This is a genomic window from Sphingobacterium prati, assembly GCF_013167215.1.
In the GTDB taxonomy this organism is placed as follows: Bacteria; Bacteroidota; Bacteroidia; order Sphingobacteriales; family Sphingobacteriaceae; genus Sphingobacterium; species Sphingobacterium prati.
The window spans coordinates 669,805-727,475 of record NZ_JABJWY010000038.1 but is presented as its reverse complement, the minus strand read 5'-3'; the positions used below and the strand labels follow the sequence as shown (position 1 = coordinate 727,475).

Below are 57,671 nucleotides of genomic sequence, written 5' to 3'. Positions count from 1 at the left end.
TCGAAAGAATTTTTTCATAATATTTAGTTTATAACGATGTTTTCCCAAGCCTAACAATTAAAATTCATATATTGAAAGGCTTTTAAAAATTGATTAGCGCATTAAAATATGCTTAATGAGTAGCTAATCTAAAAGTATCAACATTTTTAAGAAGAGCTGTCCTGTAGTATCCTGAACAAACCTGATAACATAGTAAGCAAGCATTCATTTTTCTTGACAGCGAGTCTATTAGCAAAGATTCAAGCTTTTCGTAATATATTTGTTATAGAGTCCCCAAGACTAACTCCCTACCAGCTTATGACCAACTCCTGACTGTAACTACTGTGAATCCACCTTTTAGTAGTGCATTCACTATGCAGACATTGTTTTAACAATCCGCTTGCAGTCAGAATTGGTATGGATTTGGCCATGACTTATCCTTAAGAAAGCATATCCAAACCACCTTGTACTGTCCTGCTTGGTGAAATTAGGTTCCACCTGGATTGTTCGTTATTTTTAGCAATTATTGTTTTAACCAGTTAGCCTTAGGATTTCCTTAGGCACATATTACTGATCAATTATGAAATATCCACGATTGCAAAACACAAACACCAATGAAAATAAACTGGATATTCCATATGGACTTTCAAAGACAAACCGAGCTTGGGAGCTCATGAAATAATTATTAACATATGAAATATAAATCAATTTTCACAATCATTTTATTATCAATAGCTTTCGTGAGCTTAAGCTATGCGCAAATAGGAAATATTATACAGGAAGAGATCAAGATCGAAGCTCCTTTCGAAATTCCTGTATTCAATGTCCCCAATTTCGAGCACTGTAAAAACTACGATATCCGTGATTTTGGAGCACGCCAGGGAGATAAGGAAAGTACCTCGATCGCAATTGCCAAGGCAATAGCTATAGCAACAACGGCTGGTGGCAATATCATCATTCCTCCTGGTCTGTGGACAACCAAGGCAATACACTTAAAAAGTAACGTCAACTTACATGTCAGTACAGGAGCAACCTTATTATTTTCAGGCGATCCAAAAGATTATTTGCCTGCTGTTCACAGTAGTTGGGAAGGACTAGAATGCTATAACTACTCGCCTTTGATCTATGCCTATGAAGCGACAAATGTTGCCCTTACTGGTAAGGGAACCATAAAAGCAAATCTAACCGTCTGGCAGAAATGGTTTCCAAGACCGAAACCGCATATGGAGAGCATCAAAAATCTCTATAACTGGGCACAAGATGGGGTACCTGTCGAACAGCGCGTCATGGTCAACGACACCTCCAACCTTAGACCTCAGTTTATTCAATTTAACCGTTGCCAACATGTTAGAGTCGAAGATATTAAGATCCGAAACAGTCCTTTCTGGACATTGCATCTCTACTTAACGAAAGACGCGCTTATCCGTGGCATCGACATCTACGCACATGGTCACAATAATGATGGTATTGATCCAGAAATGAGTCAGAATGTATTGATTGAAAATTGCGTATTTGACCAAGGAGACGATGCTATCGCGCTGAAGTCCGGTCGGAATCCTGAAGGTTGGCGGTCGAAAACACCAACAAAAAATATTGTCATCCGCAATTGTGAGATCCGTGACGGACACCAACTCCTTGCTATTGGGAGTGAGCTCTCGGGCGGGATCGAAAACATCTATGTAAACAATTGTACGGTACTGCCCAATGAAAAACTCATGCATCTGCTGTTCATCAAAACCAATGAACGTATGGGCGGTTATGTAAAAAACATTTATTTCTCAAATATCAAAGCCCAAAATGTAAAAGAGGGTATACTCGGAATTAATACCGATGTACTCTATCAATGGCGAAGCTTAGTACCAACCAAAATAAAAAAACTAACGCCGATAACGAATGTCTATCTTGCTCACATAGAAGCAGAAGTAGGTCAATTTATTTCAAAGATCAACGGTAATCCGGAACTCCCCATTCAAACGGTCCAACTGAAGGACGTACATCTCAAGAAAGTAAGCTCAACGGCAATCCAAAATCAATATGTCAACAACTTTACCATCAAAGAATAATACATAGTTTAATTGGGAATAAACCTTTCTCATCGGGGTAACTTGACTCAAAATCTTTTGAAAGAATCAAAAAAACATGATTTTAAACTAAAAGAGGGCTTTTCAATTGAATTGAAAAGCCCTCTTTTAGTTTAACCGATTTATGTATAACGGTTCCCCTCTTAATCTGTCAATACATTTACTTTAGGCATCACAAACTGTGTATTTTCTTTTTCACCCTTCGGTGTACCAAAGTAAAAATAGAGTGTCCGGTTTATATTTTTATCTAGCTGGTTTTGTTCTCCTGCTGGCCCGTTCACCGCTGCGTTACCATTAATACCCAATGCCAATTTTGTCCCTATCGGCGGAATAGCGTCCAAAAAGGAAATATCGCCCGTTGGCAATTGCGGATATCCTTTGGGGCCCGAAATCCCATAAAATTCGAACAAGCGCACAAATAGATCTTCCTGTTCTGTTGCGACCAAAAACTTTCCTTGCACGGTATTGAATTGTACCCAGCTAACATCTGAGAAGTAGCCTTTAAATTCAGGAAATGTCCATGGTCCAATACCGGCTTTTCCATCATTGTACATTTTTTCCCAAGTATTTAAGGTGACACCCTGCATCCTATTCTTCCATACACGATAGGGGCCATTACCTAGCCATTTGGCACCGATAATATAGTTTTCAGGAAAGTTGAAGCTTACTCCAGCATAAGGTACCGCCTTTTTCATATTGTAAGCATAATCAAGTTTTAGCCAACCGTCTGGACGCATTGTCCAACGGATAAAATTTAATTGGCCATCAAAAATAAACTCAGCAACTTCATTTTTCCCATCTTGCCAACGTTTAACATTTTTTAGCTCCGACTGGCCATCAATAAGCACTGGCCCATTGTTGAAAGCCAATTTCATGCTGTAATCATTGGCCAGATCAACCAACAACCCTGTTTTTTTAGAAATAAAAGCTGTGATTCCATTTGCCTTAAGCACATAATGCACACTGTCTTCTTTCGCTTCAACATCCGTAGAAGATTTCAATGGTAGGATTTCAGCAGTCAATGTCTGGTTGGATTTCACACGCCATGTCCAGGTATAAATTTCCTCACCGTGTGGATCAGTCGCAGTCAATAGCAGCGCATCATATCTTTTCCAGTCATCAGGCAAATTCACCTGCAAATTTCCTTTTTGCGTCGGGGCCACTACAGGACTATTTACTTTTAGGTTTAGCACCGAATCCATGCCCGATCCATCCGCATAGGGCTGTTGATAAGTAATCAGTTTACCCTCAAATTGACACGCTTTTAGATCGGTAAAATGAAAACGATTTTCCACGGGAATGGTGCCATTGAAGTCTGTAGGTAATTTTTTCATTGTAATATGCACCGGTGCATAGATCTCACGAATGGCATAGAAACTTCCTTCTTTTTCGCGATGGGGTCCAAGGATACCATCGGGAGCATTTACCCGGTTGACATCAATTACATTGTTGAAATCAGTACGTACGATACCCTCATCCGCAAAGTCCCAGATAAATCCGCCTGCGCCTAATTTGGCATTCCAATGTAACTCCCATATATCTGCTAATCCTGCGGCAGCACCACCGTCATCCTGCGCATGGAGAAATTCGGTCGGCATATAAATGTTTGGCCCTTCCAGAATTTTTTTGGTCGAATAAAAATCTTCATAATGGTTGCAGTCAATGCCATTGATTGCATTTCCCGGTCTATGATGCGCATGAATTACTGTTCTTGCCGAAAGATCATATTTCTTATACTCGTCTACGAGTTCTTTATTGTGTCCACCTTCATTGCCATTGCTCCATAGTATAATGGATGGATGGTTGGCATCTCGAATCACCATTTCTCGCACCAGCTTTTTACCCACAGTGGTATTGTAAGCCTTTTGCCAACCGGCCAATTCATCCAAAACATATAAGCCCAATGAATCGCAATAGGCTAAAAATGATTGGTCAGGCGGATAATGCGAACAACGAACGGCATTCATATTCATTTCTTTGATCAATTTCACATCGTTCAGATCCAATTGGGCGTTCACCGAACGTCCAGTTTCGGGCCACCATACATGACGGTTGACACCTTTCATCTTCACTTTTACGCCATTGACATAGATACCATCCCCTTGGCGAACTTCAATTGTCCTGAAACCAAAACGATCCTGGTATTGAGATCCTTTATTCTTGCCATTCATCAGGGTATACGTGACTTGATATAAGTTTGGCGTTTCCGCTGTCCATAGCAACGGTTTTTCTACTTTCATCTCCACCAATTTCACTGAATCTTTCGAAGCAACCGGAAATTTCTGAGTCGAAATCACATTACCTTTCAAATCTTTGATCTCTACCAATAGGTTATTGGTCTTAGACAGGTTTTCCAAATTGACATTACTTCGGAACGTTCCATCTGCTTTTGCATCAATAGCTGTCCAGCTGATATGCTCCTGTGCTGTCGCCTCGAGATAAACGGGTCTATAAATTCCTCCAAGAATCCAATAATCGGCTAGACGTTCGGCATTGTTCACGGATTTATCGGAAGACATTTTCGATACAGTTGCTTCTAATATATTGGCCTTGTCAAAGGTCACTTTGTCGGTAACATCGTACTTAAACTGGTAGAAAGCTCCCTGATGGATATCTCCAGCCAGCTGGCCGTTGATCTTGACTTCGGTGTCTGTCATCGAACCTTCAAAAACCAGGTTTATTTTTTTACCTTTCCAATGCTTTGGAACAGTAAACTGATGCCTGTACAAACCTTTCTCATCGTGAAATATAAAATTCTTTCCATAGGTCACATAATCCCGTCCATAGTTGTAGGCTCCAAACCCTTGTTGTTCCCAATGACTAGGAACAGCGATTTTATCCCATTTTCCTGCTTTACGGCCACCGGTTACCCAAAAGTCCCAGTTGACGGTATGAATATTGTCTGTTCCCGAAAGATAATGTATCTCTTTCAGCGTCTGTGCTGAGGCCATCAGAACAGACGTAGCGCATAGCAATGCAAGCAAGACAATTCGAATTTTAAACATAGGTTTATTTATTGAGTTTGCAAACCCCTAAAATAAAAAGTTCAGGACACTAAAGTGTCCTGAACTTACCTGAATTGTAGTAATTTTCTTGTATGGCGCCCCTTAATGGCAGGCTACGGGTTCAGGATAATCTCCTGTAGCCATCCCTTTGACCAATTGTCCACATTCGCGCATGGAAGCTGCATAAGGATTTTCAATCTCCTTGTCATAACTTAACCAATAGCCTTTTTCCATCGGGCAATATTGTAAGTAAACGGCTTCATCTGTACATTTCATCGTTTCCATAATCGTAAATAAAGATTGTGTCACTGCAGAAAAAGAAGCCTTCATCGCCTTCATATCCTGTGCAGATTTTAATCCGGCAGCATCGATCTTCATGGTCTGACTGACCTTCTTCAGGCGCATCATATCATCGAGCTGCAAACCTTTTAACCGAAAGTTCTGTACTTCTTTTTCTAACTGAACGACATGCTCTTTACTGCCGGCAAAGTTCTCATCCGTGATATCCTGTTTCACCTCCATGTAGGCCTTAAATAATCTGTCCCGTTGTTCTTGTGCCGCATCCTGTCCATGGCTTGACTGACAGGAAATCATCATGAAAGCGATCAAACATGTTATATAAATTTCTTTTAAGCTGTTTTTCATTTTAGTCTTTGTTTATTTGATTTTGGATACGTTTAATTTCCAGCAACATAAAATCTAAATGTTGTTTATTTAAACTACTTGTCTGTTTTGCCGAAAGTTGTGTTATTTGTTGCACTAAAACGGGTAGATAAGTTCGGACGTAAAGCTGTACATCGCTGCGCTGTGCCTGTGAAATGATATCCGACCCTTGCGCAATTTTAGGATTGACAATTTGATTTACTTTTTCCAAAAAGTAACGTTGTTGTCCACGCTTGAATGCATCTATACGTAAATCCCCCCCGGGTAAGGTCCATACACCCTTACTAATATCATTCAAATATTCATCAAGTCTATAAGGGTTTTCATTGGTCAAGGACTTCATATAGACATTATAGAGCATCCCTGGACTCATCAACATATTCAGCATTTGCTCATGTTGATCCGTAATCTCCTTGTTGGCATCTTTTCCAATCAGATCCTGGATATCCTGCGGGTACAACCACAGTGGTGGCGCAAATACGTTGTCGTTCACATATTGAACTGCAGCTTTTACCTTTTCTCTAGGAATAGCAGCATATACGGCTCCTTTTTGACCACGTACCTTACTGGTAATCTCCTGGCTTCCGATATTTTTCAATACATGGTAGAGATAACGATTAAATTGTCCTCTTACGGCTTTATGCATATCTTTTAGATTACTATAATCATCTCCAGGCTCATTCGTCCATTCCAACAAATGGGCCACCACTCTTTTCAGATTTTTGATACCATAGGTACTTGCCAATATTGAATCATCGCCCAGATCTTCTTTCTGACTACGCGGATCCTCATTGTTTCCTTCACCACCAAACCATAACTTCGGATTAGCTGTCAGGCTATCAGTTACCTGTTTTTTGAGGTAAAATTCTTCGTCTTCGCCATTTGAAAATTGTGGAAGATATTGATACCCCCATTGAATAGCCCATTTATCGTACATGCCTACACGCGGATATATACCAGACAACCCCACGCCATCTTCAGGCTGAGCGACATAATTGAAACGTGCATAATCCATAATTGATACCGTATGGCCATTTTTTTCCACCCATTTCTTGTCGCGCAATTTCTCGACCGGTGTTTGGCTGCTTGCCCCCATGTTGTGACGCAGCCCTAAACTATGTCCCACTTCGTGCGACGAGACAAAGCGAATTAACTGACCCATCACCTCGTCATCCAGTTGCATTTTTTGAGCAGCTTTGTTTAATGGCCCCACTTGTACCATAAACCACTGTTGGACGAGCTTCATGACATTATGGTACCAACCGACATGTGCTTCAATAATCTCACCGCTCCTAGGATCTGATATTCGTGGCCCATAGGCATTTGCTTTTTCAGAAGCGAAATAACGAATGACGGAAAAACGTGCATCTTCCAGGCTCATGGTCGTATCCTGCTCAGGCCATTCTTTGCCTACGATCGCATTTTTGAATCCCGCCTGTTCAAATGCCTTGTTCCAGTCATTGATACCCGCAATCAAATAGGGACGCCATTTTTTAGGTGTTGCCGGATCAATATAATACACAATCTGCTTTTGGGGCTCAACCAGCTCTCCTTTTAAATAACGTGATACGTCTTTCGTTTTGGGTTCAAGGCGATAGCGCTGTATAAAATTTAATGCTTTAGAACGTTGATCTTTATCTGTGAATAGGATATACTTGTTCGCAAAATACCCTACACGTTCGTCGAAAATCCGCTTTTTCATCGGCACCTTTGGAAGCAGTACCATGGAGGTATTGGTTGTAAAAGTCATTGACCCGGTCAAACTTGCCGCTGGTGTGCCAGATGTCGACGAATAGGTTTTTGTTGTTTTTACTTCCAAATTGATCGGAAAGACTTTCATATCAGTAATAAAAGATCTGTCGTCTGCCAGTGATGATAATTTATTTTCACTTTTTATCTTGCTGTCAAAGGAAATCGCCGCATTGTCCTTGCGAAAAAGATCTGTCACATCAATAAGATAGCCGTTTTTTGCCGGATTAAGTCCTTTTATATCTAAAATAGCGATGATTGGATCTTCTTGAGACTGTACTAAAGCGGTCCGTATGGCATCGTTTTCCGGGGCATCTTGTTTATAAATTGCTGCCCGCAACTGTATACGATCACCCAAGCCTTTTTCAAAATAAAGTGTCTGCTCATTCAGTTTTTCTCCGCCATACATTGCGAATCCCTGTGGGGCAGACACCAAGCGCGTTACCGTCAGGAAATAACGGTTCAACAGACTGTCCGGTATTTCAAGGTACCATTTTTTCTCAGACTCCAAAACATTAAATACGCCAGAACGGGCATTTTTTTTCTTCTTTAAAATCTTCTCATAGGCTTCATCCAAATCATTTTTTGATTTTATCGTGTCTGCTAGAGCCAAATTTTGATGGGCTTGAACCATACCGCCCGACAAAAGCAAGGCAAGCGTACTATAGATAATTTTGTTTTTCATGTGTAATGTAATAGCATATATTAAAAAGGTACAGTTTCATCAGTGTTCAACCGTAAGTTTGGATTTAACTTCATCGCGTCCAATGGAAATGGAATAATATACATTCGTGAATTCGGAGCCAATGTATAGGTCTTTTGCTCCACCGTTTTATTGATAATGGGGAATACACGAACAAGTGTTTTGGCATAATCAGGTTCTAAATTCAAGCGTTTCAAATCAAAAAAACGATGGAAGCCGATTGGCAATTCCCGACGGCGTTCGTTTATTACTAGATTCATCACTTCTTTTCGGGTCGTTGGAACTGCCAGTATTGCTTTATCGCCTTCGATCCGGGTTTTGCGCAAAGTATTTAACATATTAATAGCTTTGGCAAATTGATCCTGACGGGCATAACATTCGGCCAACATCAGATAAATCTCCGGTGTTTTCAGTCCTACTGTGGGAAAGAAAAAAGCAGTGTATTTCACGTTGTAGTAACTTGCTCCAGCGCCAATATCCAGAAAACTGGCATTTGAGGTCGTATAGAATAGACTAAAGCGTTTGTCTTCCTTGTCAAACATACTTGTCAATTCCGGGCTTAAGATATAGCTATAACCAAAATTCATCTCCGTATAGCCATTCACATACATATAGCTTAATACTTCCGGGTTATTTTCAGCGATTATAGGCGTCTTGCTTGGCCCCCCTAACTTTTCATACTGAACAAAATCAATCAGCTGTCCATTAAGCTGCATGGCTTTTTCGGCAGCAGCTTGCGCTTCAACAATTTCTCTTTTGAAAAGATGCACCTTCGCCTTCAATGCATAAGCAAAGGCCAGTGACGGATGATAGGGATTCGTAGGTTTCTCCTGCAAATAGGGCAAAGCATCCTCGATATCCTTTTGGATAAAATCGTATACCTGCTGTACCGTTGATTTTGCCGGCTTAGCTTCAAGGTCATATTTATCCATAATGCAGACACCCCCATCCTGAGAAGCGGTCTTCGCGTCATAGGCTTTTGCGTAGACATTAATCAAATGGAAATAATCAAAGGCCCGAAACATCTTGGCCTCAGCCTTGGCTAGGGTCTTTAATTGATTATCTCCTGTGCTTTCATCAACCAAAGAAATAATCATATTCCATTGTGCAACATATTTATAACATTGATTGTAAAAGCTCGATGCGGTAATACGGCTTACCCGATCCTCTTGTTCTTGGAACAAAAAGTTAATGGTATTCATATTAGGCGTCAAACCGATTACATTGGATTCTTTCATATATTGGTCATCGACCAAATATTGAAAGTTATTAATCGGATAGCCCCTATTGGGATAAGCGACCAAGTCGTAATAATCTTGTGCAGTGCTCACTAATTGTGAGCCTTTTGGTATTATGTCAAGGTATTTATCGCAGGCGGAAAAGACCAATAAAGTCGCAAATACCACCCCTAAAGTTTTAAAAGTCATCGTAGATTCAGGTTAAAAAGTTAATGAAAGCCCCATAAGGAATGATTTTGCCAACGGCAAATTGCGTGTTCCACTATTAAGCGAATAGGCTTCCGGATCAATATCGTCACCAGCCGCAGTCCAGGTCCATAAATTATTCACCTGCAAGGTTAATTTAACGTTTTGCATCCCAGCTTTCTGCGCTAATTGTTTTGGTAATTGATAACCCAGGGCCACATTTCGCAGCTTGATGTAATCTGCCGAAACAATCTGCTTATCGCTATACCGCCATAAGGTAGATAGCTTGCTCGCATCGGTACGTAATTTGTCAGGATAATCAACCAGCAATCTTGGATAATCATTATTCGCACCTTCCGCCCATCGATTAACCAAACCTGCGTTTGTCAGCTCATCACTTGCGAAGTCGATTGCATCTTTACGCAACTTATGTCCGCCAGAAAACACAAACATTGCCGAAAGATCAAAAGCCTTATAGCGCAAACGTTGATTGATGGATCCGGTATATTTGGGAAACAATGTCCCCATATTCACCAATGCATCTGGCAAGGTAATTTCTTTGATGCTCGTCGGAGTACCGTTCTCATCAAAAGCAACATTTGATTCACCGTTTTGATCCAAAAAATAAGGATAGCCATTCACCATGCCTCCATAGCGATATGCCATAATTGAATTATAGCTACTTCCTTCAAAAAAGTAATTACTTGGTGAACCGACATACGATTGTGCTGTAGATGTTAAGCCGTTCACTTTCTCCACCTTATTCTTATTGAAGGAAAATACCAGCTGTGTGCTCGCTGTTAAATCTTTCTTCTTCACCCACACACCATTGATATTAAATTCAATACCTTTATTCCGTAACGCACCATTGTTAATCACACGAGAACTGGCGCCTACGGTGGGGTCGAGAATAGCATTGATCAATAGATCCGAACTATATCGATTATAGGCATCGATACTAGCCGAAAGACGGTTGTCCAAAATCGAGAAATCTAATCCTAGGTTTGTCGTTGTTGTTTTTTCCCAGCGCAGCATAGGGTTTGGTAAAGATTTTTGCTCCAGATATTGCAGATAAGGGAAAAGTTTATCTGACTTCCAAGTGGCCGTACCATAACTGGAACTTTCTTGGTCCACATTTCCGGTAATACCATATGTTGTCCGCAGTTTGAGGGAATTCAACCAGTCTTTATTTTTCATAAAGTCTTCGTTGCTGACATTCCAGCCTGCGCCTACAGACCATAAAGGGCGGTATTTAAACTTAGGATCTACGCCAAAGAGATCCGCTTGATCCACCCGTATGCTTCCAGTCAGGTTAAATCTATTATTATAAGTATAACCTGCGTTGGCATACAGCGAAGTATATCGATGTAAAGTCTCTTTTTGTGCCCCACCATTCAAATCGGATAAACGATTGTTTCCTCCATACACATAACTCGTTATTCCTGTTTTACTTAACGTTGCCCAATCAATGGTGGTTGAAGTCAATGTTACTGGATTGTACCCTAGAAGCAATTGTTCAATTGGGCGTGGTACATGTGACTGCCGCATCTCGAATCCGGCCAAGGCTGTCAGTTGATGCTGACCATAGTGTCCAAAGGTATTATCGTAGTTAAACTGATTCCGAAAAGTGTAACTATAGCGTTTGCTCTCGAATTGATAGTAACGTCCTCCAGCGGGTAAATTCTTGGTATAAGTTCCCGTCGCATCATTGTAACTGACCATCGCGTTTGACGCAACGCGCATCATGTAGCTATCTTCATCGTAGAAATTTTCACGGGCTGCTTGCCCTAATTCATAGGAAAACTGTGTTTGAAAAGAGAGTCCCTTATAGATATTGGCCCGTAGAGAGGTAAAAGCACGAAGGCCTAAACTTTTGTTACTTTCAATGCCCTCTCCTAGTGCCTCAAGCACATTAAAGGCTGTACTTTTTAAATTTCCGTTTGCAGCAATCTGTTCTGCGGTCTCGCCGTTAATGGCAGATCCCGGGCCTACCGAACTTGCCAAATCAACATGCGGGGTATAGACTAAGTTGCCATTTTCATCTTTGATTCGCGCATAACGTGGTTGTAAGAACACATTATTGTAAACGCCGTCGGTTTCTTTATTTACTGTATAGGTACCATTCAATCCCACTGTTGCAGACAACCATTTCGTTAAATTAAAACCCGACTTCAAATACAGATTGAATTTATCATTCTTTTCATTGACCACCTGTCCCTTACCCTTATCATAATTAAAAGAAACAAAGGTATTGCTCTTACTGGAATTCTGGGAGATACTCGCATTATAACGTTGGCGTATTTCATTCTGCCAGACATTCTCCGTAAACTCCTTGATATAATCGTTGCTCCGCCATGAATTGATCGTTGCATCACGTTCTTGAGGACTAATCGCACCAATGGATTCTCTTCGAAATAGATCATACAGTGGTGAATAATATTTTAGACTACCGCTTCCTAGTCTTCCGTAGTAATTAAATAGCGATTCACTGTTCGCATAACGTGATAACTCCTTCTTATATACATCAATTTCATAATCGATTAAATCCGATGTACGCGCATAGTGCATTTTTGAGATATCCGGTTTCTGTGTGATGAATTGGTCCACATTAAAGTTCATGGAAACACCTTGCCCTTTCCCTTTTTTGGTGGTCACGACGATCACCCCATTCGCCGCACGGGCACCATAAATGGATGCTGCTGTTGCATCCTTCAAAACGGTAACGGACTCAACGTCATAGGGATTAATATCATTCAAGGTGAACTCCGTGGGCAAATCATCGACAACAATGAGTGGATTGGTGGTTACCTGACTAGAATAGGTGCCAATGCCCCGAAGTACAGGGCTGTCTGCACTGGAGCGGGTTGGATTTTTGATATAGGTCAATCCAGCCACCTGACCTTCTAACGCGGAAGTCAAATCGGCATTAATCTGTTTGTTCAATTGATCATTGCTGACCCCCGTATAAGCTCCAGGACTACGTTCTTTGCTGATCCGTTGATAGCCTGTGATCATAATTTCGTTGAGCATGGATTCCTTTGGACTCAACATCACGCGGATGGGCCGAGCAATTTGTTCCGGACTGAAGTGCATGACCTTTTCATTAAAAGAAACATGCCTAAAAGACAATTGGATGTCTGAGCTAGCAACATCCAGTTCAAAATCACCATCTCCGGAACTCGTTGTTTGACTATTATCCGCTAGATTAAGAATAGATACGCCAGGAATGGTATTACCCAAACTGTCTATTACTTTTCCTTGTACAAGCTGACTATTTTTCGATACAACTTTACGATAGAGAATGATCCGTTTATTCTCTAAACGATAGCCGAAGGGCTGATCCTTAAACAAAATGGATAAAGCATCTTCAACGCTTGACAGTTTCAAATTAACACTAATCGGATGAGCCGATTTGAGCAAGTTACCGTCAAAAACAAATTCATAGCCGTAGTGATCCGATAAGCTCGTAATCACCTCTTTGACATTGGCATTTTTAAAATTCAATTGTACCTGTTGTGCATGTAATTCATAGGGGTCGATCATGCTCATCAAGGCAATTCCAGCGACCAAACTCAGGTATTTTCGCAGAAATACCGGTCGCTTTTGGGTTAGGTGTGACATGGTAGATTAAGGTAAATGTACTATTTAGTTGTTATTTTTTGTCGGTAGTTTTTAATGTGATTTTTTTATTGTTTAATTGAAATTTCAGCCCACTCGCTTCATTCAATAGATTCAACATTTCCTGTAGTGGAATATTTTTTCGAACCTTCATGTAGATCGATCGATCAGTAGGTAGCGTGATGGTATCGACATCTACTCCATACCACCTGGACATATCTGACAAGATCACGCGAAGTGACTGATCCCGGTAATCAAAGTAGCCAACCGTCCAAGCAACAGCTTGTTTAGGAGCCAAATTTTCGATATGTATTCCTTTTTGATCGGTTACAGCCGTCTCGCCAGGACGGAGGACAATTCTTTCAGAGCTCCCCGATTTACTTAAGGCTATCCGTCCGGACATAAGGGATGTGGTAACCTGCCCGTCACTTGCATAATTCCGTACGTTAAATACAGTCCCCAATACTTCGATTTTTGCAGTACCAGCATTTACTGTAAATGGTCTTCGCGCGTCATGTGCGACTTCAAAGTAACCTTCTCCTTCCAAAGAAACTTCTCTTTTGGCAGGGGTAAAAGGGAGCTGAAACCGTAAGGTCGATGCAGCGTTCATCGTAATCTTACTACCATCCTCCAAAACTAGCCTAAAGTCCGAATTAGGAGTATATATCGTTTGCAAACTTGGATTTTTACCTACCGCGATTACTTTTACAGTTTGACTGTCGATCCGAGAAAATGCAATATCGCCTACTGCCCAAATCGAATCTGTTTTCGGTAAAATGGCTATTTCTTTCCCAGATTTATCTTTGACATATAAAATAGGTTGCGAAGGGGCTATCACATCAGAATGCTTGGGGCTTTGTCTCGCATAAAACCATGCGGCCAATCCCACCACAAACAGAATGGACGCTGCCGCCCACCAGCTCTTTCTATATCTTAAACGGATAGGCTGCTTTTTCGACTCATTCAGTTTATTTTCCAATCGCTGCCTAATAACTGGGATATGCGCAGCGAAAGATTCTTCGACTTGATCTGCCTCAAAATCGTCACTAGCAAAGGAAGTAAGCGTATTCAATTCATCATCACTAGCTTTCTCGAAATATAGAAGCAAGGTATCGAGATCAACACGATTGATACTCCCATTCAAATAGCTCTTGTAAATATTTTCTATTTTTTTTGCCATATCTATAAGTTAATACGCAACTTATTAGCAAAAACACTATTGCTATCGTATTTTTTTTAAAAAAAATAGAAAGTAACAAGAATTATTAAAATCTCATCATAATGATCCTGCACAAATTGGCGAATATGTTGATTGGATTTGACCATGGCATTACTTACAGTAGATACGGAAATATTCAATTTCTGAGCGACCTCTTCGTAACTCTTGTGTTCTATTTTACATAAAATAAAGATTTCTTTCCTACGCTCACTTAAGGTATTGAGCGCTCTTTCTAATAATGCGGCCTGTTGTTCTTGAATATCGCCCTCTTTGTCCATAATGTAGAGTTGCTCGAAATGTTGATATAAATTTTCCTGCAGTGCAGTTTCTTTAGCTAATTTTCTATACCAAGAAATAACATCATTTTTTGCAATTGTAAAAATCCAAGATTTAAAGCTTCGATTCGGATCAATGGTGGATCTCTTTTGCCAGACTTTTAGGAATACATCCTGCACAATCTCTTCACTAACTTGCCTATCTTTAACCATTCGGAAAACATTGGAAAATAGGGCATGGCTGTAGCGCTCGTATAAAGCAAAAAAAGAGTGCTCGTCTCCATGGGAAAGCGAAATCATTAGCTTATTTTCTGTGGTAGCATCCATTGTTAACTTTTCAAAAGGATAGGTAGCACACTGATTAAACACCTAACCAGCGACCAAATTTACAAATTTTCAACTTAATATAAACGCCAATGACTTTCAAACGAACATATTATATTCTTAGGCCATTTTGATTTATTCACACAAGCAGAACAGCACAGGATGACAAATTCATTCAGTATACCTAAACTTGTCGTATTAAATTGGTTATTTCCCAATTTCAATGGTGAGTACTTTACATGACACTACGCGAGTTACATACAGTAAAGGAAAGCCCATAAAAAAGCATTATATTTTTTATCATAAATTTAGGATTAATTGGTTATTTTAAAGGTTTTCATTCTCCCCGTTTGAAAACCTTTTTTTATAACAACCGTCTATTACTGGATGACAACTATAGTTACAACTTCGTAATTTCAGTAACGACTTGATAACTTCAAAAGTAGAGTGCTTTAATAGAAAAAGAACAAAAATACACTACTCTGTTCTAAAAGGCAATGCCGGTAATCCTTCTTTATTAAAAAAATTCGGACGAGCTGTTTCATTCCAGCCAAAGCGAACCCGTTTTGGAGACTTTACCGATACTGCAGATACAATCACTTGATCGCCATCAATCTTCGCTTCAGCAGGTACAAATTTGCCGTCCTGCCCTGCGATCTCAAACCAGGCCAATTGATCCCCTTTACACTGTAATCCGCTTCCAACATGCTTAAAATTCAAAATAATGTGATCGTCTACGATCTTTTTGCTTTTATATTGTGGTCCCGAAAAAACAGTAGTTTTCAGGCCATAGTCAAAAGCCAGAGGCCACAATGCCAGACGACGTCCTACTTCCCATTTATAGGAGGGGTGTATATCAGAAAGGTCATCGACTAAATCTGTAACTACAGCCATTCCCGAATGTTTAATATCCATACATTTTGTCTGAATCTCCCAAAACCAAGGCAATGCTTGCTCATTGTGCTTTGTTTTATCCTTACGCTTGCTATAATAATATGGGGCAATCTGAACATAGTAAAATGGCATATTTTTATCCTGCCAGACGCGACGCCAAGTATCGATCAGCAATTTTTGTTTTGCATAGTAACGTGCATCCTCAAACATCAGATTGCTTTCACCTTGATACCAAATAAAGCCTTTCATGGCAAAAGGTGCTATTGGACGAATCATCGCCTCGTACATCTCCCCAGCAACAGCATTTTCAATTTTCGTTTCACCATTTTGCGTCTCCTGTTTAAACGTACTTGAGTTTTGATACGCCGCCAAAGGTGTCCAAGGCTCTATCCTACTGCCGCCCCAAGATGAACTAATCAGTCCCACAGGAACATTCAGCTGTTGTTGCAACGTCTTTCCAAAGAAATAACCCGGAGCCGAAAACTGTGCGAGCGAATTCGGACCAGCAATTTCCCATCCATTGGTCTCCACATCCGTCTGTTCCCCCTTCTTTTTCGCAACAAGGAATAAACGAATTTTTGAATTTTCAGGCTGCCGCAATTCTTCCTCCGCTTGATCAACTCCAGCAGCAGGCTTCTTGTACCCCTTACGTAATTGCATCGTATACTCCATATTGGACTGCCCCGAACATAGCCAGACTTCACCAACAACGACATTTTCCAACAAGAGTGTATTATCTCCCTTTACTTCAATAGTAAAAGAATCGAAACTGGCTTTTTGGGCAGCAAAACTAACTTTCCACTCACCTTTCTGATTAGCCACTGCTTTTCTCGTCAAACCTTTCAATTTGACTTCAACTTTTTCCTGAGGATCTGCCTTACCCCAAACAACCACTGGTTTGCCTTGCTGAAGCACCATATTTGACCCAAAAACCTGCGGCAATGTGACCTTCGCCTGCACACTCATCGCAATGCCTGCCAAAAAAAAGGAAAAGAGAATTTTCTTCATTTTATTTTTACTGAATTATCTATTCTTAGTCAAGAAGAACCCTCAATAAGCGGCTTTGCATTTCGCAAAAACCGTTGTGAAGATTCTCTTGTAGCCTATTGTATATTTATGCCCGTATTAAGTCTCGAACTCATGCGACGAAATTAAGTATCTATTCATCGATATGCAACCTGTACCTCACTGTTTACCACAAAAAAGGAACTACAATAGAAGGCAAGAAATCCCATACTAAGCTATCAGTTTACTTTTAATAGATTTGATAAAACTGTTTGATTTATTGTAAAAGCTGTTCCATGACGAACTCCTTTTGGAAAACTCACCAGATCAGAAACATCCTCCCAGTTGATACCGTCTCTGCTTCGTACAGCTCCATATTTGTGGTCACGGTATTTATCGAAATATACATACATATATTCCCCAACTTGCAACGGAGCGGGACCTTCTGCCCAGTAATCACCTGTAATAGGCTTAGAAACGGTCGTCGAAAATCCTTTGGCTAAACTCTTCGTTGTCGTGATCCGAATATTTTTCTCAGGCGGGTTAGAATTTTCATTTTTCACAACCATCATATATTCCTTATTGGCTCGTTGCACAATGGCCGCATCGATGACACTAAATTCGGGATCAAAAAATAATTTGGCTTTTGAAAAAATTTTAAAATTTTTGGTCGTAACGCTATACATACGATGGTTTAAGCCTTTTTCACTTTCACTGGTCAGTACTTCTTTATGTCTACCAGAGATCGTCGTGGCCCAAATGATATAATATTCTTTCGTTGCTTTGTCGTAAAAAAGCTCCGGAGCCCATGCATTTTTTGCATCCGGTTCATCTACCATGACTGGTATTGTTTTTTGTTCGCTCCATTGCATAAGATCTTTGGAAGAGGAATATCCGATAATTTTGTCCCACCAACCCGTTGTCCACACCAGGTGAAAGGTGCCATCAGGGCCCTGGCAAATACTGGGGTCACGCATCAGTTTATCTTTTCCTACCGTTGGTGTCAAAAAAGGTTTTCCCTGATTCAATGATTCCCATTTCAAACCATCCAAACTATAAGCTAAATGCAATCCATCAGCACCATTACCTCTAAAATAGGAGAAAAGATAGACAGGAGACTGTGCCTTAACGAAGCAAGTCAACATAACGAAAAGCGTAATTAGAAATTGATTTTTCATTTTTATATCCTTATAAACAAGCCTATAATAAGTTTCCATGACACAGTAGGAAACGAATACTTTAATCCAAATATACTGTTACTTCATCAACCACCACGCCCTCATCAAGCGCTTTGATGCCTAATGTTTCCTGTTGCACTGAAGCTACCTTAAATTTAATCGTTCGAATAGCTTGATTCCGCAAGACATTCTCTTTCCATTCTTCACTTCTTCCTATTGTCTTATATGAAATAGGAGATGAATACTGTTGTCCAAATGAAACCTCAAAACGCAAATCATCCGAAGATACTGGGTGAGTCGGCAGTAAGTGGACAACAACGGTAACAGAATCGCCCTGTAATCCCTTAAGTCGGTAACTGGCTTCTGTCCCCAATGGAATAGCAGCAGCCTGTCCTTGATACCCTAAGCCCTCATAGCCTATTGAACCTTTTAAATCTTTACCCGGAATCTGCTTGATAGGCTCCTCGTCGTCAACCATCGAAGCGGCTGTTTTTCCTTCAATAATCTTATCAAAAACAGCAAGATTTCTTGGTTTATGATCCATCATACCCTTCCACTTACCATTATTTAATGCATTGTATTGCGCAGTCAGGGTAACGATTTTATCATATGCGGCGTGGCTTTTTTGCCACTCAGCTTTGCCATGCCGTGCCAACTGTCCATAGAGGTGTTTCTCATTCATCTTTGCCGCTGCCACAACAGGATACAGGACTAATTCAAAATAGGCATCCCTTCGATCTAAGGGAACAGATTCCCCAATTGCTGTGGCCGCATCTTGGATATGTTTATATTGTACCAATCGCTTCTGAATCTGCTGCTCGGACCAAGGCAGGTCTTTCACAAGTTTATAGGCTGGATCTTTTTCTTCGGTACGTGTATTTCCCATAAATTCTGGTTTTCGAATATGGGCCAATCGATAATGCTCCTGCATAATCGGGACTATCTTCTTCGCCAAACGATGTCCAAATTCCCGTTGCAAAAATTGATTCATATGCTGGTAGACTCCTATTTTTTGTACTTGATCTATATTCCAGGCCATGTCCATCAAGAGTTCAATCTGGTATTCAGCAGGCTTAATATCCCCAACATTGACAATCCACATCTTCCGCACATCGTGCTGATACGCTGTGCTCAACTGCTGATAGATCAGCGCCGGGCTCATCGTAGATAACCAAAGGTAATCATGCGGTCTACCCCAATAGGAAATATGATAATAAAGTCCATTACCGCCAGCTCTTTTTCTTTCTTTCTGATCTGGGAAGTGGGTGATATAGCCATAATTATCGTCACACCACATCAATGTTGTATAGTCTGGAACAGCTATACCGGCACGATAAACATCCAAAACTTCTTTATAGGGTATCACGACTTGGGGAATCTGCACTGGATCCGCATTGATATATTTTCTCAACAAATCCGTTTGATCCTGGAGAACCTCATTGAATGCGTCTTTATAAGCTGCAATTGTTTTAACACCCTCCATCGCACCATCATGCTTCCCCCGCATACCAAGTGTAAAGATGTTATGGGACTGACCAAGTGTTTTAAGTCGATTGGACCAATACTCAACAATTTCCGTTTTATTAATTAAATAATTATAGGGCCCTTTGCCTACGATATCCCATTCTGTGGCACTATTTCGAGCGAGGGGTTCACAATGCGATGAGCCGATATATATTCCATATTTTTCGGCCATTTCCCGATTTCCTTGAACAAAATAAAAAGGGACTGTAACTTCATGCATCGCCGGCCAGATTGAATTGGCTCGAAGGCGTAACAATAATTCAAAAATACGGGCATAAGTTTTAGGCCCGATCGTGGACATTTTTTTTGTTTTCGTCAGATCAATTCCTGCATCCAATTTTGCTTCGGGTTCATAGGTTTTGCTGCTCCATGGTGTCAACCCCCAATCCTCGTCATTCAGAAATATACCCCTGAATTGTACCGAGGGAGATTGTTTGTCTTCAAAGTTGGGCGATAGTGAAACGTTAGATCTTTTGCGGGGGCTTACGTCTGCCCACCAAGACCATGGAGAAACACCTAATTTTCTGGAAATTTCCATCACTCCATATGCCGTCCCTCTTGCATCAGATCCTACCACTAAAAGTGTTGGTACTTTTTTTATCGGAATCACCTTCAAGCAGAACATTTCCCATCTACCTTCCATTTCAGGAAGAGGGATATGATAATCTTTTATCAATTTGCTAATTATCGGATCACTTAATTCCCCAACGATAATTGCCCCGGGATCGACATTGCCTATTCGTTTAAATGCAGATTGACCAACTTGTTGCGCGTCCGTACTGAGTAGTTCCAAGGCAGTTTCAATAACAAGATTTGCTCCTCCATAATAGATGTTCGCAGCTCGATTATTTTTAATCAGATGGAAAGGCTTGCTGGCAAACAAGGGCAGTATTACCAAACAGAGATTAATAAAAACTAAAGTAAACTTTTTCATCAAAGCTGGATGTATCATGTTATTTTGAATTAAGCTATTTAGCTGCCGGATGAATCCGGATGATGGTCAACGAATAGGGTGGCAATTGTTGATGCTTAAGCTTTTTAACTGTTTCAGTCCGCTCTTCAGGTTTCGCTGTTTTACTTTCCAATTTTCCTGTAAGCTGCGAAACAACTGCCATCTCAGCTTCCAGATCAAACTTATCTAGTTCCAATTCTACGTTAACCGAAACGGGCAAAATATTAACCATTTTTACAACGAGCGATTGATCTTTCGGATCTCTGACAATAGAAAATGCTACACGCTTCTGTACCTCAACAGCAGTGTTAGAATAGCTGGCTTCCATTGGAATATATTCAGTACCATTATTACGGCCAAATAACTGCTGTACATAATAGGACGGTGTTAAATTCACTTCGGTATTGGAGAAATAAATAAGATCGGGGCGCCATTGGGTATAGCCTTCTTTGGCTAGCAGTGGCGCATAAGAAGCCATCTTGACGATATCACCATTTCTTTCCAGCGCTGTTAGATAGGCCGCCTCCGCCAATGCCACCTCCAAAGTACTCGCCCGCCCATGAATATGAGCAGCATACTCTCCTAAATATACCTGCGATTTACTCCTGTCATATTTATCGTAGAAGTCTTGATTATGAATAAACCAGCCTGGTGTCTGATAGTAGTGTTCATCCATAATCGGCACATTTAATTTATCGGCAATTTTCCACCCCTCTACATAGTCTGTTCCTTCAAAAAATGGCCCTGCCGTGCCAATAACCTGTATGTCGGGATATTTTGCCCGAATAGCGTTATAAATCATGGTAAAACGCTCTTCAAATACATTGGATATTAAGTCTTCATTACCTACACCAATATATTTTAGATGAAATGGTTCGGGGTGCCCCGCTGCCGCACGTACTTTTCCCCATGTGCTATTTTTATCACCATTGGCCCATTCAATCAGATTTAATACTTCCTGAATATAATCATCCATATCTTCCATTGGGATACCGCACTGCTGGCCACCTAACGGATGTCCATGTGATCCCGAATTTTGACAAGGCACACCAGCTGCGACTACCGGAACAGCATGCGCCCCGATATCTTCACAAAATTGGAAATACTCGTAGTAGCCCAAGCCTACAGTCTGGTGATACCCCCACATATTCCGCTGCGGCACGCGGCTTTCCAATGGCCCTACGGTACTGGACCAATGATAGATATTATCGATCCCATCGCCATGTGCCAAGCAGCCTCCCGGGAAACGGACAAAACGAGGATTTAACGCTGCAATTGCTTCCGCTAAATCCTTTCGCAATCCATTTTTACGTCCTTTATATGTATGCTGAGGAAATAAAGAAATCAGGTCCAGATCCAATTGTTGTAGATCTGTAAATACAAGTTCCAACACAGCATCCTTACAGGTTGAATTAGGGGTCAATATCAATTGATATTTCTTCCAGTTTTTGCTATCAACAGTTACGGATTTCTCATCGAGTATTTTTCCGTCTTTCGTAGTCATCCGGATTTTTAGTCGACGCCCTTTACCGGACGTACCCCTTGCAAAAAATGAAAGATCATAGCGTTCGTTTTTATCCAGGGCAATTCCATCGTACCCTATATTTCTTAATGTACCTGCCCCCCGCAGCCTAGCATAATGTTTATTATTGGGATGAATAGGGTTTATACTATCAATATTAAATTGTCCTGCCCCATCAATTGACCAGGCTGTTCTTTCGTTCCAATTTTTGTCAAGCCCTTGCTTATCGCTTAATTTATATTCAAAATCCCTATTTTGAATCAATTCTGCATAAAGACCTCCATCTGCCGCGTAATTAATATCCTCGAAAAATACACCCACCAACATATCACTAATCGGCTTGGTTTGTTCTGTTTTCGGCGTCAACTTAATATCCAATGGCTTTAGACCAGGGAAACGGGCGGCATCATCAATACTTCTTTCGGACCATTGTTTTTGCTTAAGCAAAGCAAGATCATAATGTTTAATCAATCCTTTAATAACAGACCACGCAACTTTCAACTTGCTTCCCTGCATCGTCTCACCATGAAGCAAAATCTCTTCACGAACAGACAACCTGTTTTTCACAAGAGATATAGTTGATTTATCCAAGTCGTTTAATTCAACATAATAGTCTTGCCTACCCCAATTGAAAAAATCATCTGTATAAGTATGTGCATACGGGCCACTACTTTCGGGGGTTAATTGCCAGACACAGGTCCAGCCTCCTCCTTTTCGTGGTAATAATACCGGATTTATCATTCGTTTTTCTGATCCCCAACGACCATAATCAGATTTCACAAAAGCCAAATCTGTCCCAATTGAATTCCATTTTTTACCATCCAAACTCCAGGCATATAATAGCCCATCTCTGCCAGCATTCTTTTCTTTTGCATAAGCAAAAAAATAGGCTGAATCCGGTTCAGAGGCCTTCATCCTATGCACATTAGCATTGACATTGGAAATCCAGAATAAACAAAAGAAGCAGAGCGATTTTGTAAGAAACAAATTATAGGCCCTTAATTTGAAGTTATCAGTTTTCATCGGTTATAATTAATCAGAAACATCTATAAATGTATAAATTACATTTATAAAATACAAACCTCACAATTAAAAGAAATAATCGTCACTGACATATTACGATTGTATTTTTTTAATCATCTACATTAGGCATTTTATTGAGTTTGGCATGGGGTGGTTGTTGTTGATTGCCTCTAACAAGCGGTATATATGATACAATTATATTAAATATTATGGTGTTGACTATCCTGTGGTATCATGTTCAATAGTTTTCTGCTCTATTTTTTTGGGAAGACGGGATGTCCCCCAATTCTATGTGAGATGAGTTTTTTAAGAAAAAATCCCCGCTCGTGTTGGAAAAATGAACTATCCAACTCAAATGCAAATTGATTCTAGCAAGAATGCTATAGCAAGAAGAAGCAAATAGTGCATAAAAAAGGCCGAACAAATATTGTCCGACCTTGCCATTATATCAATACAAAACTAATTGCCATCTGGTTTTACAACGCTATTAATCAAACTTGGTGGCCAATACCAAGTGTTAAAATCATCTGGTTGCTGCGGATCAAAGCCTTGAAAATCGACGATATGTTCCGTAATCGGCAACTGATTCTCTTTAATTCCTGTTAACACCATTTTTGCAATTTCATAAGCCCCATAGGGATTAAAATGGGTATTATCAGCTAAATCATGCTGTTGATTTGGGAAAGTATGGGCTGGATAGTGCACAAATGCTCTCTTGGATCCTTCAACACCCAATGCTTCGTAAAATATACTGGTTTTCTTATTGAGGTCGGTCAATGGTACTTGAAGTTCTGCTGCGACTTTACGCGCTGCATCTGGAAAATCACCTAGCGTATGGACCAAATGCCCCTGTTCATCAAATGAGCGTCGTGCCGTCGAAGTCAGAATAACCGGAATACCACCTTTTGCCCGAAATTCACGAACAAAGTAACGCAGCCGCTCGCTGTATCCCTTATATGCACCAGCATTTTCTCCTTTTTCCTTTTGATCATTGTGCCCAAATTCGATAAATAAATAATCGCCAGGCTTCGCAATAGAAAGAATTTTCGCCAATCTTTTAGAGGACAAAAACGAACTTAATGCCAATCCAGATTCAGCATGATTGGCTATCGCAATTTCCGCATCAAAAAAACGTGGAATCATTTGTCCCCACGAAGCCCAAGGTTCATCCTCTTGATTCACCACCGTAGAATTACCTGCCAAGAATACTGTAGGAATAGCATTAACCGATTCAATACGAAGGCTTGATATACAATTTGTTTGTTGAAACTCTAAAGTTAATTTGTCATCCCAGTCCAATTTTTGTTGCTCACGCGGCTTCTTTAATCCGACAATACCACCAGAAGCGATCATTGGGTCTTTAATGTGTACAATAAAGCTTTTCTTCAACGATTGCTGGGGCAATACTTGTTTATTTTCAATATGTAACCGTCGGGATTCAGACCGTACTGTACTGTTGTACGATTTATTCTGCAATCCATTATATGTAATGGTAATCTTATAGTTACCTTCTGGGACTTTTACGGAAAAATAAAATGGTTTGTCACTTAACAGCACTTTATTATTTTGATCGATAACGACATTCTTTTCTGTAGAAAACTCAAATCCATACCCTTTGGTATCCGTATAAGATTGTACTTCCTTTAAAGAAATTACAGTGTGGTCTTTCTTGGCGCCACCAAAGCGAAATTCCTTGACAATCTGTTCGGCAAACAAAATATGGCTACAGAATTGTATAAAAAATCCGATCGTTAAGATTAATCTCTTCATCTTTAAGTTTACAAATTAAGGACGTTCAAATATAGTTTTCCATTTCGATCCCACTACCCTGTGCTTACCTGTTCTTATCAATTCACGCATCTGTCGACAGTTCAGGACAGCTAATCAAACAATTATTAGCACCTTTAACCATCATATAATAATTGATATAATTATTCATAATTTTAGGTTTTTAATAAAAGGTTTCCTTACTCCCGTTTGGAAGCCTTTTATTTTTACATTCAAATAGTTCAACACTCGTTTACGCTCAATATATTATTTCCAATCTAAGGTACATTTGCCCAACCCATAGAATGTTTGCCCATTCTTTTTATACATCGCGGTGTATAATACTGTTAACGTACCGTCTTCTTCCTCTATCGCTCCCAAGGGTGTACGGGTAGCATGATCACCATCTTCTGCCCAAAGATGATCACCGGCCTGGATTTTCAGCCGCTTTTCTGAAGTCCAACTTATACCATCACTAGAAAGGCTATAGCCAATTTCCTGATCTCCCATCGAATCGAAAACTGCTAAATAACGTCCCTTTTTTAATTCCGTAACCTGCAAGTTTTCATTAAATATCGGAGATATTGGAATTGGATTATGACCAAGAGGCATACGCTTCCAAGGTCCATTGAGTGCTGTGGCCGTTGCCATTCCAAGCGGCCAATCTCCTTTTGGAATATGGGTATGCCCATCATAGAAAGCATACCAAGTGTTACCTACTTTGTAAGGATTAAATGCTGCAACTGCCTGTTGACCTTCCCAAGGTTGACTATTCTCGTCCGGCTGTAACACAATATCCATATCAGCATAAGGACCCGCAATACCCTTCTCACCTGGAACTACTGATTTTGCACGCCAAATACGACCGGCATAATCAAAATCGAGGACTTCGCCCTTTTCTTTATCACCGGCACGGTAAGAAACATAAAAAATATTCCATGCATTCTCCTGTTTATTGAATTCAACCGCAGTTACCCATACTTCAGAGCGCGGGTTAAAAGGGGATCTTTCAGGAATACTTTCCACAATAGTTGATTGTCTTTGCCAATGTATTGCATCCAAACTTGTCCAATAAGCAATACGCATGTCCTTATGGGGTCGATTGAACATCTCGTTAATGAACATGTGATAAGTTCCGTCAATCTTTACAATTTGTCCCGTTTCAAAACCAGCTTTATTCTCGCTTTTCAAAACATCAGGATGATCTTTTGTGATTACTGGTGTCGGATAGGTCGATTTGACAAACAACGTTTTTTGCGTTTGCGAGAAGGTTTTCGTAAAAAAACTGCTTGCTAGCATTAAAATAACACTATAAGCTATTGTTGATTTTATCATAGTTTCTGAAATTTATCATTTTACAATCATCAACCTGTGATTCCTTTTAACTTTTTAGAAATGTTTATCATTTCCTAAAATACATTGCTCTTTCTTATTCACTTTCTTCGAAAGGCCTTTAACCATTTTTACCGCAAGCAAATGGCTATGGTAATTAGTTAAAAATAAGGCCAGACAACGATTTGTCTGACCTCAAACGATAACTAATAAAAAAACTAAATCCTATTCAACTATAACATCGCACTAATGTGTTTGCTGCTTGGTTCTAAAATACCTTAACTCAATAATATCATTGGGAATCGCCCGGCTATTCCAATGATCATGAATCACTAAAGCAGCACCAAGTGCTGTTGCTTGTGCCATGGAGGCTCCAAACACTTCACTATTTGGAAAGGCTTGAGCCAGTAGTCCCATATATATGTGATTACGACTAAAGCCGCCGTCCACAAATATTCGCTGCACTCCGGTTTGATTCATGACAAGCATAGTCGCCTTCACTTGAGCCTTGACCAAATGCATCATTAGCACGTGATAAGCTTCAATATAATCGCCAAAATGACTCAGATCAATCGTGGAAAAAGCAGACAATTCATCTGAAATATCCAAGGCTTGATATTTTTCTATTATTGTCCAATCCAAATCGATCTGCTTAAATTTACCTGTGGAAATCTGGAATACCTTAGCAATACGTTTTATTTGTTCCTCATGCTCATATCCTGCAAATAGTCGTGATGCTTTCACGGGTTTCCCCGTATAGGTCATATACAAAAGACAGTCACTGTGAAGTTCTTCTTTGGTGAGCGGATCAATGTTGAACGGATTAAAAGAAATACACCAGGTTCCTGTCGAAATCAATATAAAAGGTTCATGAAAATTCAATAAATAAGGGATCAATGCAGACGAGCTGTCGTGCAAACCGCTACCTACGAGATAACCACTGCCCGGAAATGTCGCTCTGTAAAGACGATCTCCCTGAACGATCGGTGCCATTTTTTCAATAATTCCTGTATCTTCTACCCACTTATGATAATTATTTTTACTAAAATCCCATAACGCTGTATGACATCCAATACTTGTCATATCCGAATAAGCTTGCCCCGAGATCAGATAACTCAAGTATTGTGGAAGGTGTAGCGCCCACTTTACTTCCTTAAATACTGCTGGTTTAAGTTTTGACAGACGATAGACCTGTAGTCCTGAATTTAGACTACCTAAACTAGGTGATGATGTTTCAATTGAAAATTTATCCTTACCACCAAATTGCGCATAAAAGGATTCCAATAACTTTTTCGGATATTCTTTTAGATAATTATACAGGGGTGTCAATGGGCGTCCATCCTTATCAATGTACACAAAGCTTGCCCCATAGGATGTAAAATTAATTGCTTTAATTTCAAATTCCCCTTTTCGGAACACTTCATGTAAAGAATCAAATACTGACAGACGCAAACTCTCCAAATTCTCACAATGATCGCCATCCTCATCTACAGTCTCCAAAAAACGAGCCGAACGTTCAAATACGATTTGGTACTGCTCGTTAAAGAGAAATAATTTCTTGTTCGTCTTCCCAACGTCGAATATTGCGACTACTGGTATTGGTTTCCCCTTCATTCTTTTTCCCTATTACAAACCTGTAGCTACAGAATTTACTCCGCGTTCCTCGATAAGTTTACTGCGTAAATTTCCTTCATTGAACAATTGAACAGGATTTAAAGCCGCCCCACTTCTTAATCTAGCCTCAGCTACTAAGGGTCTAACATCTGTCCGGAATGCATCTTGCAATATCTCCTGGGCTTTCACAATATCATTTGCTTGCTGTGCCTGTTTCAACGCTTTACGATCGACCAGCAAAGCCTGAGCATATGCAATCTTAATCGCTTCAACTGACTGTAAAAGGTCTACCAATGGATCTTTTAAATTATGAGAGGCATCAATCATCCAACCCAGTCCGCTCGCATGATCAATACCTTTCACATCCATACCCTCGATCAATTCATTAAAGATCAAGAATAGCTGATAAGGTTTGATACTACCTGCAGTCAGGTCATCGTCGGCATATTTGCTATCATTGAAATGGAATCCGCCCAATTTGCCTTCCATCAACAATAAAGAAACAATTTGTTCAATATTTGCATTTGGGAGATGGTGTCCCAAATCAACTAATGTATATGCTTTCGGTCCTAATTTGTTTGCCAACAACAGGGATTGTCCCCAATCACCAATTGTCATGGAGTAAAAATACGGTTCAAATGCTTTGTACTCTACAAAAAGTTTCCAATCTTCCGGCAAGTGTTTGTAGATTTCCTGTAAGCTCGATAAGGTATTTTGGAAAGCTTCTCTGAAATTCAACTGTCCGGGGAAGGATGATCCATCGGCCAACCAAACTGTCAACGCTTTAGAACCAACTGCTTTGCCATAGTTGATGACTTCAATATTATGGTCGACAGCTTGCTGACGAACTTTTGGATCGACATGGTGTAGTGAGCCAAACTTATAGCTATGTTCCTGACCTGCCTGATCTTGAAACGTATTGGAGTTTACTGCATCAAATCCGATGTCCAAGGAAGATGCCAATGCTTTAATTTTTTCTGCATCTGAAGGGATATCCCAGGGGATGTGTAGTGAAATTGCTCCGCTCGATTTGTTAAGCGCATGTAGCAAGCCAACATCCTCTAGCTTTTGCTCTAAAGTACCCGGCTCACCAGCACCGGAAAAACGGCCAAAACGAGTTCCACCTGTACCTAATGCCCAGCTTGGTATGGCAATTTGAAACTTTTGAAGTTTATCCAGAATTTCATCTACCTTTGCAATATCTCCCGACACATAGTCAAATGCTCTTTTATGCTTATCTTTTAATTGGTTATTGTGCTGATCTATAATTTTCTTATCTAAAATCATGATTTAATGGTTATCGTGTAAAAATGCTAGGTGTCGCGCACATCTTTTCCCTTTCTGAACGCGACACCTAAGATATAAAAATTAGCGTACAAACGCCATAGCAACACCACCGTCAACGTTTAGAACATTTCCAGTAGATTTATGCAATAATCCACCGACAAAAGCAAAACATGCGTTTGCAATGTCTTCTGGAAGGATGATCTGATTCAAAAGCGTGCGTTTTGCATAGTAAGCTGGTAATTCAGCGACCGTGATGCCATAAGCCTTAGCGCGTCCCTCAGCCCATCCACCCGCCCAGATATTGCTATCTGAAATAACTGCATCTGGATTCACAACGTTTACACGTACTCCTGCAGGCCCTAACTCTGCTGCACATAAACGACTTAAATGCAATTGTGCAGCTTTTGCACTTCCGTATCCGGTGTTATTAGGACCACTAACCAAGGCATTTTTACTGACGATGTTGATGATATCGCCACCGATTGCTTGGCCTTTTAAGAGTGAAGTCGCTCCTTGAGTAACTAAGAATTGGCCTTTTACCAATACATTGTACAATAAATCCCAATCTTTCTCTGTATGATCTTCGATTGTCTTGGAAATCGATAATCCCGCATTATTTACGACAATATCGATACCACCAAATGCTAAAGCAGCATCTTTTAAGGCGTCCTTGATGGATTCCGCATTGGTTACATCAAGGATCGTAGCGATGACTGCATCTTTTCCAAACTCAGCTACAAATTCTGCTTTACTCGACTCCAAACGCTCTGTATTGATATCATTTAAGACAATAACAGCACCTTCTTGAGCCATCTTTTTGGCAATTGCTTTTCCGATACCGCCACCGCTTCCAGTGACCAAGGCAATTTTTCCAGACAAAGCTTTTGGCTTTGGCATACGTTGAAGCTTTGCTTCTTCCAGTAACCAATATTCAATATCAAACGCTTCCTGACGAGGCAAAGCAGTGTATTCACTTACGGCTTCGGCCCCTTTCATTACGTTGATCGCATTGGTATAGAATTCTGCCGCTACACGTGCCGTTTGTTTGTCTTTGGCAAAAGCAAACATACCAACACCTGGATACAAAACAATGACCGGATTTTTATCACGTACAGCTGGGCTGTTTTCATGTTTACAGTTTTCGTAATATTGTGCATACATTTCACGGTACGCTTCAAACAATGGCGTCAATTTCGCTTTTAGTTCCTCCACATTGTCCAGATCTTCTGATTTATCCAGATTCAATACCAACGGTTGAATTTTAGTTCTTAAGAAGTGGTCAGGACAGCTTGTACCAAGCGGGGCCAAACGTTCTAAATCATGTGAATTGATAAATTCCAATACACGCTCATCATCCGTGAAGTGTCCGATCATGTGACGTTCACTTGAACAGAAACCTCGTAAAACAGGAGCGAGTTTGGCTGCCTGTGACGTTCTTTCCTCCTTGCTCAAGCTAGTTACGTTCTGCCCACCAAATACAGGTGCTTTTTTGCCATAGTTTTGCTCAAGATACTCCGCACAAGCTTCGATTACATCCAAGGAATTGATATAACATTCGTACGCTGTATCACCCCAAGTAAATAAACCATGTGACCCCAACATAATACCACGGATACCTGGATTTTCTTCCAAGCAGGCACGCAATTGCAGTCCCAGATCGAATCCCGGACGTTGCCAGTCTACCCAGCCAATGGTTCCGCCGAACAATTCCTGCGTAATTTTTTTACCATCTTTGGCCGCAGCAATCGCAATCGCAGCATCGGGATGTAAATGATCAATATGTTTAAATGGTAAGAATCCATGTAAAGGCGTATCTATAGAAGGCGCTTTTGACGCTAAATCATAGATACAATGGTTAAATAACTCAACCATTTCATCTTCATGTTCAAGACCACGATAGACATTCTCCAAATTGCGGAGACGTTGCAAATAAAGAGCCGCAAGACCTGACTTTTTTAACGTTCCGATGTCTCCACCAGATCCTTTAATCCACATCACATCAACTTCTTCGCCTGTCAACGGATCTTTTTCCACAACTTTACAAGACGTATTACCACCGCCATAATTTGTGATTCTTAAATCTGCACCTAGAATATTTGAACGATATAACAACAAAGCTACCTCATCACCACGAAGTGTTTGAGCTTTCTGATCGTCCCATAAATAATTGACATGTTTGTACGTTTTCACTTCTTCTATATTTTGTTTTAATATTAATTTTCTAATGTTTTAGCAAATCCCACGATACAAATGGAGATGATAATTGTCACGATACCAGCTATTATGGAACGATAGGTAGGCCGATCTACACCTTTCCATTCTTTGAGTACCACACCCCAAGCATTTGATATCAAAATGATAAACGCCATATGCAATATCCAAGAACTAGCTCCATTACCCAAGCGGCTTTCGCCCATACCGTAAAAGAAAAACTGTAAGTACCAAGTCGTTCCTGCTAAAGCACATAAAAGGAAATTTTTGCCTTTCGGTGCATCCGATTTCGTATAATCCGAAAACGTTTTGTTCTTGATCAAAAGGTAAAGACACCATAGGAAATTAGTCGTAAAACCACCCCATAAAATCACAATGTAAGTGACATTATTTTGGTAAAGAAATTCACCTTGATTTGGATTAGTAGACTTCCACAATATATTTGCCACATCAGCCATGGGCTTTCCCGCTTCAATACCGAAATTGAAACAAGCACTCAATATTCCTGAAACAATAGCCACAACGATCCCTAAACCAAAATTATAATCGGACTTGCTTTCTGTGGATAACGTGGATAAGTGTTTTTCTTTTGAAACACCAGCTTTACCACATAGATAGACACCAAGCACACAGACCAAAAGTCCAAGAAGGATACAGATACCCGATTTGGTAGTGAAAAAATAATCTATGCCATGTTTGCCCTCGGCCTTATTGAAAAAATAATAGATGCTGGGCATCAAAGAACCAAAGACCATGCTAAGCCCCAAAATAATGCTGCTACCTAACGAAACGCCGAGATAGCGCACACCAAGACCGTAGGTTAATCCACCAATTCCCCAAAGTAAACCAAACAAAAAAGTATAACCTAATATGGTGTTATCTGTACTTTTAATAATTTCAGCAAAATTGGGGATGGTTAACATCGCCGCTATAGGCGGCACAATAATCCACGAAAAAAGCCCCCCTAAAATCCACATGGACTCCCAGGACCATCCTTTTACTTTTTTGTACGGCACATAAAAACTTCCCGAGGCGAATCCGCCTATGAAATGAAATATAACTCCGAAAACTGCATTCATATAAACGTTATTTAGGTTCTTAGCAACTAAGTTAATTCATTGGTTTTTTAGAACTGTTATGCACTGTTATGACCTTCCTTCCATAAAGGGTCAAAAACACAAACTGGGCTACCCAAAATAATGGACAGCCCAGTTTTATTTATTTAGCCTTGTATTTTTTGCAAGGTAGGATTCACGCATTCATAAAGTGTATACTTTTGCTCCGGCTCGCAATGCTTAAATCAATTCATAAGCGATAATATATCTTTAGCAATCCACGAATAGCTTATTTTAAGAGGTTGATAATAGCTGTTTCCCGTTCTTTTGGAAAAACTTTTAGATCCAATAATTTACCATCCTTTAACCTCCCTTCGACGGTGGTCTGCCCGGGAGCATGCAGCTTAAAATCCACATCCCAATCTTTGGGCCATGCCGGAAAAAGGTAAATTTTATCATCCACTACCTGCAAAAGCATTTCCTGTAAGCCGATCATGCCCGAACCGCCCCAGTTATGATCCGGAACCCAGTCAAAGCCCGGCCCCCAAAAGGTTGGAAATCGCCGTTCTGCATTTTTGAGTTTCGAGACAGTCAATTGCTTCGCTTCGTCCGTCAATCCCAACCGTGCGGCAAAGATATTATGCTGCTTCCAGCCGATATGACTTTTGAATTTAAGCACATCGGGATCATAGGTATAGGTATTGAGCGCAATATCCATGTCGGGTTTACCAATACCGTAAATTCCCCAGGGATAAACGCCATATAGCTGTGGCGATTCGGTATTGTTGATCCGGGCCCATAGCTGTGCTGGCGCCAACATTTTTTTGCCTCCAAGTTCACGTTGCGGCAAAGGCGGGATTCTGGTCAAAAGACCCTGAAAATAACTACGTGATTCTGAATTGACATAAGTGTCGGGCAATGCCAGCAATCCTTTAGTTACCTGTTGCAAAGCCGCAATCGTTGTAGCCGAATTATAAGCCATTTTATACGTTTCCGCAGCAGATCCGGGATACAAGATAAGATGACCTTTGTCATCCAGCACCTTGCTACCTCGTCGACGTGCTCTATATTGATAATGCTCGTCAAAAAAACGCAAGGAGCTCTCGATAAGCGGTATATAAGCCTGAATATCGGATTTATTGTAACGTTCGGTTTCCAGCATCATCATGCAGAACTCCAGTACGGTATCCCACTCATATTCCAGCCAAGCATTATATTCTAAGCCCTTATCGAAATCTTTTGGACGTTTCCAATTGTATTCTGCTGGATTGGGTAAACCAAAATTTTCAATCTGCTCCGTAAAGCTTGCACCGGAATGACCCCAATAAAATTTGGATCGCCATTCGGCATTTCCCAAAAGGCGTTGGTAAAACTTAAATTGTGCCGGCATTAGATCAAAATCGCCGCTCTTCAATAATGGCCAATAGACCAAACGCTGATTTTGTGCCGTATAGGTACCTCCACCCCAATTACGAAAATCCGGTGTGAACTTAAATGTACTATCAATCGTGACGGGGTCATAGGTGAATAAACCGCCATTAAATTTTGTTGGATAATCGCCGTAAGCATTACACGCTAGCATAAACCGAAACAACTGATAGTTTCGGCCAACCTGCCAAGCTTCATTATTGGGATCTGTTAAGCCAGGCTGGATGACGATATGACTTCTATCCCAAAAAGATTTCCACCAGGATTCTGTCGCTCGTTTGAGCGATACAAAGGTAGGTTTGGGTGTAGCCAGATCCTCCAGTGCTGTTTTCCAGTGTTGCAAGTCTGCTTGTTGCCCTACATGCAACGTCACTTGAAGCGCGTGATTGGTCTTTGCCGCTTTACTTTTGAGTATCCAAGATTGGTACGGCGTATTCATATAGGTCCCTGAACGCTGGCCAACGTATTCAAAATCCTCACCTTTTAAAAGACCGCCTGAAATCCTGTTTTTCAAGGGATTATATAACGAATCTTTAATGGTTGTCAGACCTTGTTGCTCGACGACAAGGTCAAAGGCCGTAGTGTCTTGATTTTGATGATAGAAAATAATATTGTTTGCTTCTGCCACAATCTGATCCTTATGCGTTACCACTGGTTTTGGCGGTGCCCACTTCCAAGAATTCGCATTATTTTCCTTCTTCTTAGGAAACAGATCCTGAAAACGCCAGCTCTCGTAAGCTGCTTCCACCTTGATCTTCCGATTGGCACTGACTTCGAGATGTACATTGGGATTGAATACATCTACCCAAACGACTACTTCGGCCTTAACACCTTTGTTTTCTCCTTTAAGGATAATATGGCCTTTATCCAACTGCAACTCCTGTTGGAATTTCCCATCCGCAAAGGGGTTGGGATACAGATGAAGGCGGAGACGGCCGAGCTTCAATAAAGTATTATTCTCATCAAACGCACCTGTCTTCCCCAAATACAAAAGTAATTCGCCATTCTCCACCCAAACATTCAGCCCGATATCTCCCCCCCCTACAGGCATGGATTCAGATGAATTTTTGCTCTGTGTGGTCCAAGAGACGTTGTAGTCCTTCCAATTGAACTCCTGTGCCCCAACTGGGCTTAAGAAAGCAATTATCAGAAGTAGAATACCTATAATCCGTTTTTCAATCATCATTTCTGTTTACCAATCGTCCGTTCGGAAAGAGCTTAAGGGTAGTCCATTTGCCCCAAACACGTCTCCGACAATGAAATCTTTAAAAGCGTAACGCACAGCCACTGGTTCATCAACTTTTGGTGACGCCAATACAATAGTCTTTCCTTTCAAAACAGCATTAGCAGGATAAAAAACCTGATCTTTACCCGCGATTTCAAAAGTTTTCACCTCTTTACCATATGAGGTCAGGCCCAAAGGTGCATCCTTGAAAGAAAGTACGGCAGTACTTCCTTTAATTTCTAACTTTTCATAAACCGGGCTTTTGAGATTTAGTGTACTAAATCCATAACTATCATGCAGTGCAAGGTAAGCCAATCGCTCACCACACTGTTGTTTATGGGATGGGTGGATGCAATTTTGTTCGCCCAAATCCAAGGTGACCGCCATTGCGGAATACGGAATTTTGTCCAATGATTTACGTTGTGCATCGCGTAGATAGGCCGAATTGTATTTCCCACCAACATGATAAGGTGGCAATGAAGCGTAATCAAATGGAGCAATTTGCGTAAAATAAAAAGGAAGTTCATGATTTCCCCATAAGGATCGGAGTTTTTCGACCATTCTTGGAAAGAGGATCTCATACTGATCCGGACGTTCGTAATTGGACTCACCCTGGTACCAAATGATACCACGAATGCCGTAACCGGCAATGGGATGAATCATACCATTGTATAACATGGTCGGCACGCGGTTTTTATCTTTCAAGCCTTCCTCTTGTTTGGGGATCTGTATATCTTTCTGATCCGCCAGCCAAGATGCCTCCATCCAGGCTTCAATGTTTGAACCGCCATAGCTGCTATGAATCAAGCCGACTGGCACACTTAAGGTTTTGCGCAATTGTCGACCAAAATAGTAGGCCGTTGCACTAAAACCAACTACAGACTGCGCTTCAGCTTTTTTCCAAACACTTGGTTTACTATCAGCTGCGTGTTGCAACAAAGGATTGCGGGGAACGGTATAGATACGCAATTGATCGTCTTTGGAATTCATTATTGCTTCTGTACTACCGAGGATGGGTTGTCCTGGGTAGCCTTTCAAAGGCATTTCCATATTCGACTGGCCCGAACACAGCCAAACTTCACCGATTAAAATATCGTGCAGTTCAATCACATTTCTTTCTGAGACCTTGATCTGATAAGCTCCACCTGCTACTGGCGTTTGCACTACAATTTTCCATTGGCCAAGCTTGTCCACTTTCGCTTGATATTTCTGCCCATTCCAAGAGGTCTGTAAGGTTACTGTTGTTTGGGGGTCTGCCCAGCCCCAAACAGGGACTTTACTTTGTTGCTGCAGCACCATTCCATCGGTAAAGAGCGCCGATAAACGTACATTCGCCTGGCTACTCAATTGGGCCAACAGTAACGCGATCGCAAAAAAACAAGTTTTCATCGTCATAAATTTATCGCTTTAAAAAACTGGCATCCAAACGCTCATATCACCAAATGTACGGTTTCCCCAAGCAAAATAGGGTACTAAACGTACAGGGATAGTTTCAGGCTTTCCATCGGAAGTTTTACGGTATAGTGAATTCCATTTCCCGCTATTTGTACGATAGGCTTTTCCTTCCAACAAGACAATATCCTGTCCCAAGATATTTTCATTTCTCAGCGCGAACTGTTCGCCCTGTTTCATTTTCAGATCAAAGATATTGACATCCGCAGCTACGTCTTGCTTTTCCAGACAGTAAACCACAGGACCCCGCATAACCGCAACCTGATTGCGGGTTTCCTCGACCAGTGGATTTGACTCCATCAAAGAAACTTCCATAGGAAGACTAATTTCGATGCGATCACCTTTTTTAAGTGATCCTGCTAAAAGGGCATAGCCTTTCTCGATAGGTACTTCTACTTTTACCTTATTTTTCCATATTTCTGCCTTTCCAGCCCAACCCGGTACCCGTAGTTTCAGCGTATAGTTGGAAGGAAATTCTTTTAGGGTGAAGGTGGCGGTTCCTTCCCATGGGTAGCTGGATTCTTGTACTATGTTGATATGTTTGCCTTGATATGTTGTATTCAATTCATTTCCGCCATACAGGTTTACCGCAACAGCATCTGTGGATAGTCCGTAAGCATAGTTGGCTACTTCTGCAATCGTACGAACGATATTGGGTGGACAGCAATTAGACAATGAGATATAAGGAACCCGCTTTTTAGACCAGCGCTGCTGGAATGGAAGATCGGATGAATAACTCAATGGATTGGTATACAAAAACTTGTCACCATCTAAACTAATCCCTGACAGTACACTATTATAGAGCGCCAATTCCAATACGTCGATGTATTTTGCATCGCCTGTGAAATTAGCCATGCGCCAATTCCACAACATATTGCCAATATTTGCACAGCTCTCATTATGCGCAGTTAAGTTGGGCAATTGATAATCCCGTCCAAATGCCTGGTGGATTTTCTGTACCTCACTGGGATTATAGGAAGTTCCGTCAGGTGAGGTACCATCATACAGCGATCCCAGACCACCAGTAATGTACATCTTATGCTTGGTGACGTCACTCCAAATTTCAAAAAGGCGGTTGCTCAATGTGGTATCTGCAATCTCGGCACATAAGTCGGCAACTCCTGCATAGAGGTAGCTTGCCCGCACGGCATGTCCTGTCGCTTTATGCTGTTTGCGGAATGGGATACGGTCCTGATTGTCGTCAGTACCATCCTCAATCTCACCTTTAATATCGATCAAGTGCTTGGCAAGTTCAAGGTATTTTTGATCTTTGGTCGTCCGATAAAGTTCTACAGTACCCATATAATGAGAGGGACAGATTGCGTTTCGGGCCAAGGTCGGATTGGATTTTTTATAAAATCCATACAGGTAGTCAGCTGCTTTGATTGCGATATCCAATAACTCGCGTTGTCCGGTCGCACGATAATGTATACATCCTGCAGTCATCAAATGCCCGATATTATAGGATTCAAAGCTCAGCCGATCTTGAAACTCAATATTTTGTCCCGATCGCTGCTGGTCAATTGTCGCCTTGGTATAAATATAGCCATCGGCACGTTGCGCTTTGCGGATAACGGGAATAACTTCATCCAGCATGTGAAGCAGCTTTTTATCTTTTGTCTGTGCATAGATTGCGCAGACAGCTTCCAATGTTTTGTAAAAATCGCCGTCATGAAAGGATGGCCCTGTATGTTCTCCTTTCTCCAAGCCTGCCGCAATTTCGAAATTCCGATAGGCGTGACTGATGGAAGCATCAGTATAGACGTGCCAAAGTTGCGGCACCATCTGCTCATAGCATGACTTTGTACGATCGGCCCAAAAACCTTTGGTCCATTGCACATCCCCCATATCTACGGCTTTCTGAACAGCATAGGGGCTCGATCCTGTATTGGTAATTGACTTTTCTTGCGCCTGTCCTTTCCAGGCAAATGCGGCAGAAAGGGCGATCATGATTAACTTACGCTTCTTCATTTTTTTTATTTTTCATCTAACCACAGCAAGTCAACTTTCCCTTGTAATCCGGAAGGTAATAAGCCTTTGAGGAACTTGTCTGACGCTGTAGTCTGTATTTTCTTTTCTACTGTTGTATTCTCTTTTTCATAAAGGAAACGGTTCCCCCATGTATTATAGACCTTGACCTGTACTTTATTATCACCTTGCCGGATAAAATCAGTTACATCGATCTGATAAGGTTTGGTCCAGACAACCCCAGCAGACTGTTCATTGACGAAAATTTCAGCCATGGATTCGATCTCTGAAAATTGCAAATAAGCACGCTGTTTTTTACCAATTTCATGAACACGCAACGTTGTCTCATAGCTTCCCGATCCAGCATGATATTTAATGTCATCGTCTGCACTGGCTGTCCAAAACTGAGGCTCTTGCTGTTTAATTGCTTGCTTGCCGGACAGCCCATCAGCCGTAAATGACCAGGGTCCTGTCAAAGCTGTTTTTCCGGAGTATTGATAGGTCGGTATATCGATTTTTTTATCGCTGGTCAATACAAAGCCAGATTGATAAGCATCAAACGATAGTTCAGCCACTGTCCTATCGTTGATCACTTTAAACGGTAAAACCGCTAGTTTGTCGCTTACAGGATCGTAACGGTAGGCATATTTTTCTTTTGTCCGTAAAGATAAAGTTGCCTTTTGCGCTAAACTATCTTGATTGGCTACAAAAAACAAATCACCACCATCGAAACGGCGATGGTTCCAGGAGAAATGTGGATTACGCCCTTCGTTGATCAGCACATCGGGAGCAATATTTAGCGGCTTAAAATCTTTCGCTTCATAGTGGCCAACAAGCACACGGCCTTTGCCGAATTGTTTAACTTGTATTGTTGTATTTGTAAATGGTTTGAGGTCGCTGAATAATTCTGCGAGCAAAGCGCGATACTGTTGTGCTTTTTCGTCCGTCAGTTTGCCACGCCATGTCTTTGGTATATCTTGGAAGAGCACCGTAGCCCCTTGATTGACAAGACTCCTGATGCGTTCTAGCGTACGAAGGGAATATTGACTGCCATTTGGATTCAACGCAGTTTTGCCTGGCATCACTAGAATAGAATAAGCAATATGATCCGCAAAAATCACCTTACCGTCTAGCACCCTAGTCTGGTTCCAAAGTGCATCGGGATTGAAGGAATCGTAGGCATAGCCGCTTAGTGGATCGACCCAATCTTCGGGTCTATACATATTGGCTCCTGTAGTCACACCCGCAACTTTTTGTAAGGGTAGGCCGATATTGGCCAACAAAGAATCTGTCCGATGGACACGGCTTTCACCGATAATACCAGGTAACACATCGACCAAAGCACTGGGGAGTACAGACCTTCGTGGAATCTCCTCACCAATAAACACGGCTACATCGCGTACAGGTACCCCGTATTGCAATAGCTGCTGTGAACGGATCGCATAATTGACCCATTCTTTAGCGGGTTTCCACCAGGTTTGATCGCGTTGAAAATAGGTACCAATACCATCCATGGTCATGCCGGGCTTGCGGTCCATCCAGGGATTATGGACATACACATGGTAGACCAGGTTGTTGATCCCCAAGGTATAATTACGATCCTGAAGACTTTTCAGGAGCCGTGGATGTTCGTCCCATTGGGCCCGAATCTGGGTAAAGGCTTCGGACATGGTGACCTGCTTGCCATAAATATGGCTTCCTGAGATGGCATCCAAGATATCCGCAGGTTTATCGTGCGAAGGGCTTCTGAGCCAAAACTCACCCATTGGACGATCGGTTGAAGCAAAATGGGCTAGCCCGTCACCGACCATCACAGGAGCCGTGGCTTCGGCCGTAAATTCGACACCGTATTCATCCGCTTTCTGACGTAGTGTAGCATAGCCTTTCTCCTGCAACAGCTCACTGATGGTCTGTCTGTAATCTTGCAAAAAGGCTTCGGAATCTTCTACACTATTGACGAAACAACCCGCTAAAACTGGTAAATAGTCAGTCAGGTCATAACCCCGGCGTTTTAAAAACTCATCCGGAAGACTACGGGTCCAGTTTTGACTACCGCATTCCCAAGAATCAATATGAAATACCGTGAGGACTTCTTTAGACAACTGTGGATCCACATGCTTTTTGGCTGCTCCAAACCACTGATCAAATTGAAAAGCAACTGTAGTAGCGTCCAATTTATCACATTCCAGCCCCTTTCCAGCCCCAGCAGTTTCATTTTTATGACCTGTGGAGGTATGTCCAAGACGCAATATTTTCCACTTTCCTGCTGGTAATGTTAAGTCTACACGACCTGCTTGGTCTGGCCTAGGCAAACGGATAAGCTGCTGTTGTCCGAAAACAGCTTCCTTGGCAACAGCGCTTGGGTCGGATTTTTTCCCAACACGCCAGATCTCTCCTGTCTTGCCTTCGATCTGATTAACCTGTGCATCTTCAAACAGACTGATTCCATTTAATTTTAGGGAAGGTTTCCATTTACCGGAATCAAGATCTTCGGCTCCCGGTTCACTTCCTGTAGGATCGTATACAAAGCGAAAATATTTCGCTTTGGTGTAGGGGATCAGATGTGTTACGCCATTATCCCAATCCAACCAGCCCATTCTTGGGGATTCTAATTGTGTGATCTTCCGAAAATTTAGGCCATCATCGCTGGCCCAAACTTGCAAACGGTTTGCTTGGTAATTGGATGCTGTCCATTCAATTTTCAATGAATTGCAAGGGAAAGGCTGTTCGAAAGCATATTGGATCCATCCTGCTGCAGCTGCTGCAAAATTTTGTTTGTTGCCTCTTTCAGCCAATCGTTTTAGATCTTCGCCATAGCTATTGGATACGTGGACCTTCTCCGTAAAGCTCTTTCGCGGCGAATGTGTCAGTGGCATTGCAAATAACGCAATATCCTCGTAATAGCCCTGTTGGGCTTGTGGTTGTGGCAACTGAATATTCCGCAACCGCTTCCCCTTGCTATCGATTATGGTATCGGCATACACGACTTTCTGCATCGACTTCTCGGGACTGATCCACGGTCCCCCCGCGGTTGCAAATCCATCATTGGGCAATAAAGCTATTTTTACTCCGTATTTTTTTGCTTCACGGACGATATATTTGAACATATCCCACCATGCTGGTGTCAACGTCTCTGTTGGCGGATCGAAAAGAGGCGGATTGGTTTTGCCCTTGATCGGTGCTAGATAGGCTCCTGCGATCTTATTTTCTGCCATCGCTTTCAGATCCGCAGTAATCCCTTCCTTGGAATAACTGGCATGCATAAAGTACCAAAATACCCAAGGTTTTGCCTGTTCAAACGAATGTTGATCCAAAGGAACTAATGCCGTTGGAATACCTTTAATCTGTGCATTGCCGCTCAAACAGCCAAAAAGAAGACTTGTCCCTAATAGCAACTTAATCCTCGTCATATCTTATCTTGTTCTTTAAAGCTATCCAAAAAGGTTGGACAGCCTATTTCTTTCAATTTTGAATGTATCTCCCTTATCGCGTCATTTCAACTAGTCGACTCTTACAGGATTTAACTTTTTTACAGGATATCTTCCTGCTAATCTTTTAATTAGATTTCACAAAATCCTCGACCGATTGTTTCAAATCCGTCGGAATCAAATAAAAGGAATAGTTGTAGTCTTTTGCCGGAATTTGATATTTTTCCAACGGTTGCGACACATCTGTCCAAGTATCATTTCCGCCAACACCTATCTGTTTTAAGTCGACATTTAAGGTAATCTTATCTTCTTTTTTCAATTTAAACCAGTGTTTTGCTTCGACGATTGCTTTTTGTGAATAAGGCCATGCACTCATATACAGCGGCTGCTCGCCGATAACCAAGAGTCCAGCATTTTTATTTTGGAGGTGCATCCAACGAACATCCATCCGATTTCCATTCTCCTGCGGATAAAGATAGTGTTCCATGAATTGATCGATGTTCATATGATAAACACCGAGATCAAAACCATAGGCACGATCAGGGTAGTTTTCCATTGGCCCTAGGCCATAATATTGGATATCTTCAAATGTAGGATTGATCCCCATTTGAAGTCCTACTTTCGGGATATTAGGTAACCCAGCCTTCACCTGCAGCTGGTAGTTTACCGATACAATACCTGGATTTTTCACCGTATAGATCACTTTTACCTGTGCAGAATCAGCTGCAAGGGCATACAGTGTCTGTATTTCATACCCTTGATCTTTTTCCTGCGCGTTTACCGACACTACTTTTGGTGTGCCATACCAATATTTTAGTTCTTTATCTGGTTTCCAGCCCCGGCGGTCATTGTCCGTAGCCGGCCGCGTAAAGTTTGGGCGAATGGCATCTTTGATTATTTCCTGTCCCTTGTAATTAAACGCAGTCAAACTTCCAGTCGATTTGTCAAAGCTAACCTGAAAGTTTTTGCCTGCGATCTGATACTTATCGGCAGTTTCTGTTTTGATCAATTGACCTCCTTTGTATGATAAAGGTCGTAGGACATTGGATTGTTCCTGCAATCGAACCTGCGATGAAGAGACGACAAATCCTGCTGGTCCCCATGCTGTCGCTTCCCGTAAACGAAATTGAATATCGAGCTGATATTCCTGATCTGCGGCACGCTTGAAAGGTAAATATTTGGCAAAGCTTACCTGTGCAGAATCGCCTGCGGCCAGATTCATGGCCGATATAGGCACTTCTTTCACCAGCAGCCCATTTCTGCGGAATAATAAGACAGCATCATAATGATTTAGGTTGAGCACCGCTGATCTATTTTTTACTTGTACCGTGGCCTTTTCTGGATCAACCAAAGTGACCGCTGCAGGCTGATAGATTCGTTTATTCTCATACATCGCCGCTTTTGGTCGCCCCCAGGCATCGGTGATACCATTCAAACTAAAAGCGCCATTGTGTACTTTTTCGCCAAAATCACCACCATAGGCCAATACTTTACCATAAACGGAATCTTTGCGAATCAAGGCCTGATCCTTATAGTCCCAGATAAAACCACCGATCAAACGGGGATGGGCACGAAAGATATCCCAGAAATCACGAATGTTACCGGTCGAATTGCCCATGGAATGGGTATATTCAACAAAGAGGATCGGGCGATGGTCGCCATTGTCCTGATTTAAGAGTAATGAAGGAGTAAAAATACCGGGATAGAACCGCGATACCATATCAACATAATACTGATCCTTCACATTTTGAATCCGGTGCGAGTGATCGTTGGATTTTGGATAACGTGGGTCCGAAGGATCGATATAACCCGGTAGTTGGTGGCTTCCCATTGCTGGTTCGTAATGTACAGGACGTGTGATGTCGAAATCATGGATCCAGGCAGCCATCGCGGCTGTATTCGGACCTCTTCCAGATTCATTTCCCAACGACCATATGATAATGGAAGGATGATTCTTGTCCCGTTCCACCATGCGTGTGACACGTTCCTGAAGTGCCGCCAGCCAGGAGGGATCGTTCATGAGTTTTCCACCAAGTCCATGGGTCTCCATATTAGCTTCATCCATCACCATAATACCATAACGGTCACAGAGCTCATAGATGTAGGGATCATTCGGATAATGAGAAGTCCGGATAGCATTAAAATTAAATTGTTTGATTTGGCGAATATCCGCTTCCATATCTTCCCGTGTCAGTGCCTTCCCGCGTTCAGGATGGTGATCATGACGGTTGACACCATAGAGGTAGGTCGTTTTACCATTGATCAGGAGTTTGCTATCGTTTGGAGAGAAAGCAATGCTCCGAAACCCTACTTGACAGGTCTTCGCTTCGAGCAAACGATTTTCTTTGTCGTAAAGCGTCAGTACCAAACGGTAGAGATTAGGTTCTTCCGGCGACCATTTCTTTGGATTTTTGATCATCGTTTCCAATAGTCCAAACTTCACATTATCCAATCTCGGATAGATTTCATCAAAGATAACCGACGCATCTTTTTCCAATGGTTTGTCGAGAATAGGTTTATTATTGCTATCATACAACTGTGCTTTTAGCGTAAAACCGTTGATACTGTCGCCTGAAAAATTATCAACTTTTGGACGAAGCGAGAATTTGGCATCTTGATAATCAGCATCTAAAGTTGCCTGCCAATGAAAATCAGCAATACGAACTTTTGGCTCGGCCATCAAAAACACCTCCCGGTGAATACCGCTCATGCGCCAATGATCCTGATCTTCTAGATAGGAAGCATCGCTCCAACGCAAGACTTGGATAGAGATGCGATTTTTACCTTTTTTAAGATAGGGTGTGGCATTAAATTCAGATGGCAAGCAGGAGTCTTCCGCATAACCTACGTATTTGTCATTAATCCACAACTGATAGGCAGAGATAACACCACCAAAATGTAAGGTAATATTCATTCCATCCCATGATTCGGGCAATTCGAACGTTTTTTGATAAGACCCTACACCATTGTAATCTTTGGGAATGCGCGGCGGATCAATTGGGCTAAATGGATAGACTGCCGAACGGTAAATGGGAATATCATAACCTTTCATCTCCCAATTGGAAGGCACCTGGATTTTGTCCCATCCCTTGACCTCGGATAAATGAAAATCTTGCGGTGCATCCGCCGGTTTGAAGGCAAATTTAAAATCCCATTCGCCATTTAAAAAAAGCATCCGTTTGTTTGTTTCTCTTTCATTCTTCAAGGCTTCTTCAAGCGTGGCATAGGAATATCCTGTCGCACGTGAGGGGTCTCTATTGATGGAAGTAATCATCGGATTTTCCCAAGGCGCGGCAATCTGACCATTCGGTACCGGTGGGATGACCGCTGGCTTACCGTCTACCGTTTGCGCCTGTACTGAAATCGCAGACATCGACAGCAACAAGGCAACACTCAGGTTGGACACGACTATTTTTTTATATAACCTAGTATTTGTAATCGACTTCATATGCTATTCCTTTTTCCAAAACGAGCTCATAGTCGTTTCCTGAGATATGTTTTACTTGACCGTGTTTCACGCGTGGAACAACCTTGCTCCGCAGTTTTAATGTCCCTGTTCCAACAGGTGATTTTACCTTGATCTTGTTTTTCGACACGTAAAGTTCAATCTCACCCTTTGGTGTTGGTATTTTTCCCTCCATCCACGCTAAGGATGCCAAATAGGGCTTGATTTCGTACTGCGAATAACCCGCAGCCGTTGGTTGTACACCAAGATAATACTTGCCCAGCAAATAGATCGGGCTTGCTCCCCACGAATGACAAAGGCTCTTACCAAAATCTCTTCCATACATCGCATAGTGCTCGGCTCCTTTTTTTGCTGGATTAAATTCTTCCCAGAAGGTCGTCGCACCAAGTTTTAGCATACCGCCCCAATAGTCTTTCATTTCTTTCATCACATAGTCCTTTTCACCAAGTGCACACAAAGCTTCAAGTTCGTAGTAACGCATATAAGGCGTGGTAATCTGTTGTATCTGATCATTTAACAAGACATTAGCCTTCACGCCTGCCTGTTGCTGTTCGTTCAGATAATTAAAGAAAATCGCAAACATATTGCTGTAGCGTGTCACGTTATCGGTTTGCTTACCATCAATACGGCTATGTGCAAAAGCTTTTTTCTGATCGTTCCAGTAATAGGCAAATAGTTTATCTTTGAGTTGTTGAGCTTCTTGTTGATAGTGTTGGTTGTCTTTCGGCTCGCCAACCAAGTCGGCACACATCGCCATGGTTTCGAGACTGCGGCACAGCAATAATTGTTCAAAGCTCACTTCCCCTTGCTTGCTGAGACCTTCGGCCCAGTCAATAAATACCCAATCGCCAGCTAAACCTTTCATCAAACCATCGCTATTTCTTCTATCCAAACAAAACTGCATCAGACTTTTCATACGTGGATAAATGCCTGCTATAAATTCTTTATCACCGGTATAACGGTAATAATCGGCGATACTCAAAAACCAATAGAAGGTATAGTCCATAATGGTGTTGATATGGCTGATTGTAGGCTCTTTACCCCGTAAGGCTAAAATCGTTCTTTTGACTGACTCGGAATCAAATCCCAAATAGTAATTCATCGCATAAGATTGATAGGCATCACCGCTCCAAATCCAGCGATCGCGTTTGATACCGTCAATGAAAAACTCACGTGTGGTTAGTTCCATGGTATATTTGGCAACATCCCATATCTTGTTTAATTCATTATCGGAACTACGAAAGAATCCGCGATCTGCCACTGGTAAGTATTCATATTCCATGGATATTTGATCAAACTTTACCGATCCTTCGGGTTCTAAATAAACAAAGCGGAAAGCTTTGGATAGATCAAGTGTACTATCTTGTGGCTGTTGATTATGTACCTCAAGTAAATCGATGGTCTCACTGGTTTTCGTCGAAAGTGCTTCCTCTCGGGATTCGCCATAATAGATGTTCAGGCGACCTGTCCCCACCAGCTTATGCAGGGTAAGAAAACCAAATGTATTTTTTCCGAAATCGACCAAAATACCATTACCTTGTTTTTCTTGCGAAAGCGCTTGTTGTGGTTTCACGGGCAATTTAAACGTGGATGGTCGAGCTGTTGGTCCGTTAAAGTTCCATTTACCGGCCTTAACATAGCTTGTTCCAGATTGATCAGACGCTTTACCTGTCTCGTCAATCCATTCCTTATCTTCATAGGTTGCGTTCCAATCGCTATCTGTCGTTACGTTTTTTCCTGCAACATACAGCGCGGGAACATTTCCTTGATTGTAAACTTTAATATTGATTTTTTGCTTTCCCTTTTGAAGATGCACTTTAGCAGGTGCCCCTGGAAGCATTTTCCCGTTGATCTTGACATTATATTTGCCTTCGGCATAAATACTGATTTCTTCATCAGCAGGCAAATCAAATTCTTTACTGAACTCGACAAGAACATAGTGACTATCCATCTTCCAAAACGGAGGAAAGAAGGTTCCTCTGTCCGTACGACGATTTTGCATGTTGTTGCTCAACCACACTTCATAATCTCCAGGATACCAGATCCAGGTACTTACCTGTTGTGCAAATGTTGTCGTTGTTGCAATTAAACAACCTATAATTAAAATAATTTTATTCATATTCGAATCATTGTTAATCAATTCACTAACACCAAAACCAACGTTAACTTCGGCGGTATACGTGTTTTTCACTAGTAAAACACGCGCTATATATTTTCAATTGCTCACTAAAATACACGGAGAGACACAACTTAGGCTTTTGCCGGTTTATATCCTTTCAGTGCAAACCATAAAATAACAAGATAACAGACCAATGGTACACTATAACCAATCTGCGTATTATCATGCAGCGCATCAATAATATTTCCGGTCACAAAGGGAAATACGGCTCCACCAACAATTGACATAATCAACCAGGAAGAGGCTTGTTTCGTCTCGTTTCCGAGTCCAGCAATACCCAAAGAAAAAATCGTAGGAAACATAATTGACATAAAGAAACCAAGTCCACCTAGCGCATACAAGATGGCCATACCTGTACCCGAAATGGCTACAGTTGACAATATAGCGCAACAAACAGCATAAATAGCCAATAAACGCTGGGCTGTCGTATAACGCAACAATAGGGTACCGACGAAACGTCCGCCCATAAAGAGCAAACCATATACACCTAGGAAATACCCAGCAGTCTTCTCATCGACACCGGCTCCCTGCTGTGCCATACGAATAAAAAAACTGGTCACACAAACCTGCGCTCCAACATAGAAAAACTGCGCGATTACAGAAAAACTCAAATGCTTATGTCGAAGTACTGCAAATAAACCAGACTTTTGTGTTTTCTCCCCTTCCGTCTTTTCACCCTGAATTTCAGGTAGTTTAACAAACAAAAAGACTAGTGCTACGACTAACAAGATTAAACCTAATATCAAATAAGGCATTTTTACAGAAGACGCTTCATGAAGCAAATACGCTAACCGATTGCTCTCCGTCATAGCCGCCAGTTCCGTTTCTGAATAGCTCGTACCCGACAAAATAAAGGTCGTACCTACAACTGGAGCGACCATTGCCGCCAATCCATTAAAGGAGGCCGCCAAATTAAGCCGATGTGTTGCTGCTTCGGGCTTACCCAAAACTGCAGCATACGGATTAGCCGCTGTTTCCAATAAGGCTAGTCCACAACCAATAATAAATAATGCCAGCAAGAAGAGCTCATACATACGGTGATCTGCCGCAGGGATAAATAGAAATGCACCTACGGAGAAAGTAACCAGTCCTATAATAATAGACAGTTTATACCCCCATTTGCGTAAAACATACCCCGCCGGCAGTGCCATAATGAAATAAGCGAAGAAAACTGAAGTATCAACCAGTGCCGATTGGCTGTTATTCAACTGACAGGCTTTTTTCAAATGCGGGATCAGAACGCCATTTAAATTATGGGCCATACCCCATAAAAAAAACAGGCTGACAATCAGAATAAACGGAAGCAGATACCCCTTAGTAGAAGCTGCCCCGGTTAACTTAATCGGTGTCTTTGTACCAATTTCCATGTGATAATAGGTTAAATTGAAGCTTCCTTGCGTTTTGCCAATAGGATATGGTCTGCGACCAACACCACCTCACCATGTTGATTGATAATTTCAACATGCTCAACTACGGTACCGAATTCAGGCTTTTTTGCATCGGATTTTTCAGAAATAGTCACCTCAGCGTGGATGGTATCGCCAATAAATACGGGTTTGACAAAACGAAGACGATCGTAGCCTTTGGAAAATGCTTCCGGATTAATAACTGAGGCCGTCAGTCCGATACCAATCGCAAAGATCATTGTTCCGTGCGCAATACGTTGTCCAAAGGGTTGGGTCTTGCACCATTCCGCATCGAGGTGATGTGGGAAAAAATCGCCTGTATGTCCGGCATGAACAACAAAATCTGTTTCGGTAATCGTGCGGCCCAATGTTGTCCGTTTATCGTTTAATATATAGTCTTCAAAAAAAATAGATTCGAAATGCATAATTTAATTTATTGTTGGTTTTAAGGCTTTGTTTCTTTACCCTTGTGCTATTGGTTGCCCCCCTTGGGCACTGCTTTGATAAGCAGCCTCTACAACGGCCATGGTATGGATTACATCTTCAACCGCGGCCGGTAATACCGCTATTTCACCCAGTTTAAAACGCATCAAGCTACCCATGCTGCCGATAAAAGCATCGGGAAACCAAGTTCCCTCGATCGGGTAGGTCACCCATTCTGGTTGGCTGCCATCTGTTGGCTTGATACAATATTCAAACACATCAGATACCCCATGCGGATAATCCATCAGCAAACCCATTGTCGCTTTGATAGCCCCCTTGGTACCTTCCCATTTGATATAGCTTTCTTCATGCTTTGGTCCAAATTCGTGGTCATGATTGGTATTTACAACAGCATGTAGTGTGGCTCCGTAGTCAAATAGCAAGGTCGTCCTGCTGGATGATAGGGCTTTGGCCGGATGCTTTAATGTTTTTGCATACACCGACTGTGGATTGCCTAAAAATGAGCGAATCAAATCGATATAATGGACACTGTGATACAGAATTTCCAAGCGTGGATGTACCATGACATGGGGAAAGAGTTGCCAAGGTGTATGCACCGATACGCGTACTTCCATATCGTAAAGTTCACCGATATAGCCTTGCTCGATCAACCAACGTGCGGCGTTTACAAATGGTGCCTGCCGAAGCTGACAGTTGATTGCAGCTACCAAGCGTTTACGTTGACAGACTTCCAATATCGCTTGACTATCGGTATAATAATCTCCCATAGGCTTCTGAATCAATACAGCCGCACCATTGGGTAAGGCCTCCAAAGTCTCGATAAATTTATTCGGCATAATGGTTACATCATAAACCGCGTTTTCAGGAGCCTGTGCAACAGCATCTTCCACCGTATCGTAAACATATGGAATGCCAAATTCTACTGCCAGTGCTTCTGCTTTCGCCTTTGTACGATTGACAATACCATGCACATGAAAACCTGCCTTACGGTAAGCCGGGAGGTGTGCATCTTTCACTATACCACCTGCGCCTATAATAATAATCGGCAAAGCAGTCTGGGGCAAAATCGCTTTATAAGGGATATCTATCATAACCATGCATTTATTTTTTCCTGTGCTTTTGTTAACAATGAAACACTACTTTCATCGGTCTTAATCGCAGCAATTACAGTATCATCGATGATATGTGCAATCTGAGGCCAATTGGCCAAGCGCGGTAATGTGCGTGCAGTATCGTGCAATTCCGCCAATTTATTATAAAAGGGTATCATCCGATTGATTTCGGAATCATACCAGGTGGAGTAACGACAACCTACTCCTCCTTCAACGGTGAGCAGCTTATCTTGTTGGCGTCCGACTGCAAAACGTATAAAGTCATAAGCCAACTGCTTATGACGACTACCTTCTGGAATTGCATACAACCAATACACATTTAATGAGGGGGACATCCCGCCTTCTGCCGAAGGAATAGCTGCTACATCCACCTTACCTTTTACGGCCGAAGCGGTATCAATCTGTGCCCAGGATGCAAAACCAAACCAATTGACCATCATAGCTACTTCACCCCGCGCAAAGGCAGCACCAGCCTGCACTGATTCATAATTGGCCGATTCGGGATGCAATCCGCTATCCTTTATAAATAAGCTACGATAAAAATCCAATGCGTCTACAGCCAATGGCTGATCCAACTTAACAGGTACGTCGCCTTGCTGTAAATCTCCACCGCGGGACCAAAGTTGAATACAGAAATCAAATACCGCATTATGTCCATCCGGATAGCCAGCAAACACTGTCCCGTACAAGTTATCTTCCGGCCGTGTAAAAAATGCTGCAACAGTCAAAAAATCAGGCCAGGTTTTTGGAATTGCCAAAGGTTTTCCGTAGCGTGCCTGAAAACGCATCTGTTCTTGCGAATCTTCAAATAAATCTTTTCGAATAACCAGGCATTCGGGACCATCATGAAAAGGCAAGCCAAATATTTGCTCGTCAAAACGCTGTAAAGCTTGTAAGCTTTCTGACCAAGCCCCCTTCAGGTCTTCCGGTGGATTTTGTACGATCATACCATCCAGTGCCGACAAACCGTTGGTTTCATAGGCACGTGCAAGCCAATCGGTATTGATGTGAATGATATCCCAATCGCCATTATTAAGGCCTTTCTTTTCAAAAAAAGCTGCTGTCAATTCCTCTAAATCCAGCGGAACAAACTCCATCTCAACCTCCGATGGATATACCTCCTGATAAGCTGCCCAACATTTCTCCATGGCACGCTCAAAGGGTTGAAATTTCCGGACAGCAAAACGTAACTTATCCATACAGTTCCTCCAATATTTTAACTGTGTGCTCACCAAGTTTGGGCGAACCTTTTGTGGCGGTCAACCGCTCGCCATCGATGCGAATGGGACAACGGGTGGTCTCATAACGGAAGCCGTCGCCCATCGTTACTTGCTGTAGCATGTCTAATATTTTAAAAGCATTATGTTCGGTCAGACGACGCCAATCCAAGACATCGGCGCACCAGATATCCGCTGCTTCCAGTATCTCAAGCCAATGTCCGGTGGGTGCTGTCCTTAGGTGTTCGGCTAAAATTGCCTTAATCGTATCCCTTTCTTGAAAAGCTTGCTCTCCGTCAGCAAAACCTTCTAACGCCTTACAATTCAATAAATTACTAAGAAAAGGAATGGAACCCATCGCAAGGGCCAGAAAACCATCCTGCGTACGATACACCCCATAAGGTGCTGCCAAATATGCATGTGCATTGCTCACTTCGCTACGTTGTGGCAACAATTTGCCATCACGAAAATAGGTTGTGACGGCCTCAAACTGTATATCCACAGCAGAATCTAACATGCTGACATGAACATGCGCTCCTATCTCTTGCATCGCTCGACGGTACAGGCAGGCCAATACGGCACTACATAGATTGGATCCAGCAAACATGTCCACAACGGAAAGTCCCATGGCCACTGGACCATTATTTGCATCGCCACTCAACCAAGTCATCCCGGTAAGCGATTGCAATAATAAATCCTGGCCAGGCCGCTTAACCCAGGGTCCTTCTTTTCCATATCCCGAGATCTCTCCATAAATCACCGTCGGATTGATCTCTCGGACACCTGCATAGTCAAAGCCCAAACGTTCCATGACACCTGGACGAAAATTGTGCAACACCACATCTGCCCGCGCGATTAAATCACGTATAATCTGTTTGTCGGATTCGCTTTTCAAATCCAACACCATACTTTCTTTATTCCGATTAATGGCATGAAACACTGTTGAAGTACCATTCAATATCGTATCAGAGGTATATAATTGCCTGCAAATATCACCCGTCTCTGGTTTTTCTATTTTTATAACCCGCGCGCCTAAGTCAGCTAGCCGTAAACTTGCTAATGGGCCGGATAAAAATTGACTAAAGTCGACTACGGTATAACCTGCTAGTGGTAACATATTAATTTTCTAAATAATCGTGAACAATAGATGCCGTATGCTGGCCCACTTTTGGTGCAGGTTTATCCGCATATAAACGCTTTCCATCGATCTGGTACACGCTACGGGTGGTGGTCAGTGCGGTGCCATCTTGTAAAGTGACTTCCTGCAGCATTCCTGCCTCCTTAAAACCCTGCTCCTCAAAAAAACGATGATAATCGTTGACTGCACCACACCAGATCCCTTCGGATTCCAAACGGGATATCCACTCGCAGGTTGTCTTTTGACACAATACAGCAGCAAATTCTTGAAGTATTTCATCACGTCGTGAAAACCAGGTTGCAGCGTCTTGATAGAACTGTCCAGACAAGCCTATGGTTTCTGCAATATGCCTTACATTGCCCATGGCCAAGGCTAGATAGCCATCAAGGGTTTTGTAGAGTCCATAAGGCGCACTTAAATAAGCATGGCCAGCTCCTCTAACCGTCGACCGCTGAGGCAGCTTGCGGCCATCGTTGACATGTGTGGTCAGCATTTCAAACTGCATATCCAACACAGATTCAAGCAAACTGACTTCAACAAGAGCTCCCTGTTGGGTACGGGCACGTTTCAACAATGCCGCCAATATACCTTGTGTCAGATGTGTGGCACAGTACATATCCACCACGGCCAATCCAAAAGGAACCGGCCCATCCTGCGCACAGCCCGATAACCAGGAAAGTCCCGACAGCGACTGCACAAGTAAATCCTGCCCGGGTTTTTTTGCCCAGGGACCTTCATTACCGTAGCCCGTTACTGTGGCATAGATCATTTTTGGATTGACTTTCCGTACGCTCTCATAATCCAAACCGATCTTTTCCATCACCCCCGGACGGAAGTTATGTGTCATTACATCGGCCTGGCGGATTAATTTTTTAATATTTTCCAGATCATTTTCATCTTTCAAATTGGCTGCATACGATTCTTTATTTCTGTTGATGGTATGAAAGACCAGGCTGCTCTCATCTACAAAAATATTTTTAATCGCAATCTGCCGCCCCCCTTCGCCAGCCCCCGGACGTTCAATTTTGACGACTCGGGCACCGAGATCCGCCAAACGCAAGCCAGCAGTTGGCCCAGCCATAAATTGTGAAAACTCTAGGACCAAAAGTCCTTCCAGTGGTTTATTATCCATGGTCTTCTTTATCCACTAATGATTTCCGATACATCGCATTCATCTTGTCCAAAACTGCCTTTTCGTCGCTGCCATCCCTTAGATAATCAACCACGATATCACCAGCATGATCTTGAAAATAAAGATGTCCATCATAACGCGGACGCAAATAAGCCCGATCTAATGCGGGTAGTGTGTTGCTAAAATAATTGGCCGTAGCGGCATTTACTTGCTCATTTTTCCAGGCACGTAAATGTCCAGGCTGGCCGCCATTTTCGACATATAACGTTTCCTGAACTTCCGGTGTCGCGACAAATCGTGCATAATCCATGGCCACATCAATATGCTTGCCCTGTGAGGATACTGCCAGCCCCGCACCACCAAGTGTGCTGATCATAGGCGTACCATTTAATGATACTAAATCATGAAAATGCAACACCTTACGTGCATAACCTGCCCGAGCGTAATTCGAATAACCATAGGCAAATGGACAGTAAGCAATTTCATCACGCTGAGTCATTTCTTCAAACACCTTAAATGGATTTTTATTATAAAATCCGGCATCCAGTTCATCTGCAAGTGATTTGAATAATTTTAAGACCTTTATTCCAACTGCGTCGCTGATTACTTTTTCGTTACCTTGGCAAGGTTCTTCACCCAAAGAACAACAAAGACCGTAAAAGTGCATCAAGGAATCAATCGGCAACAGCGAAAATCCGACTTTTCCGGTTTTTGCTAGCGCTAAAACATCTTCAAATGTACGTGGAAGTGCCACTTGCAAGGCCTGTAAAAGATCCGGACGACTTGCAGCCACCGGTGTTGCAGCATCCGTAGCCAATGCCCATTGCTTTCCAAGAAAGTTATAGCTTTCATGGGACTTCCCAACACTATTAGCACGCTGATCTGCCAGAAAATCTGCGGATAGATAATCATCAAATGCAGCGAGCATCCCCTTCGCGGCAGCATGTCCCGTCCATGGATGGTCAATGACCAATAGATCGTATTCCTTTGCCAAATCTGTCACTGACTTATCAGCAAATTCCTGTAAAGTCCGTTTTGTCCAAACAATTTCAACATCTGGACATAATTCTTCATAACGCTGCGCAGTCGCGACCATTGGCACAAAGCCTCTGGTATGCCCCCAGGTAATCCCTTTTAACTGGATTTTCTCTGTCATTGTGTATTCATTTATTATTTTATGTTGTCTTGTCGAAAAACAGAACAACAGTATCTATCATCTTATTATCAAGGTCTATTTACCTATACCGCCTTTAAAACGGCAAAATATAGCATTGGAGCCACGGCCATTTTATCCTATTTCCTTTCGCTATTCAGGCCTGGTAATATAGCCTAAGCGGAACAGTCCTGTTTTTAATTATTGATATTATTGTTTATAATCTTTTCCCTTCTAATGCTTTTTCCCAAAGGAAAAGCGGTTTATAATATTCAAATATAAATACAATATTTGAATATAAAAATTTAACATGCTTTTTTGAGAAGCTAAAAACTCATAAATACTTTTTCTATCTTTAGCCCGATCATTTGTAAGCAAAAACATATTATGATAGCAAATAGCTCCGATAAATATAAAGCACCAGCGCTCGAAAAAGGATTGCAAATCCTTGAATTTCTGGCCTTACAACCAACAGCACAATCCCAATCCGAGATCGCCTTAGGCTTGCATCGAAGTCCCAATGAAATCTATCGCATGCTTGCATCACTGGAGTCCAACGGGTACATTCATCGTGATCCAATTTCATCTAAATATTCGCTTTCACTGAAGCTATACTATCTTTCGCACCGGCATTCCTTTGTAGAGAAACTACGGGCAACTTCATTACTACCGATGCAAGATACGTCCAACGAAATCAAAGACCCCTGTCACCTTTGTGTTATTTACGACAATCAGGTAATGGTCATCGCTTACGCGAGAGGTTCGTCGCCCATCAGCATCATGATTGAGGAGGGCAACCTCTACAACACGTCCCAGACCGCGTCTGGGAAGCTCCTTTTAAGTTTTTCTGAGGCTAAAAAAAGAAAGACCATTTTAGAAGCCGATCCCTATTACCGCAGTTTGAAGAAAGCAGAACGTCAGCAATTTGATAGCGACCTAGCCAATATCAAACGCAAAGGCTTTTATGAGATGCCCAGCGCATACGCGGAAGGCATCATCGATATTTCTGTTCCCATCGGAACCAGCGAAACAGGCATCATCGCCTGCCTCACGGTTTCAAAGCTCGTTCGACGTCAAATCGGGCAGAATATGCCCACCGAAACTATTGTTGAAAGTTTAAAAAAATGCAGATCACAAATTGAATCCAATCTAGGATTAACTTGACAGAGGCTATTTAAAATAAATATATAATACTAGCATAACCACAAATAACATTGCCCAGGCAGTCTTGACGCGGCCACTTGGTTTCTCCACAGTGATTTCGTACATATCCCTATGTTCCATTTCATAAACCGACTTGGGTACCCAGTATGCTAAGCCTATTCCAATAATAAGTAGCAGCATAAATAGACTAAAGGAAAGCATTAGATAATGCGGCCAAAAGGAATAAACATCTTTTGGGAAAATCCAGAGATAACATACACCTGTCCCTAGGCTCAGTACCGCACCAAAAGTCAAAATCGTATTGATTGCTGCTCGATTGGTTCTTTTCCACAACACGGCCATCAGAAAAGCAACAGCTAAAGGTGGCGCAATAAAGCCGAGAATAGACTGAAATACATCGAAAAGATTGAGCCCTTTAATTTGATCAATTGCCAGGGCAACGAAAACTGAAGCTAGACAGCCGATGATGACCGTATAACGTCCTACCTGGGTGATTTGCTTATTGGTTGCATCTGGCCGGATATGCTTGAGATATATGTCCATGGTGAAAACGGTACTCAAAGAATTAAGCGACGAACCAATGGTGCCCACCAATACAGCAATTAACACCACGATTACCAATCCATTCAGACCTGTAGGAAACAGGTTGGTCACCATCGTCATATAAGCGAGTGATGGGTCTTTAAGTCCCGGAAATAAAACCGAACAGATGATACCGGTGAGGATAAACAGCGGCAAGGAAAGTATCTTGAGCCAAGCGATAAAATTAATTCCCAGTTGCCCCTGTTCGAGATTCTTTGCACCCAAAACTGATTGTACCATGGCTTGATCCGTACAGAAAAAAGCGATCGCTGCCACCGGATAGCCTAGAGCAATCGCATACCAGGGGTAATCTGGATCACTTGCCGGTCTGATCAACGACCAATAATTGGCGGGAGTCTGTTGCATTAAAGAACTTATGCCACCGATTTTGGAAAGTCCCAGAAAAGTCAGAAAGGCCGACACGGCGATCAACAAGATCATCTGAAAGATATTGATTTTAGCAACTGTCTTTAATCCACCCGTATACGCAAACAGACCAGCAAGGGAGACTAAAACAGTAACCGATTGCCACATTGGAATACCTAAAATCTGCCGCACTAAAAATCCGCCAGCAAACAATCCCAACGACAACCATGAAATAAGCATTTTTAACAATGAATACCAAGCCAAAATAGTTTGCGTATTTGAACCGAACCGCTTGCCCATAAACTCAGGCAAGGTGCGTACTCCGGTAGCAATATAGCGTGGCGCAAACACCACCGCCAAGAGGAAAAGATAAATAAAAGCATACCAGTCAAAATTGACTGCAACGA

The 57,671-nt window shown here is 41.8% G+C and carries 34 protein-coding genes (2 of these 34 only partly in view); 2 read left to right on the top strand and 32 right to left on the bottom strand.

Annotated elements, in window-relative coordinates; all coding sequences use genetic code 11:
• On the bottom strand, positions 1-18 hold the 5' portion of the coding sequence (locus HPC41_RS22295) for a rhamnogalacturonidase (protein ID WP_172396282.1). Its footprint begins 1,305 nt before the window's first position; only the first 18 of its 1,323 coding nucleotides appear in the window; it begins with the start codon at positions 16-18; the stop codon falls past the left edge of the window.
• 653 nt (positions 19-671) lie between these two features.
• Here HPC41_RS22295 and HPC41_RS22290 point away from each other — a divergent pair.
• On the top strand, positions 672-2,042 hold the full coding sequence (locus tag HPC41_RS22290) for a glycoside hydrolase family 28 protein (RefSeq protein ID WP_172396281.1): 1,371 nt from the start codon (positions 672-674) through the stop codon (positions 2,040-2,042).
• A 161-nt stretch (positions 2,043-2,203) separates the two neighbouring features.
• Here HPC41_RS22290 and HPC41_RS22285 read toward each other — a convergent pair whose 3' ends face one another.
• The 30 genes from HPC41_RS22285 to HPC41_RS22140 all read right to left on the bottom strand — a co-directional run bounded on the left by HPC41_RS22285 (position 2,204) and on the right by HPC41_RS22140 (position 55,155).
• Entirely contained in the window at positions 2,204-5,065 is a 2,862-nt protein-coding gene (locus tag HPC41_RS22285) for a glycoside hydrolase family 2 protein (protein ID WP_172396280.1), read from the bottom strand.
• A gap of 102 nt (positions 5,066-5,167) precedes the next feature.
• Entirely contained in the window at positions 5,168-5,710 is a 543-nt protein-coding gene (locus HPC41_RS22280) for a DUF3347 domain-containing protein (protein ID WP_172396279.1), read from the bottom strand.
• A gap of 1 nt (position 5,711) precedes the next feature.
• Positions 5,712-8,162: a zinc-dependent metalloprotease gene (locus tag HPC41_RS22275; RefSeq protein WP_216660855.1), complete on the bottom strand. Its 2,451-nt coding sequence runs from the start codon at positions 8,160-8,162 to the stop codon at positions 5,712-5,714.
• A gap of 20 nt (positions 8,163-8,182) precedes the next feature.
• Entirely contained in the window at positions 8,183-9,607 is a 1,425-nt protein-coding gene (locus tag HPC41_RS22270) for a RagB/SusD family nutrient uptake outer membrane protein (protein WP_172396278.1), read from the bottom strand.
• Between the two features lie 12 nt (positions 9,608-9,619).
• On the bottom strand, positions 9,620-13,225 hold the full coding sequence (locus tag HPC41_RS22265; RefSeq protein ID WP_246250956.1) for a SusC/RagA family TonB-linked outer membrane protein: 3,606 nt from the start codon (positions 13,223-13,225) through the stop codon (positions 9,620-9,622).
• 31 nt (positions 13,226-13,256) lie between these two features.
• Positions 13,257-14,402 carry a FecR family protein gene (locus tag HPC41_RS22260; protein ID WP_172396277.1) on the bottom strand — a complete coding sequence of 382 codons (1,146 nt, stop codon included), beginning with the start codon at positions 14,400-14,402 and terminating at the stop codon, positions 13,257-13,259.
• A 56-nt stretch (positions 14,403-14,458) separates the two neighbouring features.
• Positions 14,459-15,043, bottom strand: a complete 585-nt coding sequence (locus HPC41_RS22255) for an RNA polymerase sigma factor (protein ID WP_172396276.1) — start codon at positions 15,041-15,043, stop codon at positions 14,459-14,461.
• Positions 15,044-15,517: 474 nt separating this feature from the next.
• Positions 15,518-16,942 (bottom strand): sialate O-acetylesterase, encoded by a 1,425-nt coding sequence (locus HPC41_RS22250; protein ID WP_172396275.1) that lies wholly within the window; start codon positions 16,940-16,942, stop codon positions 15,518-15,520.
• A gap of 236 nt (positions 16,943-17,178) precedes the next feature.
• Entirely contained in the window at positions 17,179-18,117 is a 939-nt protein-coding gene (locus tag HPC41_RS22245) for a glycoside hydrolase family 43 protein (RefSeq protein WP_172396274.1), read from the bottom strand.
• Between the two features lie 61 nt (positions 18,118-18,178).
• Positions 18,179-20,593 (bottom strand): glycosyl hydrolase 115 family protein, encoded by a 2,415-nt coding sequence (locus HPC41_RS22240; RefSeq protein ID WP_172396273.1) that lies wholly within the window; start codon positions 20,591-20,593, stop codon positions 18,179-18,181.
• A gap of 16 nt (positions 20,594-20,609) precedes the next feature.
• On the bottom strand, positions 20,610-23,138 hold the full coding sequence (locus HPC41_RS22235) for an alpha-L-arabinofuranosidase C-terminal domain-containing protein (protein ID WP_172396272.1): 2,529 nt from the start codon (positions 23,136-23,138) through the stop codon (positions 20,610-20,612).
• Between the two features lie 459 nt (positions 23,139-23,597).
• Positions 23,598-24,908: a rhamnogalacturonan acetylesterase gene (locus HPC41_RS22230; RefSeq protein ID WP_172396271.1), complete on the bottom strand. Its 1,311-nt coding sequence runs from the start codon at positions 24,906-24,908 to the stop codon at positions 23,598-23,600.
• A 264-nt stretch (positions 24,909-25,172) separates the two neighbouring features.
• Positions 25,173-26,240: a glycoside hydrolase family protein gene (locus tag HPC41_RS22225; RefSeq protein WP_216660854.1), complete on the bottom strand. Its 1,068-nt coding sequence runs from the start codon at positions 26,238-26,240 to the stop codon at positions 25,173-25,175.
• 243 nt (positions 26,241-26,483) lie between these two features.
• A complete protein-coding gene (locus tag HPC41_RS22220; protein WP_172396270.1) occupies positions 26,484-27,851 on the bottom strand; it encodes an FGGY-family carbohydrate kinase in 1,368 nt (455 codons plus the stop codon).
• 12 nt (positions 27,852-27,863) lie between these two features.
• The gene (locus HPC41_RS22215) at positions 27,864-29,138 is read right to left on the bottom strand and encodes a sugar isomerase (RefSeq protein WP_172396269.1); all 1,275 of its coding nucleotides are present in this window, start codon (positions 29,136-29,138) and stop codon (positions 27,864-27,866) included.
• An 81-nt stretch (positions 29,139-29,219) separates the two neighbouring features.
• Entirely contained in the window at positions 29,220-31,328 is a 2,109-nt protein-coding gene (locus tag HPC41_RS22210; protein ID WP_172396268.1) for a bifunctional aldolase/short-chain dehydrogenase, read from the bottom strand.
• A gap of 23 nt (positions 31,329-31,351) precedes the next feature.
• On the bottom strand, positions 31,352-32,428 hold the full coding sequence (gene rhaT, locus HPC41_RS22205) for an L-rhamnose/proton symporter RhaT (protein WP_172396267.1): 1,077 nt from the start codon (positions 32,426-32,428) through the stop codon (positions 31,352-31,354).
• Positions 32,429-32,693: 265 nt separating this feature from the next.
• The gene (locus HPC41_RS22200) at positions 32,694-35,018 is read right to left on the bottom strand and encodes a DUF5703 domain-containing protein (RefSeq protein ID WP_172396266.1); all 2,325 of its coding nucleotides are present in this window, start codon (positions 35,016-35,018) and stop codon (positions 32,694-32,696) included.
• A gap of 6 nt (positions 35,019-35,024) precedes the next feature.
• Positions 35,025-36,446: a sialate O-acetylesterase gene (locus tag HPC41_RS22195; RefSeq protein ID WP_172396265.1), complete on the bottom strand. Its 1,422-nt coding sequence runs from the start codon at positions 36,444-36,446 to the stop codon at positions 35,025-35,027.
• Between the two features lie 18 nt (positions 36,447-36,464).
• Positions 36,465-38,480, bottom strand: coding sequence for an aceric acid hydrolase (locus tag HPC41_RS22190; RefSeq protein WP_172396264.1), 2,016 nt, complete (start codon positions 38,478-38,480; stop codon positions 36,465-36,467).
• A 5-nt stretch (positions 38,481-38,485) separates the two neighbouring features.
• Positions 38,486-41,887, bottom strand: coding sequence for a glycosyl hydrolase (locus tag HPC41_RS22185; protein ID WP_172396263.1), 3,402 nt, complete (start codon positions 41,885-41,887; stop codon positions 38,486-38,488).
• A 145-nt stretch (positions 41,888-42,032) separates the two neighbouring features.
• Positions 42,033-45,353, bottom strand: a complete 3,321-nt coding sequence (locus tag HPC41_RS22180; RefSeq protein ID WP_246250953.1) for a glycoside hydrolase family 2 TIM barrel-domain containing protein — start codon at positions 45,351-45,353, stop codon at positions 42,033-42,035.
• Positions 45,331-47,490 carry an alpha-L-rhamnosidase-related protein gene (locus HPC41_RS22175; protein WP_172396262.1) on the bottom strand — a complete coding sequence of 720 codons (2,160 nt, stop codon included), beginning with the start codon at positions 47,488-47,490 and terminating at the stop codon, positions 45,331-45,333. Before HPC41_RS22175 ends, HPC41_RS22180 begins: the two co-directional genes overlap by 23 nt.
• Before the next feature lie 131 nt (positions 47,491-47,621).
• The gene (gene fucP, locus HPC41_RS22170) at positions 47,622-48,917 is read right to left on the bottom strand and encodes an L-fucose:H+ symporter permease (protein ID WP_172396261.1); all 1,296 of its coding nucleotides are present in this window, start codon (positions 48,915-48,917) and stop codon (positions 47,622-47,624) included.
• 11 nt (positions 48,918-48,928) lie between these two features.
• A complete protein-coding gene (locus HPC41_RS22165; protein WP_172396260.1) occupies positions 48,929-49,381 on the bottom strand; it encodes a MaoC/PaaZ C-terminal domain-containing protein in 453 nt (150 codons plus the stop codon).
• A 36-nt stretch (positions 49,382-49,417) separates the two neighbouring features.
• Complete coding sequence (locus tag HPC41_RS22160; protein WP_246250950.1) at positions 49,418-50,491, bottom strand: Gfo/Idh/MocA family protein; 1,074 nt, start codon at positions 50,489-50,491, stop codon at positions 49,418-49,420.
• A complete protein-coding gene (locus HPC41_RS22155; protein WP_172396259.1) occupies positions 50,488-51,711 on the bottom strand; it encodes an extracellular solute-binding protein in 1,224 nt (407 codons plus the stop codon). The genes HPC41_RS22160 and HPC41_RS22155 overlap by 4 nt, the downstream gene beginning before the upstream one ends.
• The gene (locus HPC41_RS22150; protein WP_172396258.1) at positions 51,704-52,846 is read right to left on the bottom strand and encodes a CaiB/BaiF CoA transferase family protein; all 1,143 of its coding nucleotides are present in this window, start codon (positions 52,844-52,846) and stop codon (positions 51,704-51,706) included. Before HPC41_RS22150 ends, HPC41_RS22155 begins: the two co-directional genes overlap by 8 nt.
• A 1-nt stretch (position 52,847) precedes the next feature.
• Positions 52,848-53,999, bottom strand: a complete 1,152-nt coding sequence (locus HPC41_RS22145) for a CaiB/BaiF CoA transferase family protein (protein ID WP_172396257.1) — start codon at positions 53,997-53,999, stop codon at positions 52,848-52,850.
• Entirely contained in the window at positions 53,992-55,155 is a 1,164-nt protein-coding gene (locus HPC41_RS22140) for an ABC transporter substrate-binding protein (protein WP_172396256.1), read from the bottom strand. Before HPC41_RS22140 ends, HPC41_RS22145 begins: the two co-directional genes overlap by 8 nt.
• Before the next feature lie 384 nt (positions 55,156-55,539).
• Between HPC41_RS22140 and HPC41_RS22135 the strand changes: the two genes are divergently transcribed.
• Positions 55,540-56,316: an IclR family transcriptional regulator gene (locus HPC41_RS22135; RefSeq protein WP_172396255.1), complete on the top strand. Its 777-nt coding sequence runs from the start codon at positions 55,540-55,542 to the stop codon at positions 56,314-56,316.
• A gap of 6 nt (positions 56,317-56,322) precedes the next feature.
• Here the strand turns inward: HPC41_RS22135 and HPC41_RS22130 are convergent, their stop codons facing one another.
• Positions 56,323-57,671, bottom strand: the 3' portion of a protein-coding gene (locus HPC41_RS22130; RefSeq protein WP_172396254.1) for a sodium:solute symporter family transporter. 232 nt of this gene lie beyond the right edge of the window; 1,349 of the gene's 1,581 nt are visible here — the last part of the coding sequence; the start codon falls outside the window, past its right edge; it ends in the stop codon at positions 56,323-56,325.

Coding starts and splice junctions, on each gene's coding strand:
- HPC41_RS22165 (WP_172396260.1), bottom strand. CDS start 49,381: ATGCATTTCGAATCTATTTTTTTTGAAGACTATATATTAAACGATAAA.
- HPC41_RS22240 (WP_172396273.1), bottom strand. CDS start 20,593: ATGATACATCCAGCTTTGATGAAAAAGTTTACTTTAGTTTTTATTAAT.
- HPC41_RS22190 (WP_172396264.1), bottom strand. CDS start 38,480: ATGAAGAAGCGTAAGTTAATCATGATCGCCCTTTCTGCCGCATTTGCC.
- HPC41_RS22275 (WP_216660855.1), bottom strand. CDS start 8,162: ATGAAAAACAAAATTATCTATAGTACGCTTGCCTTGCTTTTGTCGGGC.
- rhaT (WP_172396267.1), bottom strand. CDS start 32,428: ATGAATGCAGTTTTCGGAGTTATATTTCATTTCATAGGCGGATTCGCC.
- HPC41_RS22265 (WP_246250956.1), bottom strand. CDS start 13,225: ATGTCACACCTAACCCAAAAGCGACCGGTATTTCTGCGAAAATACCTG.
- HPC41_RS22225 (WP_216660854.1), bottom strand. CDS start 26,240: ATGATAAAATCAACAATAGCTTATAGTGTTATTTTAATGCTAGCAAGC.
- HPC41_RS22175 (WP_172396262.1), bottom strand. CDS start 47,490: ATGAATAAAATTATTTTAATTATAGGTTGTTTAATTGCAACAACGACA.
- HPC41_RS22160 (WP_246250950.1), bottom strand. CDS start 50,491: ATGATAGATATCCCTTATAAAGCGATTTTGCCCCAGACTGCTTTGCCG.
- HPC41_RS22260 (WP_172396277.1), bottom strand. CDS start 14,402: ATGGCAAAAAAAATAGAAAATATTTACAAGAGCTATTTGAATGGGAGT.
- HPC41_RS22290 (WP_172396281.1), top strand. CDS start 672: ATGAAATATAAATCAATTTTCACAATCATTTTATTATCAATAGCTTTC.
- HPC41_RS22215 (WP_172396269.1), bottom strand. CDS start 29,138: ATGATTTTAGATAAGAAAATTATAGATCAGCACAATAACCAATTAAAA.
- HPC41_RS22135 (WP_172396255.1), top strand. CDS start 55,540: ATGATAGCAAATAGCTCCGATAAATATAAAGCACCAGCGCTCGAAAAA.
- HPC41_RS22250 (WP_172396275.1), bottom strand. CDS start 16,942: ATGAAGAAAATTCTCTTTTCCTTTTTTTTGGCAGGCATTGCGATGAGT.
- HPC41_RS22230 (WP_172396271.1), bottom strand. CDS start 24,908: ATGAAGAGATTAATCTTAACGATCGGATTTTTTATACAATTCTGTAGC.
- HPC41_RS22270 (WP_172396278.1), bottom strand. CDS start 9,607: ATGACTTTTAAAACTTTAGGGGTGGTATTTGCGACTTTATTGGTCTTT.
- HPC41_RS22245 (WP_172396274.1), bottom strand. CDS start 18,117: ATGAAAAATCAATTTCTAATTACGCTTTTCGTTATGTTGACTTGCTTC.
- HPC41_RS22155 (WP_172396259.1), bottom strand. CDS start 51,711: ATGGATAAGTTACGTTTTGCTGTCCGGAAATTTCAACCCTTTGAGCGT.
- HPC41_RS22180 (WP_246250953.1), bottom strand. CDS start 45,353: ATGAAGTCGATTACAAATACTAGGTTATATAAAAAAATAGTCGTGTCC.
- HPC41_RS22140 (WP_172396256.1), bottom strand. CDS start 55,155: ATGACAGAGAAAATCCAGTTAAAAGGGATTACCTGGGGGCATACCAGA.
- HPC41_RS22150 (WP_172396258.1), bottom strand. CDS start 52,846: ATGTTACCACTAGCAGGTTATACCGTAGTCGACTTTAGTCAATTTTTA.
- HPC41_RS22285 (WP_172396280.1), bottom strand. CDS start 5,065: ATGTTTAAAATTCGAATTGTCTTGCTTGCATTGCTATGCGCTACGTCT.
- fucP (WP_172396261.1), bottom strand. CDS start 48,917: ATGGAAATTGGTACAAAGACACCGATTAAGTTAACCGGGGCAGCTTCT.
- HPC41_RS22280 (WP_172396279.1), bottom strand. CDS start 5,710: ATGAAAAACAGCTTAAAAGAAATTTATATAACATGTTTGATCGCTTTC.
- HPC41_RS22185 (WP_172396263.1), bottom strand. CDS start 41,887: ATGACGAGGATTAAGTTGCTATTAGGGACAAGTCTTCTTTTTGGCTGT.
- HPC41_RS22145 (WP_172396257.1), bottom strand. CDS start 53,999: ATGGATAATAAACCACTGGAAGGACTTTTGGTCCTAGAGTTTTCACAA.
- HPC41_RS22200 (WP_172396266.1), bottom strand. CDS start 35,018: ATGATGATTGAAAAACGGATTATAGGTATTCTACTTCTGATAATTGCT.
- HPC41_RS22220 (WP_172396270.1), bottom strand. CDS start 27,851: ATGAAGGGGAAACCAATACCAGTAGTCGCAATATTCGACGTTGGGAAG.
- HPC41_RS22255 (WP_172396276.1), bottom strand. CDS start 15,043: ATGGATGCTACCACAGAAAATAAGCTAATGATTTCGCTTTCCCATGGA.
- HPC41_RS22195 (WP_172396265.1), bottom strand. CDS start 36,446: ATGAAAACTTGTTTTTTTGCGATCGCGTTACTGTTGGCCCAATTGAGT.
- HPC41_RS22235 (WP_172396272.1), bottom strand. CDS start 23,138: ATGAAAACTGATAACTTCAAATTAAGGGCCTATAATTTGTTTCTTACA.